Genomic DNA, 55,411 nt, shown 5'->3' with positions numbered 1-55,411 from the left:
GAGGCTGGACACAAACAGCAATTGGCGATGTGTCTGCTCCCCATGGCCGCTGTGCTCAAGGGGAGCGTAATGCGGACCAATCCCAATCTGCATGGCCGCACCGCGGCGCCATTCATTTGCCCGGCTTGCCGTTACCGACTGGACGAGAGCCCACAGCGCGGTGGTGGAAACGGCTAGCGAATTGAACGCTCCCAAACGGTGCGCAGATTGCCCCGCTTGCGTCGCCTTGGTGAATGCCCCAGCTCCAAGAATGAAGCCAAAAACAGGAAACCCGCCTTGTTGAGCGTCAGCCTTGGCATTGGACAGGGCGAGCGGCCTGCGTTCAATCAGCGAGCCTGCCTTGTAGGCGCGGATTGCCGTGTCGAGGTCCCAATCGCCATCAATAGAAAGATCGTGCGCCAACGCATTGGTCTTGCCGCGCGGCAGAACCGCAAGAGCCGGCCAATCATTCCCAAAAATGCTGTGACCGCATGTCAACACGTCGCGAACGGTCCCGTCACCGCCATCAATCGCGAGAAGATCGATGTCCTGCTCGGCGAATGTGGCCAGTGCACGGGGTAGAGCAGACCGATCGCCTGGCTCTGCAATGAAGATATTGGGACCCAGATCGCGGCTGAGTTCTGCTTCGGATGCAGCGGCCAATTTGTTGTGATGGCTGCGCGGATTGTGGATCACTCCAACGCGCGGCGCGCCCCCGCTTTGCTGGGCGGGTGAGGCCGATACGCGCTCCTTCTCGGCCGAATTACGACCGTTCGCTTGCCATCCCGGCAGTCGCGAAAAATCGTAAATCGAGGTGGCCATATCGGTCCTTTTACAGACTGCCTTAATCACCAAGGCAGGCGCGCCATGGCACAATTGCATTAACTTGTCATGTAGTGGGGCGCGAAACCGCAAGTTCAAGCGAATTGGCGATAAATGGAGTGTTGTTGAGTTTTGCGCTCACTCATTGTGGCTTCTTGGCACTATCGCGGTTTACCATATTGTCTTCCAGAACACTGCGTAGCGCGATAGTCTGCGTTTCATGCTGACAAAGAACCTGCTCGATGCCGCTCGCAATCATTCCGACGCGATCACTTCCCTTCGCCGCGCTATTCACGCGGAGCCGGAATTGGGGCTTCAGTGCCCGCTCACCATGGCGAAAGTGCGCGCCGCGCTTGCCGATTTGCCGCTGACCTGGCGCGAAGGCACCTCAACGACTGGCGCGATCGCAACACTAAACGGAGGCAAGGCAGGCTCAGATGCCAAACGAGTGCTGCTACGCGGCGATATGGACGCTCTGCCGATGGATGAGAAAACGGGGCTCGATTTCGCGTCCGCGATACCGGGCCGCATGCACGCCTGCGGACACGACACGCACACCGCCATGCTGACAGGGGCAGCTCGCATACTGTGCGAACGACGCAAAGAGTTGAAGGGCATTGTCGATTTTATGTTCCAGCCGGGCGAAGAAGGTTTTCACGGCGCGCGCTATATGATCGATGATGGCTTGCTCGATCCGGTGCCCGATGCCGCCTTTGCGCTCCATATCATGCCCAATGCGCCTTACGCCGTGATCGCAGGAAGGCCCGGCCCATTAATGGCAGCAGCGGATCAGTTCACGATCACCGTCACCGGCAAAGGTGGCCACGCATCTATGCCTCATGATTGCGCCGATCCGATACCGGCAGCGGCGGCAATCGTTTCCGCTCTCCAGACAATGGTAACACGCCGTTTCAAAGCGACGAGCGCAGTGGTGGTGACGGTGACACAAATCCACACGGGAACAACGCACAACATCATTCCCGACGATGCGATGATCGCTGGCACAATTCGGACATTGTCAGCTGAGCACCGCGCCAAGGCGCACGAACTCATCAACCAAACCGTCGAAGCTATCGCGGCAGGGCACGGCGTTTCGGCCACGTGCGAGATCGATCATGGTTACCCCGTGACGCTCAACGATCCACGCGCCGTCAAACTGGGCGAAAAAGTGACGCGCGCCATGGGCGATGGGACCGGATGGAGCGATCTTGCCGATCCCATTATGGGCGCTGAAGATTTCTCCTACGTCCTTGAAAAAGTGCCCGGCGCCATGTTCTTCCTCGGCGTCGCGAAAGAGGGCAACGATGACTGGCGATGCGCCTGTTCGCTTCACAATCCGCGCATGCATGTCGATGAAGGGGCGATGCCGCATGGCGCTGCCATGCTCGCCGGATGCGCGCTTGAATTCCTCGAGAATGGATTTGAGGGCTGACCAATTGCGAGCGCCGGCGTGCAACTGGCCTACGCATCCACAGAAAAACGCGTGTTAACCGAGGTCTAACGCTAACGATTATTCAATTCCCCATCCTCATGTGGTTATAGGCCGGGCGATGAGGACACAGTGCCGATGACGCAATCGGGCAGCATTACGATCGAAGATGTGGCCAAGGCTGCTGGCGTTTCGCGCCAAACCGTTTCGCGCGTCATCAACTTTCAGCCAAACGTCCGCCAAAGCGTTCGCGAAAAGGTCGAAGCGGCCATTGCGGAACTTGGCTACGTTCCCAATCAGGCCGCCCGCAGGATGGGCGGTTCGCGCAGCTATCAGATTCTCGCCATATTTGAAAAAGACGCGGTTGGCCGCAGTGATGGACGATTGCCACTCGATCAAATGATGCTGGCAGGTCTGCGCGTTTGCGGTCCGCGTGGCTATCATTTGCTCTTTGAAGAAGTCGATGCATCGGGTCAGAAATCGCTTGGCGATCCTTCTGAGCAGATCGCCCGCGCTCTGACCTCGCTCAAGCCTGATGGCGTTGTGCTTTGCCCCTCGCTCGAAGAAGACCCCGGCATTCGCAGCGTCCTCGATCAGCGCGGTGTGGCGTCTGATTACCTTGGTCAGCGTAGCGAATTTGGAAGACTTGTCCCTGGCCTTGACGATGGCTTTTTCGCAGAGGCAGCTGCCGAACACCTTCTTGCCCTGGGCCACCGCCAAATGGGCTTTGTCAGCGGCCATCATGATCCGGTGCGATCGGCCCGGCGACGTGACGGCTATCGCCGCGCTCTTATCAAAGTCGGTAGCCGCGCCCATGGTCATTTTATCTCTGATGCACCTCTGGCATTCGACGAAGCATTCGATCTCACTCGCGCATGGCTCACGCCGACAATCAGGCCAACCGCCATTATCGCTGAAACCGAAGAGACCGCACGCGCCGTCTTGCGCGCGGCACAAAGCCTGAAAATTTCGGTGCCAGATGACTTATCGTTACTTGTGCTCGACGATGCACCCGGCCTTTCCCATTGCGAGCCTGCACTCACCGTGCTGCACCAAGACTATGCGGCGCATTTTTCACAAGCCTGCGAACGTTTGATCACAGCCAACACCAAATCCGCCTCGGCAATGACCGATAACAAGAACACGGATGCACGAGAGGACGGCTTCGCGCTAATCGACAGAGAAAGCGTCGCTGCCCCTCCACGAAACCGGTAATAATTCTGCTTCAGAAGAATTGCTTGCAAGTTTCGCGGCAGCCTTAGCTTTCGCCGCAAGATGTGACGTTCGCATCCAGCGAGTAGATCCCGCCCACTGGCTCGACCGTTATCTGCGGGTCGCCCAGCATACAGATGCCCAGCCTTTCTGCCTGCGATGGATCGATCACGAGTGTGTAGGTGCCCGGCTTGATCAGCTCGAAGAAGAAGTAGCCGCCGCGCTCGGAGCGCACTGTGCCGCCAATCTCGCCGCGCTCATCGATCAGCTGCAACCGCAAACCTGAAACCCCGCGTCCGCTCGCGTCGTCTTTGAAGGATACCGTTCCCTCAATCTCGCTCAGGGCAACGATCGGGAAATCCATCACGTGGAATCGGCCTGCACGAGGGACGATTTCCACTCCCCTTTCAACGGGAGCCATCAAGATATCGGGCAAGGTCGACGGATCGACCTGAATGCTCGCGCGGTTGCCATTGCCCAGCTGGGTCAAACGCGCCATCCCGTCTTCATCCGTGGTCGACGTGTCGTTGAACACGACAAAATCAACATCTTTGAGCGGTACGTCGCCTTCGCTGAATAGGCGGTCGCCATCCATATCCTGAAATGCCCGGACACTGGCAGCGCCTGATGATGCCTGCCCCGGTTTCGCGACGAAATAGCGCTGGCGCAATGGATCGCGTCCGAAACTAAAGCCAAGTCTAAGAGCGAGCGAGAAGGCCTTTTGCTCAAAGGCGTAATTGCCATCAAACGCGAGCGAAAACTTGTCGAAGTCGCGGATTGCTGACGCACCGACATTCAGGCCGCCGCCATTAAAAGAGTACGAGGCTTGACCGCTCACTGTCGTTTGATCATCGAGCTGATAGTCGATTTCCCCCGCAACATTGGTGATTTCTGGGCCTTGGAGAAGGCTATAACCTACAGATCCACGAAGCTGCGTACGTGATCGCCTAAATGTGGCCAGGTCGAAATTGCCTATGAGCTGGGAGAAGTTGGAACCGTTCAGTCCCACATCGCGCGAATATTCCAGTGTGTTGGATAGGACCATGCCGGGCAAACGATAGGAGCCGCGGAAAATGGCATCAGTATCGGCTCTGCCATCAGCAAATTCGATATGTCGAAGCCTTGCGGCGATGGGGATCGATGTATGCTTTGTTTTCGCGCCGAAATTCACATTCGTGTTGAAATCAAGCTCGGTCGCACGTCTGAGCGGATCGCGCGTGTTGCTCCTCAATTCATCGACAAAACCGCCACCATATTCAAAATGCGACAGTGTGAAGGAGCCCCCTAGCGCACGCCCCGCCGTGCCGACACCTGCGGCATAGCTGCCCTTGTCAGACACCGCGCCGTCAGCGCGCAGCGCCAGGCCACCGATCCCAGTGCGAATTCCAGCCGTGCCGACGAAGTCATTCTCGCCATCGTTTTCGAAGTAGGACAGGCTTGAGACAGCGGTAATATCCGGACTAAGACCATAGGCAAGGCGAGCTGCAGCCTGCCAGTTTCCAAATCCTTCGGTTGGATTAAAGTTTGGCCCCTCAACACCAAGTAGGTTAACTCCGCGCTGAATTGCGCCAACTTCGTATTCCAGATCGCCCGCCGCAAGACGCCCATCACCAACAGTGATCTTGCGCACTTCCTCACGTCTTTGCCCTTGGGGCCCGTAGAAAACGAGCCGGAATACGTTCAAGCCATAATCTACGGGGACTTCAAGAAACTCGTATTGGCTGTTCACTGCATTGGCGATTGAGCCAACCAGGATATCGTTGCGATAAAGTTCTACCTCATATCCATTTGGCAGAATGCCACGCAGATCGATCTGTTCAAAGGCGGAGGCGCTCTCGAATGGTCGATTGGTTATGAATCCGCCGCGACCGGCGCGGCCACGCAGGCCAACCGGCATGGATGATGTCGCAACATCGCCGAATTGAAAATCGGTCGCACCTAACGGACCCAGCAGATCGGCGTCAGGATCACGGCGACCCAGTTGTATCAGCGAAGCGACAAGGCCATCTCGCGTTGTGGTCGTCAAAAAGGCCTGCGCGGTCATAAATGCCAGATCGCCCGCAAGACGAAGGTCGCCTTCAAGCCTTTCGCCCAATGCAGAATCCGAGACCGCGCGAAGCTCGACATCGCCAATGGGCACCGATGCAGCCAACCAAGGCGTTTCCTGGCGCGGCCAACGCTCTTGCTCGCCCCTAGCCTGTCGTGCCCCCAATTTCGCCCGCTCAGCATCGCGGCGCATCCGCTCCTCGAAAGGAAAGGGCTCCAATGTGGTGAGCAGAACCGATTGGGTTCTGAGGTTAGGATCAAGCTCAAGCGGCAAAATCTCAGCGAGCACATCGCTGAGAACGAACATTTCCCCTTCGAAGGCTTGGCCTTCCGCGGGCATCAGCGGCCGAACCCCACCCTTTGTTGTGAGGAGTTGCTGCCTCAAGTCGATCGTAACCGTGCGATCTTCGCTCAGGAACCAACCACTTGCGTAATTGCCATCATCGCTAACCTTTATGGCTAAGTCCAGAATACGGGTAAGCTCACCCACCGGCAGGTAGATGCCGTTGCGCGTACCATAGGCGATGATCGTGTCGCTGGCATCAATGCCCTTCACTCTGAGCTGCAGGATCAGCTCGTCATCTATGGTGAAGATCGGGCCATCTTCGTCCAGGGGGAACGTTCTTGTCCCCGGCGTCAGATCGAGCGATGGCTGTGGCTGAAGTGCTACCACCGTATCGGCGGGAAGCGGAGGACCAGTTGCAGGCCTTGAGCTTTCGAGAGACTTCTCGCGAACCCGTGGGGTTAGAAGACTGAAAGCTTGAACCGGAGGCGCACCTTGGGCCTCCCGATTTGCGGCGACGGGCGCTATCGCCGGTTTGGCCGCTACTTTCTCCACGATCTTTGCAGGAGGTCTCGCCGCTTGCAGGATGTCTGACAGCCCTATCGGCGCTCCAGGCTGCTCAATTGCCTTTGCCACAACCTTCGTCGGTTTCTGTAATGGTGTGGCGGGCGCGAGTGCAGGAGGATCGAAGTTGAAGGTGACCTGGGCTGAATAGCTTTCACTGTCACTATTGGCGATCTTCACTTCGGACAAAGCTGCGATCTCTGAGTTATCAATCGAATCGCTACGACCGGGTCTCGATTGTGCCAATTCGGTTGTATCAGGCTCGAGCATCGGCTCCTTTGGTGAAATCAACTTAGCAACCGTCTGCGGCGCCTCCTTGATGAGCGGCAGTGGTGCGATCTTAGGGTTTGTCCGCTTTGCAGCGGCTCTGGCGATCGCCTTGAAATTGTAAGGGGCGCGGTAAAGCCCGGTGAACCCGGGGCGTGGGGTGCCGCTCGCAGATTGCGGGTCGCCCTCTTGCTCTCTTAATTGCGCAGTCCGACCTGCTTTGATCTGCGATGTCGTGACGTCAGATGCTTTAAGTTTCGCAGTTGTTTCAACGTCTTCGTAAAGCGAAATCGATGGGTGAGCGGCCGTCGCTCCCGGTCTGTCCAGCTCAAGCTGCCCGACAGAGGAGGGAAGCAACGATCCGCCCGCAATTGCCGGAACAGCGGCAATCGCGGCTAGAACACCGATAGCGCGAAGCGAGGTCACCGGACGACAAAATCTTGCCTAGCAAGAGTTTCGCCTGGATTTACGTCGTCATCGACGAATGTTGCGGTGAGCTGCATGCCTGCTCGCAACTGGGTGAGGTCGAATTCCGGGTTGAGTGCCAATTGCACCTGGCGTGAATCGATCTCGGGATAAACGCCGATGCCGCGAGCAATCACCAAAGGCTCGTCCTGACCGGGCGCGGTTACGACGACATCGCCATAGGCGGAACGCGTTCCGCTGCGCGTAATCGTCATCGAAAGAAGCGGGCCGCGTTCGCCCTGCACAAAGCCGATATTCTCCAGCCCCACGTCGAGCGTCGTATCACCCACGCGCACGATAACGGGGATGGAGATGCCGAAACGCGGGCGGATCGTGACGCCGACATTGCCGGTATCAGCGGCATTATCGCTCACCGCATCTTCAATGGAGAAGCCTTCATCGAGGTTCTTGGGCACGGAAACGACCATGAAGTGAGCGCGATATTCGCCATCGGGCAAGTCTGCCGAAGGCCTTGCCATGATACGAACGGTCTGCGCTTCACTTCCCAGCAGAGCAACGCGGCGCGGCGAGTGGCGCAGCATCTGGCTCGCTACTTTGACCTCACCGGCTTCTACACCAGCAGGAATATTGTCCAAAGGCACAACATTACCGCTATTCAGCATCACCATATCGGTGATCGAAATCTCGTAGTCGCCGTCAAAGGCCGTCTTGTTGTAAATGCCAACGGACGCGATACGTGAACGCCGGTCCATGATAATACGCCGCGGATAAAGGTTGATGTCTCCCATCCCGCCGACAGACCCGTCGGGCACTTCACCCGCCTCAACCTCGGGGATTGGAGGTGCGACCAGCTCAGCCTCATCTTCGGGAGCTTCTTGAGCGGCTTCAAGCGAGAGGTTTTGGGCCGCCACAGAGCTGGCAAAGCCAAATGCCAGCAGACAGGCAGACGCCGTCAATGCGCGAGCGCGAAACCCCGAGAATTTTTTCATTTTTCAAACCATGGTCAACGTTAAAGAACTACGTAGTTCTACCGTTGCGATGGTTAATTTGTGGTAAGGGAAGTTGGGGATCAGTTGTAAATAACGGTAACGTCAAAGTCACCGAGATACGATCCGGGCGCCTGATTGGCGTTGACCCGCAGTGTCCCGCCAAGATCCAAGCGGTAAACACGGTTCCGACCAAAGCCGGAGATAACAACCAAGCGCGCTGTTATGCTGTTGATCAGCATGGAATTTGCGCCGCTTGTGATAGTGATGTTTCCAGGGATGAAGACAGTCCCGCCCCGGTTCCCTGCTTGCTCAACGGTGAATTGAGCAGGGCCTCTGCCACTGGCAGGTTGCGCCATATTCGTCGACGATGCGACATCGCCTGCCGCGCTGAACGAACCGTCGACATTGACCGTGATCGTGCTCGCCGTCCCAGGCGATGCAAAGCGGCCAAAACGCAGATCAGACACGCGCTGAATGGTAATTGGGTCCGCCACAGTAGCCGACGCCACCCCGGATTCCTGCGTGGTGTCGCCCGGTGCTGCAACGGCTGGGGCGCTCAAACTTGCCAGGGCAAGCGTGATCCCACACCAATGTAGAGGTTTGATAGGCATGACGAAGGGCCTTACGCTGACAATTAGGGCGCGAAGTGCGGCATTCACCGGACCCCGCGCCCCAATTTGATCAACTTAGTTGTAAGAGACAGTTACGTCGTAAGTGCCGCTGTAAACGCCAGCAGATTCGCCGCCAGCAACAGTCAGAACACCGCCCACAGAGAAGCCAGCTGCGCCAGAAGCGTCGAGCGAGCCTGTGCCAGGTGCGCTAGTGGTGAAGTTCATGGTGTCGGTGCCGTTTGACACAGAACCAGCCGTGGTTGTGATCGAGAAGCTGCGGCTTGCATCGCCAGCAACGGTGAATGCGTCTGCAGATTCAACCGAACCGCCGATCAGCGTAACGTCAGTTGCAGCAACGCCGTTACCAGCCTGGTCAACAGTGACGGTACCGCCATTGTCACCGGTGGTGAAGGTGCCGAAGTTCAGAGCAGCTGCAGCAACGTGTGTCAGCGTGATCGGAGCAACGACTTCAGCCGTAGCTGCACCCTGTGCAGTTGCGGTGTCGCCAGGCGCTGCCATGGCAGGCGATGAAAGTGCTGTTGCAACAGCAGCGATAGCAAAAAGTTTTTTCAAGGTTGGTCTCCTGAGATTCTTAATATTCGAGCCCGCACCGATTTCGCGGACCAACGGTGAAATGCGTTAGCGATTCGTCCCCGTTGACCTAGGTAGTACCCCTTAGCCTCTTAAAATCTTCCTTATGCGCTGTAGGCGCGAAATTAACCATAAGCCGCAGAAACGTGCGGCTTACAGGCGCTGCAGGTAGCCCTCTTTGAGGCTGCTGATCAGTTGTAGGAAACGGTGATGGGAAGCTGGGCGCGGAACGTGTCTGTCGCGGTCCGCGCCGGAATACTGACAGTCCCGCCAACAAAGAAAAGATCGCGGCCCTCCGCATCCAGCCGGCCACCATCTGCGGCGCCAGGATAGTTGAGGCTGCGCACCTCAAGCTCATCAACTACAAGCTGCGCGCCGGTGTTGGCTCCGCGAGCAGTTACGAACCGAGGGAGCGACACGCGATACGTTCGGTTGGCTTCCCCCACGACTTCAAAGCTGGCGCGATGAGGCGCGCAATCGACTTGGCCACTGCATTGGGCTCTTGCCGAATTGAAGTATGCTGCCGGGCCGCCATCAGGGGCGACGCGCACTTTTCCGGGCACATCTCTACCAACGGCGATGGACCCAAAGGACAGATCGGCAAGGGGTATGGCGCTTAATGGCTTTACCACCTCGGCTTGCGCCACGCCTTGGCCGGAATCCGAATTCTGAGCGTTCACGGAAAGAGGGAGAGCCGCAAAAAGAAGCGCGATTATCGTCGCAAAAGTAGAACGCTGATGCTTTCGCATTTGGGCCTTCATATGGGATCGACCGCCACAACCCTTGCGTCCAGTTCGATCGGAACAACTATATTGCTTCCGCCAAATTGGCGCGTAACATGCAATTGGCCGCCGACATTGAAGCTTCGAGAGCACCGCCGAGAACGGCAATTGTCGATGCGAAGTTTGAGCACTTGCCCGGTTGATACTCTTCCATAGCCGGGCAAATCTGTCTGAAACGCCGAAAGATGTGCGCTTACGCCATTCTCGCGAACGATACTGGGCGTGGAGATGACGATTTCGACGCTGACATCAATCGCGTCATTCTTTCCGCGGCCTTTGTCGTAAAGAATTGTAAATCGAGCGGGTCTGGTTCTCGCCCCTTCCAGAGCCACCACGCCTTGATCCGAAACAGCGCCCCGTGCGCTGATTGTGCGCGAGCCGCTGCCGAACACCATAAAGGTGCCAAAGCTTAGCTCCCTGTTCGGTATGACACGAACACTTGGTTCATCCGAACGAGGTTGGGCGGTCGCGGGATACGAGCCGGTTGGCACCATCAGCAAGATCAGCGGAAGAGCCGGCAAAATTCGCAATCGCGGGAACATACCGGCCAACATAGCTTCAACAGAGACTGATACAACTGCGTGCGAATGCGAACCTGCCACCTTGACCGTGATCGGGACACTCGATGCTTACCCGAAAAGGCTGGCTAAAAGAGCCACAAGACAACACTGGAAGGTTGTATTCAGCGATTGAAATAATGGCGCACCCGAGAGGATTCGAACCTCTGGCCTCTGCCTTCGGAGGGCAGCGCTCTATCCAGCTGAGCTACGGGTGCGGATCGGTTTTTGGCGGTTTGCGCCATCGCCGCGCGGCGCCCTTCGAGCACCGGGCGCGTCGCTTAGCAAGACCTGATCGGCTTTGCCACTCCATAATGGAACTTCGCATGTCGTTCGTGCGCCTCCAAATCGTAAGGCATATGTAAAGGTGAGTTTCGTGACGCGCGCTTTAACCCTTCGGCAAGCTTGCGGGAGGTATCCATCGGGTATGTCGTTACTCTCACCTGACCAGACCCGCGCAATGCGCGATACAGCAGCAAAATCCACCGGCTCACTCGCCCAGAGGTGGGAGGATCTACACACGCAGGCTGCTCAACTCGCAGAACTGGCGCATCTCACTCCCGAATCATACGAAACGGACCTTGCAGAAATCCCCGCAATGCTGGGGGATGCGACCGAATGGCAGCGCGAACTTGCCTGGCAGGCGCTGGAAGATATCGATGCGATGATGCAGCCGGGCATGGTGGCGCTCCGCACAATTCTCGCGCGCGGCCAGGATACGAATGCACCGGCATTGGCGCTATGGCGCGAATTTCACGCAGCGCGCGGATCTGTGATCGATCTGGTGAAAGGCAACGACCAGAATTGAGGGCATTCCTCACAGGGATTTGCTCCGTTTCCGTACAATTCGCTTGACCATGTTCGCGCATTGTTCCAAAAATCGCTCATGTCTTCTGCGCTTCTCTCATCACCCGATACACCCCGTGCTGACGCGCCAGCTTTGGCGAGCACGTCTGCGGATGTGTCGCGCGGCATAGCCCGGCTTTTCGCGCGCAATGGCATTTGGTGTTTGCCGGAAATGCCGCTGAAAAATGGTCGGCGCGCGGATCTGATGGGCGTCGATGCAAAAGGGTTGATCGTCATCGTGGAGATCAAGGTCGCCCGCGGCGATTTGCTGGGCGATGCCAAATGGCCCGACTATCTGGATTTCTGCGATCGGTTTTTCTGGGGCGTTCCTCCAGAGCTTGATCGCAGTCCGCTCGAAAGCGAGGCTTATCAGCCCGATACCTGCGGAGTGATCGTTGCGGATGCGTATGATGGCGAGATTATCCGTCACGCAAGTCTGGGACCGCTCGCGCCCGCGCGGCGCAAAGCGCAAGTGGAGCGATTGGCCCGCGCTGCGATGCGCCGGCATACCATGCTGATGGATCCCGATTGCAGCGCTCTCGATAACGAGAGCTAACGGAAACTGCGCACACGCCTGCTTTGCAAAAAACCTGTTCCCAAAGGTCAAACTGAGCCATAGCACGGCGTAATGCTTAGCCCTGACACCCCCGTGCCATTGGCGCTGCTGCTGGTCAGCCTTGCGGTGTCAGCCATTGTCGCTGCGCGCTACTTTCTCAGCTCAGGCCTTTTTGCATGGATGACAAAGCGGATGCGGCCCGGTCTTTACGACGGCAAAGGGCGTCAGATTGGGCGTGAAATCCGCTGGTCGATGATCGCGGCGCTCATTTACGGAACGCCGGCCGGGATCGTTTTCTGGGGCTGGAACCATCACGGCTGGACGCTGCTTTACACCGATCCTACCGCGTATCCGCTTTGGTATATGCCCCTGTCTGTATTCATCTATCTGTTCGTGCAGGATAGCTGGTTCTATTGGTCGCACCGGGCAATGCATGACAAGCGGCTTTTCAAAATCGCTCATGCCGTTCACCACGACAGTCGCCCGCCAACCGCCTGGACCGCGATGAGCTTTCACCCGATCGAAGCTGTAACCGGTGCGATTGTTGTCCCACTCCTGGTATTCATCGTCCCCATCCATATCGCCATGGTCGGCGTTGTTTTGACCATCGCTACCGTCATGGGCGTCACCAATCATATGGGCTGGGAGCTTTTTCCGCGCCGCATCGTTCATTCTCCATTGGGAAACTGGCTGATAACGGCCAGCCATCACGAAAAACACCACGAGGACTATCGATGCAATTTTGGCCTGTACTTTCGTTTTTGGGATCGGGTTTGCGGAACGGATCGCGGCCTGTCCAAGCGAATAACCGCGCCCTATCCCGCGCAAACGGCCAGCGACGCATCGTGAAGGGTGCAGGCGTTCTTGCCGCTAGCCTTCTTTCAAGCGCGGGTTTTGCCTCCTCAGCTTCTGCGAATGAAGTTGAAATCACGATCACCGATATGCGTTCGGAGAAAGGGGTGGTGCGCGCTTGCATGACAACCAAGGAAAAGATTTTTCCAAAGTGCCGCAAGGATCCTGAATCGTACCGCACGGTCGTCCCTGCTGGCAAAACCGTCACAATCCGATTCAAGGATGTGAAGCCTGGTGATTATGCCATTGCCCTGTTGCATGATGAAAACGACAACGGGAAAGCCGATCGCGCGCTCGGTATGATGCCCAAGGAAGGCTATGGCTTTTCGCGCGATGCCCCCGTTCGCATGGCGCCGCCCAAGTTCAAGGATGCGGTGTTTGAACTCGGTTCAGAGCCCAAGCAGCTGACAATCAAAATGCGGTATTTCCTTTAAGAAAGCGACTGAGTTTTCGCTCTTCTATTTGGCGCATACGCTGGGGACAAAAGGTCTTTAAGCACAGCACATTAGCGATCACGGACTTTTAAACCTGACTTAACGGGATGTTTACCACGTCGCTTCAATACGGTCCGTGAAACGCTAATTAAGGGGCGAAATCGGGCCATGGACGACGTGCGCGGCACTTTCGGTACCAACGAAAATACAGATCATACCGAAGAGTGGGAGACCAATGCTTCGCAATCTGCGCATGACGGTCCTCCTCCAGGCATTGGCCAGGATGAGCGGCGGATGCAGGTGCGTGCCTATAATCATTGGGCAGGCCTTCTGGGCGAGCGCAACTTCCCTTCGATCGAAGAGCTTGATCCTTCCAGCATCACAGACTTCGGGCCCAATTCGGTTCTGCTTGATTTCTCTGTCGGAATTGAAAATCCGGCCGTACAGTATCTCGGCGACAAGCTTGCCGAAGAATGCGGCGCGACGGGCCCGATCCATAAATTGTCGGACGTGCCAGCGCGCTCGCTTTTGAGCCGGATTACCGATCATTATATGCAGATCCTCGCGAATGAGGCACCGATCGGGTTTGAGGCGGAATTCGTCAATCGCGACGGCGCGGCGATCCTTTATCGCGGCATCCTTCTGCCGTACTCCAGCGACGATGAGACCATCGATTTCATATATGGCGTCATCAATTGGAAAGAGATGGCCGATCAGGCCACCGCCGATGAGCTGCTGCTCGAAATTGATCAAGCACTTGAAGCCGAAGAAGTCGAAGAGGAAGAAGCCTCCAAGCATCCCGCCGATCCAGTAACGGCGTGGGAACCATCATCGCTGGGAGATTTTGACGAACTGTCTGATCTCGCACCTGAAAACGATGATAGCGCAGAACCAACTCTGAACGATGACGAGCCCGATGTATTCGAGCTGGAATTGGCGCAGGTGCAGGAAGACGATCTCGACGTCGCTGCTGAAACCGATAGCGAGGAAACCTCGCAATCTACCGAGAACCCTGCTGGCAAAACCGCGAGCTTGCTCGATATTGGCGGCTGTGACGCTGCGTTTGATCACCAGATTGACGATGAATACGACCTGCCCGATTTCAGCCAATACAAACTCGATGCGCCGGATGAGGAAGAAGAAGACTACGACGAAGAATTTGAATCGGGCGAAGACGAAGCCGCCTATCACTTCGCATCGCTAGCCGATTACCTAGAAACGCCTACCAAAAAGGCGATTGATCTTGACGCCGACGTTGAGATGAAAACACCTGAAACCTTCGATGCTGAAGCGCACAATGACGAAGCGGCGACGGAAGAACCCGCTGACCTTTCGGGCGAGTTTGAGCTTTCCGACGAGGTCGAGGAAGAACCTGCCGCAAATGCACCGCTCGAATTAAGCGACATGCTTGAGGTTGAAGAGACCGACGCAGAAGCCGACGAGGATAGCACTGAGGAGGTCGGGGACACGTCCCCTATCCTGCACGCGATTGACACAACAGGCGAGGATGTAGAAACGCCCGCCTCTAGCGAGAGCGACACCGTTCAGGCCTCCAGCCTTTACGATCATCTAGCATCAGCACGCGAACTGGCTGAAACTGCAATCGCAACCGAAGATCGCAGCCGTCAGGCGCTTTATGCCGCCGTCAGCCGCGCCTATGACTTCTCGCTGGCAGCGCAGGAAGCACCTGAAGATTATGAAGAATTGATCGCGGAAAGCGGCCTCAGCGTGCAAGAACGCGCGCCGATGACGCCGATCGTAAAGCTTGTCTTTGGCAGCGAATACGACAAGACGCGCGTTACCGAATACGCGGCGGTCCTTTCGCATGCGCATCGTCTCGAACTGTCCAAAGGCGCTCTCAACGAATTCCTCGCTGAAGCTGAAGGTGGCCTCAAAGGCGTCGTTCAGGACGAACGTCGCCTGCGCCGCGAAGAAGCTGGCAAGCCTGTTGATCCGAAAGATGCTGTGCGTGTAGCTCTCGCTGAAAAGCTGCGTGAACTCGAAGAGCTTGCTCTTGAACAGCTCTCCGCAGAAGGCCCTGAGTTCGCACTCGTAATGGTGCGGCGCGACGGTGAAGGCGGTGTGAGCGTGGTGGGCGAGATTGATGACGATATTCCGCTGATTGAACGCGCGGCCAAGAAACTCGTCGGCTGAATTTCGCACCGCAGCGCTGCGGTTGAGACGGACTACGCGAATTAATCCGCGAGCAGAGCGCGGTTTCAGTTCCCGTTCAGATCAAAACCCGTTACGCTTTGCGCGATATGATCCCCGCTCTCATGCCATCTTTTGATCTGTCGCTCCGCTCTTATCGGATCGTCGCCTATTGCCTCGCGCTGATCGCGTGTTCGATGAGCATCATCACGCCTGCCGTCGCACAGAGCGTTTTACGCGATGCCGAAACCGAACAATTGCTGATCGATATGAGCGCGCCCTTGGTCGAGGCGTCCGAGCTTGAGCCCGGCAACCTCGATCTGGTCATGATCAACGATCCCTCCATCAACGCTTTTGTGGCAGGCGGGCAGGTCGTTTACATACATGCAGGCCTCATCAACGCAGCCGACACCGCTAATGAAGTGCAAGGCGTGATTGCGCATGAAATTGGCCACGTCACGGCGGGCCACGTGGTGCGGTTCAATGAGCGTACTCGCGCGGCCAACGGGATTACTATCCTCTCGCTGCTGTTGGGCGTAGGCGCAGCGCTTGCGGGAGCTGGCGACGCGGCGCTTGGCGCGATTATGGCCGGGCAACAGGCTGCTCTGGGTAGCTTCTTGGCGTTTAACCGCAACCAAGAGGCGGCAACAGATCTTGCGGGCGCTCGTTATCTGTCCGGCGCCGGTATCACCGGCAAGGGCATGATCAGCTTCTTTGAAAAGCTGCGCAATCAGGAAATTCGCCGTGGATACAGCCAGGCAGATGAAGCCGCCTATGGCCGCACTCACCCGCTTTCCGGCGATCGCATTGCGACTTTGCGCGGCCTACTGGAAGAGGATCCCGCCTGGGACGCCCCGCCCGATCCTCAATTGCAGGAACGCTTTGTGCGCGTTCAGGCGAAACTTTATGGGTATCTGGCTGAACCGTGGCAGACGCTAAACCTTTATCCTGAAAGCGATAAGAGCGCAGCCGCCCGCTACGCGCGCGCCTATGCCTATCACAAGGATGCGCAGGTCGACAAAGCGTTGGCCGAGGCGCAGGCGCTGCTCGATATGGAAGCGGAGAACCCGTATTTCCTCGAACTGCAGGGCCAGGTGCTGCTCGAATCCGGGCGTCCCGAAGAAGCGCTCATACCGCTGCGCCGCGCGACAGAATTGACGCTCAACCAACCGCTCATCGCATCGATGTTCGGCCATGCGCTCATCGCGACCGAAGATACAGCGAACTACCCGGAGGCTGAACGTGTACTGCGAGCAGCGGTTGCGCGTGACCGGTTCAATCCGTTTGCGTGGTATCAGCTTGGCGTCGTCTATGCAGAGCGCGGCGATATCCCGCGTGCAAAGCTAGCCAGTGCAGAACAACAAGTGATGGCGCGCCAATACCCGCAGGCGCTGCGCAGCGCACAGGCGGCCGAAGCGGGTCTTCCCTATGGCTCGCCCGATTGGATCCGCGCACAAGATATCAGCCTGCAAGCCCGCTCTGAACTGGAACGCCTGCGCGATTCTCGCTAATTTGCCGGTGCGCATCTCTTCTCAAACAGGTCAAATTCATGCCCGAAGCCCTTCGTAACACGCTCCTGACAGCGATCATGGCACTCATCTTTGGGTTCCTGGGCGCGGCGACGTGGTCCTATTCGGGCCTTGCCGATGCGCGCACGCAAGAGTTCTTGCTCAAGAATCCTGACATGCTGCCCAAAATGGCCGAGGCGTTTCAAGCGCAGGAATCGCAAAAACGGCTCGCTGATCTTGGCGAAGAGGTTTACACGCCCTTTGGTGGAGCCGTCCGTGGAAACCCCAATGGTTCGAAAGTGCTCGTTAAGTTTACCGATTACAATTGCGGCTATTGCGAAGCGAGCCTTGCCGATGTCGATCGCTTGGTGAGCGAAGATCCTGATTTGAAAGTCGTTATTCGCGAATTTCCACTCTTCGACGGCAGCGAGGAGGCCGCTCGCATGGCATTGGCCGCGGCAAAGCAGGGCAAGTTCGAAGCCTTTCACCTCGCCATGTTTGAGCGCAGTCCAGTGACGCCAGAAAGTTTTGAAGCCGCCGCAATCGCAGCAGGCATCGATCTGGAACAGGCTAAGGCCGACATGAGATCCGACGCGGTTACGATTGAGCTCGCCAAGAATTTCACCTTCGCTCAGACACTGGGCTTTGATGGCACACCTGCCTGGATCGCAGGCGGAAAGACGCTGAGCGGCGCGGTGGGTTATGATGCCCTCAAACAAGCGCTCGAAACCCCGGCTGCCACTACCGAAAGCTGATGAAGCGCGCCAAGCTGAGTCTTGCTGTACTGTCAGCGTGCACATCGCTTAGTGCAGCGCATGTCGGAGCATTTGAAAACGGGACACAAACGTCGGCCATCGCTGCCTTTCAGGCTAAAGATCAGCGATTACAGGATGTGGGCTGGCAATTGGTCCGCGGAAATGCAGAATTTTGCGAAAATGTAATCCCGTCGATCGGGCTGCAATTGCAGGATCTTGCCAGTTATGGCGATCCAGAGATCGCGCGCGCAGTGTTGCAGCTCGAAGGGGATTTCGCTGTGCAGACGGCGGCGCGCGGCTCTCCCTCCGCCCAGACAGGGCAATTCCGTCCCAACCGAGAGATCACTCAGATCGGCGGTGATAACCCTAACTCATGGGAAACTCAGAAGCGCAAAGCCTGGCAGCGTTTGACACGCGCGCATGATCGGATCGATCAAAAACTGGTGGGCGAAGGACAGGTCACTTTCACTTTCGCCAACGGTGAGAGAACCGAGGTCGAGGCAGTCCCCGCATGCGCCACTCGCTTCGAGCTCGCGAGCCGCAATTCGAAGGCAGTCGCAGAGGGCAAGCGTGTCGTCATTGGCGAACGATTTGTTGGCTTTGCCTATGAAGAGCAGGTTTTTGCCGGTGCCGTTGCGCACGAACTTGCGCATAATCTGTTGGGTCATCGCGTCTGGCTGGATCGCAACAAGCGAAAACGCAGCCATGTCCGCCTGACAGAGCGCGAAGCTGATCGGTTGATGCCTTGGTTGATGGCCAATGCGGGATACGATCCCAAAGATGCAGTGACCTTCATGGAAACGTGGGGCTCAAAGCACGACGGCGGTCTATTCCGCTCGCGCACACACGATGGCTGGGATGAACGGGTGGAGTTTATCGCAGCCGAAATCCCGCTGATTATCGATCTGATGGAACGCACCGGCAAAGCTGATTGGTCGTCGCATTTTCGGCGCGAAATAGACCCCGATCTCGGACTTTGAACCGCTCGCGAACTCATCCAAAAGTTGCGCAAGGCGACTTGTTAGCAAGCGTTCGGTCATCCAGCTAACTTGCGCCAAGTGGTTTCGCGTTCGCGCCCGGAAAGCGCTTTACCCCTCCTAACCGCGAAAATTTGCGCTATACGATTCTGTCATGGCCGTGCTCCCAATTCAGCCAGCACCGTTTTTCGCGAACAAGAATCGTGCATTCTGGTATCTCCAGTTTGCCGGCTGGGGCGGTGCGTTCCTGCTGAGATCGGCAGCGGCGCTGGCCAATGAACGGCCGCTTGATCTGCTCGCCGTAATTCTGGTGAACACGATCACCGGGTTTTCCATCACGCTCGTTCTGTCGGTGATCTACCGCCAGCTAATCGCACGCCAGCCTTTTATCACGTGGGGCGGCACCGTCCTCGTGCTGATCGGCGCGGTGATTATTCACGCGTCGCTCGATGCCTGGGTGCAGGGAATCTATTACGGGATCAGCCGCGAGACGACCTTTGCGCAGCGCTTTATCGGCATCACCTATATCCCGCTGACGCTGCTCGGCGCATGGAGCGCGCTCTATTTTGCCATCAATTACTTCCTGACGGTGGAGCGACAGCAGGATCGGCTGGAGCGTCTCGAAGCACAGGCCACCGCCGCCCAGCTTGCCATGCTGCGCTATCAGCTCAATCCGCACTTTCTGTTCAACACGCTCAATTCGATCAGCACGCTTGTCCTTTTGAAGCAAACCGAACCTGCCAATGCGATGCTGACCCGATTGTCGAGTTTCCTGCGGCACACTCTCATCACCGAGCCCGGCAGCCAGGTAACGCTCGAACAGGAGATTGAAACGCTGCAGCTCTATCTCGACATTGAACGCATGCGATTTGAAGAGAGGCTGCGAACCAAGTTCGAAATTCAGGACGAAGCGCTCGATGCGTGCCTGCCATCGATGCTGCTTCAGCCGCTCGTCGAAAATGCGATCAAATACGCCGTCAGTCCGCAGGAAGAAGGCGCGCGTATCTCACTCTCCGCGCGCATCATCAGCGACAGGTTGCGGATGAGCGTTTCGGATACAGGTCCCGGCGTTGACGGGCCTTTGCAGCACAATCTTCTCGATCTGCCCGCGCAAACACCTGGGCGCGACAACACCAAATCAACCGGTGTTGGCCTTGCCAATATCCAGAATCGCCTGATGCAGGCCTATGGCGATGAGCACCTGTTCGAAACCAATTCCCAGCCCGGCGGCGGGTTTACAGTCACGATCGAAATCCCATTTCAGTCCGAGCGCGAGCCCGAGCCCGCCCTTGCGGACAACACTTTCACCGAGGGCACCGTGGCAGAGACCACTCCTGCTCCATCAAAAACCCCAATTGAAGAGTCCGCCAAAGCAGATTGCGGCGACCTCGACAATCTCATCCCTTCCCCCCGCCCAATTGGACAAGCACAATGACCATTCGCACCATCCTAGTCGACGATGAAAAACTCGCTATTCAGGGCCTGCAGCTGCGCCTTCAAGCCTTCGACGATGTCGAAATTATCGATACCTGCGCTAATGGCCGCGAGGCCATCCGCAAGATCAAAACCGAAAAGCCCGATCTCGTTTTTCTCGACATTCAGATGCCCGGTTTTGATGGCTTTTCGGTGGTGAAAGGCGTGATGGAGATTGAACCTCCGTTGTTCGTCTTTGTGACCGCTTATGAAGAACACGCGATCCGAGCGTTTGAAGCGAACGCGGTCAATTATCTCATGAAGCCGGTGGATGAGGACAAACTCGCCGACACCATCGAACGCGTGCGCCAACGCCTCGCCGAAAAGAAATCGACCGAAGATGCAGAACAATTGCTTGGCGTCTTGGCAGAGGTTGCGCCTGAGCGCGCCATCGAATTTGGCGATGATACAACCGAAAGCGCCGAACGCTTTGAGAAGCTCATCAACGTCAAAGATCGCGGCCAGATTTTCCGCGTCGAGGTGGATTCGATCGAGCGAATTGAGGCGGCAGGTGATTACATGTGTATCTACACGGCCGAGAACTCGCTCATCCTGCGTGAAACGATGAAGGATCTGGAGCGGCGTCTTGATCCGCGCGTGTTCCAGCGCGTGCACAGAAGCTGGATCGTCAATCTCGATCAGGTTCGCCAGGTAAAACCGCACACCAACGGTGAATGCTTCCTCGTGCTGGATTCGGGTGCCGAAGTGAAAGTGTCGCGCAGCTATCGCGATGTTGTCGCGCGGTTCGTACACTGATCCCAAGCCCAGTGTGCCGTTGCTCTTGCGGTGATTGTGTGACGGGTTAGACAGTCGGCATGACCTTCGCTCTGCCCGGCTTCGACATCGACAAATTCATCCGCGACACCCTTGCAGAGGATCTGGGTGAAGGAATTGAAGGCGGCGGCCGTGATGTGACATCCGAAAGCGTCATCCCCGCTGATGCTCGCTTTTCTGGCGTCATGGACAGCCGCGAAGGCGTAGTGATTGCCGGACTTCCGCTTGCGGAGGCGTTCTTTCGGCATCTCGATGCGCAAGTGTCCATCGAAACCCTGGTGTCTGACGGTGACGCCGTGGCTGCGGGTTCAGACCTGATGAAGCTGGAGGGCAATGCCCGCGCGCTTCTCACGGCAGAACGCAGCGCGCTCAATATCGTCCAGCATCTTTCGGGGATCGCGACGATGGCTCGTGATTATGTCGCGGCCATGCGTGTTGGATCTGAGGAGTGCACACTTCTCGACACTCGTAAAACGCTGCCTGGCCTTCGCGTTCTGGAGAAATACGCAACCAGAATGGGAGGCGCTCAGAACCACCGCATGGGCTTGTGGGATGCGGCCATGATCAAGGACAATCATGTCGCAGTGGCTGGCAGCGTGGGTGAAGCAGTGCGCCGCGCGCTCGAGGCAGGCGTCAAACCGATCATTTGCGAAGTAGACCGTTTGGACCAGATTGAACCCGCGCTTGAGGCTGGCGCGCACCACTTGCTTCTCGACAATATGGCGCCCGAAACCCTTCGCGAGGCAGTGAGGATGGTCGATGGCCGCGCTGCGACCGAAGCTTCAGGCGGCATCAATCTCGAAACCATCGCTTCAAAAGCAGCAAGTGGAGTGGACTATTGCTCAGTCGGACGGCTTACACAAAGCGCGCCCGCGGCTGATATCGGTCTGGATTTCACGCCCTTATGAAGATCGCGCAGGGGCCAAGACCATGGTCGATAAGGCTGTTCGCATTCATCATATGCGCGCTAGGCCTTTCCGATCTGATTATCGGGCTGTCCGATATCGACACCCAGATCGCTGCGCTGACTTACGATTTGCCGTCCATCCCTTGGAGCCGCGATCTCGCAATCGTGTGGATCTCGGCATTGTTCACAATCGTTCTAATTCCTGTTGCTGCGATCTGGTTTCGGGCGAGCAAGATCGCGCGAGCATTGGTCACGATTGCGGCCATCCCGAGCCTTATAGCAGTCCTCGCCTTCGCGCACCTTGCAATCACCAGCGATGAATACGGATGGCTCGTCTTGTTCAATGCGGTGATGATTTTGGTTGCCGTAGCGAGCCTCTACACGAACTCCGCCTCAGCCTGGTTCAATGTCACCTGCAATGCTCGCGAGGAAGTGTTTGAGTAAGATGGCTTCATGAAACCCAAAACCATTATCTGGTTCGACTGGTTGTTTTGGATCTCGCTGGTCCTGGGCCTCGTAAGCCTTGCCGTGTCTTGGCCCACCCTGGCAGCTGATCTCGAAGGTGATCCGGACCTACAGACTATCGGGATCGGCGCTGTCATTGGCTTTGTTGCTGTGGGAAATAGCATTTCAATCTTGTTGTGGTTTTTTACCTCGCAAAAGGCGAGCAATGTGGCGCGATGGATTTACTCGGTGCTTGCAGGGTTTGGCGTCTTGGCTGCATTTGTCGATTGGGACATCATGTCGATGCTTGAGATCGTCCTCGGCCTAATATTGGCGGCCATGTCGCTCGCAACGATCATCGTCCTGTTCCTTCCTCCATCGAATGCATGGTTCCGAAATCGCGGGGTCGGCGGGCCCGAAGACATCAAGGCGTTCGAATGAAAACGCGCTCCCTCGCCCTGTTTGCCTTGCTCTTGCCTTCTATTGCGTCAGCTCAGGCGTATCAGTGTCGTGCACCCCAAATCCGCAATGTGCCCACAATCAATGCCGATGGGCCGGTGCGCGATGTTCCCATCACCGGCTATACCCTCGCGCTCAGCTGGTCTCCTGAGTTTTGCAAAGGCCGCGAAGGCCAGCGTTCGCATCGCATCCAATGCTCGGGCGATCACGGACGATTTGCCTTTGTCGTTCATGGGCTGTGGCCGCACAGTCAAACGGGCGGGCGAAGCACGTGGCCTCAATGGTGCCGGGCGCGTGAAAAGCTCACTCCTGCGGTAATACGACGCAATCTGTGCACGCTGCCTTCTGCCCGCTTGATTGCAAGGCAATGGGCAAAGCACGGCACGTGCATGACCAGACGGCCCGATACCTATTTCGCCGTTACACGGATTTTGTGGGAAGCCTTGCGCGTCCCGGAATATGACCGAATCAGCCGCGAAGACGATCTGACCGCTGGCCGCATTCGCCAGGCCTTCGCAGACGCCAATCCGGGCCTCGCGCCAAGCGCAGTCGGCGTCAAGTTAAACGAGCGCGGTTGGCTCCAGGAATTGCGCATCTGCTATTCGCAACGCTTTCGCCCCACGCGGTGCAACGCAGCCCGCTATGGCGCTCGCGATGAAGCTCGCGCCAAGATCTGGCGTGGCATGTAAGGCGAGTTTGGAAAAGAGGGCCCGCTCAGCTTTGGGCAGCGATTAAGTCACTGAAAAGCCGCGCCGCTTCGGACGGGCTCAGCCCGCTGAAGTTTGCTTCAATGGCGCCATCAGCTGAGACGAGTTCACTTTCAAATGTGGCGCGCTCCATCTTAGGGGCGACGTATGGGCGACGGGGGGACAACATCATAACGGCAACTCCAAGGCTAGTTGGTCACAGTCCTCTCCCTGTTGCAGTGCAACATACCAATTGCGGGTACGATTTCGCGCGCGAGGAGACGGGATGTTGGCCAAAGGGGACGAGTTGGTCGCGCCAGAGCCAAGACGCCCCTCACGCACGGCGAATCGTGTAAAATTCGTTCAATGTCAAAGTGTTAGTTGAGTAACGCAACCAGATTAACCCAGAAACCGGAGCACCCCTGCTACGGCAGCCGCTCGAAACCGAATTGAAAAGAGGATTTGATCTCGATCAATGTTTCGACCTCTTCAAAGGGCTAACAAATACAAATGATCGAAATCGAAGAAATCTCGCCTGCTGAACCCAAAGCTCACCGCATTGTTGTGATGGGGCCCTTTCACTACGCCGACGCGGAAAAGGCAGTTGCATTCGCCAAAGAGCACCTGGAGACGGGTGAAAGTGCCAATGTGCTCATTGATCTCACCGCACTCGCGGATTTCTCGTTCTCCGGGCTGGGGGATCAGCTGGTTCACTTGCCGACAATGATCCAATTCATCTATTCGCTGGACCGGATTGCAATTATCTCGGACGAAGACTGGCTACGGAGCGCAGCGCGGATCGAAAGCGCATTGCTCCCGCGGGTTGTCTATCAGGTCTACGATGATGACGAGGCCGAGGCAGCGCGCGCCTGGGTTATGGGCGAAACCGATGAGCCCCGCCGGGGAGCATTCCATGAGCTCGATATCGGAAAGCCCGAAATCGCCGCGTTTGAAGTCACCGGGCGCTTAGATGAGGCGGAATCAAAACGCGGCATTGCGATGATCGAGGAAAAGCTGAGCGCTCCAGACTGCTCACGGCTCATGATGGTCATCCGAAACTGGCATGGCTTTGATGCGGAGTTGATCTTCAGCCCAAGGCTGATGTCTTCAAAGATGAAGCTCATCAAGCAATTTGATCGTTATGCGATCGTCGGAGGGCCAGACTGGGTCGGCGGAATGGGCGAGGTGATGGGCAAACTGGTGAAGCCGACAATCAAGGCGTTTGATCTGGACGAACTAGACGACGCTGTCGCTTGGTTGAGCGAGTAGCTGAACTACCGCCGATCCCTAAAAAACGCGCGCAATAATTCCGCAGCCTCATCCTCGCCCATGCCTGAATAGACTTCTGGTCGATGAAGGCATTGCGGATGCTCAAACACACGTGCGCCATGCTCTAGCCCGCCGCCTTTTGGATCGCTTGCGGCGTAGTAAAGCCTCGCAATTCGCGCATGGGCAATCGCACCCGCGCACATCGAGCAAGGCTCCAGCGTCACATAGATATCGCAATCCGTCAGCCGCTCATCTCCCAAAATGTCTGCCGCGATCCGGATCGCACGCATTTCTGCATGGCCTGTAGGATCGGGGGGAGAGCGGGTGGCATTGCCCGCTATCGCGATCATTTCGCCATCTTTGACGATCACCGCGCCAATCGGAACCTCGCCCGCATCGCCTGCATCGCGCGCAGCTTGCAAAGCATGTTGCATCGGTTCAGGGATTGGCCAGCGGGTCATCGCGGCTAAGCGCTAAGCGGGAGAAGCGCACGAATCAATTGACGATTCGCTTGCGGCTGGCTATGCGGCGCGCTTTCCGGGACGCCCGTAGCTTGGGCCCGCTTTCAAATAGCGGCGCTCCCGCCACTTTGACCAGACGAGAGATACCATGTCGCGTATTTGCGAACTGACCGGCAAAGGTCGCCAGGTCGGCCACAATGTGAGCCACGCCAACAACAAGACGAAGCGCGTCTTCCTGCCCAACCTGCAGAAAGTCACGCTGCTGAGCGAAAAGCTTGATCGCAGCTTCAAGTTCCGCGTGTCGACGCACGGCCTTCGCTCTGTTGAGCATAATGGCGGCCTCGACAACTGGCTGCTCAAGACGAAAGACGAGAAGCTTTCTGCACGCGCTCTCAAAGTGAAACGTGAGCTTAAGAAGGCTGTCGCCGCCTAACCTTCGGGCGAGGGCGCCGAGCCCTCTTGCTTCCACTCCAGCCGCAACATCAATGTGCGCTGGAAGCTGGCAAAATTATCATCCGAGATAACGAAGAGCGCGCCTCGCAATGGCGCGCTTTTTGTGTTGGCCGCAGCGGCGGGTGGCGCAATTGCCTGTGCATTTGGAATTGAAACCCAGGCGATCCCCTCGTAATTATCGGTCAACGATCCGCTGTTTATCAGCATAGCCAGCGAACCCGTCCATTCAGTGCCTTCGTTGATCAAGGCCGGATCGGCTATCATAATCGCATTCTCAAAACTCGGCGGGATTGCAAGATTGGTGCGCCGCAACAGGATCGCGATCTTTCCATTTGGCAACACGGTCGCATCAACGGGGCGAAAATTCTTGTGTGAGACAAAGCGGAAAGAGATGGGCCGCGCGGCTGGATTTAGCATATCGTCTGGAAACAGCAGCGCTTGATGATGGGCCATGCCGCCCCCGCGCCGCGTCGGCCCTTCCGCGATGACGAGAATCCGGCCATCAGGCAGCACTTCCATCGTTTCAGCCCCGCGATTGTCGGGCCAAAGTGACATTGCCACTGGCCGAACTTCGCGGCGCAATCCATCCGGATCAACACGCTCTATCACATTGCCGTGCTCATAGGCGGCCCAAAGATACTGGCTGCTTTTATCCCAGCTCAGCGCTTCGAGATCGATAAGCTCAAAACCTGTTCGATTGGCGCGCCCCATAAATTCGAGCGCCAGGGGCGCCTTAACCGGGCCATTTTTCTCCAACGGGATCGTCAGCCCCCACCCTCGATCGGTGCCCGTCAGCAGTGCGCCATCATTGCGCGATACAAGCGCTGAAAAGCCGCCAAAGAAATGATGGTCGCCTTCAAGGTGCCATGCACCTGTCAATTTGAGCGGGCCGCGCAACGTATCGCCAATCTCGGGCGATAATGTCAGTGGCGAGACCACCAGCGAGCGACCCTCTAGCGAGAGCTGCGGCTGCGAACGAAACCAAACGCCCGGCGCAAGACCAAGCGCGATCAGCACGATCAGGAAAAGGCGGCGGCGGTTCATGGGCAGCCCGAATAAAGAAGTTTAGGGCATCGGCCCCGCGAACAGCAGCGGATCAAGCCGCGCATCGTTCCATTTCAAGCCCCAATGGAGGTGCGGCCCGGATGATCGACCGGTGGAGCCGACATTGCCGATATACTGTCCCTGCTTGACGCTTTGCCCTTTCTCCACCGCGATCTTGGAAGCGTGGAGAAAAGCGCTGTTGAGCCCTGCACCATGGTCAATGATGATCAGGCCACCTTCGAGGCTGAAGCCCATCCGCGCGAGCACCACCACACCATCAGCAGGCGCAACGAATGGCACTCCATTACCGGGCGCGATGTCGATACCAGAATGATAGCTGCCCGGTTCGCCGCGATAGATGCGCTGGCGACCGAACAGGCCCGAAATGCGCCCCACCACAGGCCAAATAAACTTCTGCTTCCAGCCTTCAGCGCCCGTTTCCATCGCACGGGCTGCGATGATCTCGTTGTATTCAGGTTCACGCTTTTTCCACCAGGCCTCTAGGTCGCGGCCTGTGCCCTTGGCGACATTCACGTGCTGGATGTTCCATTTGCGCGGCGCAATCGGGATCTCTTGGCGCGCAAATTTGCCATTGTTGAGCGTCGCCATAAGCGTGATCGATTCAGGAGCATCACGATCAAAAGCGGCGAAAAAGCTGCCGTCGTCAGCATATTCAAGCTTCGAATTGCCGAGTGTCGCGCGGATCGTTCCCGTGGGCACTTGCCCGCGGATAAAACCGCCTTGGGTAAGCTCTCCGGCAAATTCGAAATCGGTTCGGGCAGGGTTGGCAGCCTCGCTCGTTCCCGCCGTAATCTGGGGTGTTGCTTCAGCGCCGACGAGGTCCGGTTCAGCCGCTTGGCTGCCGCTGCATGCGGCGATGATGGCGGCCAGAAAAGCCAGTGAGCCCAATTTCATCGTGTGCAGACTACTCACTAGCGAGCAGGCGCTTGGTCGCGATCTCACACGTTGCGTAGGCTTCTTGGTGCTCCGCGCTCCAATACCGCAATTCTTCCAAGGGGATAATCGTGCCGCTCACCGCGCAGACGACGTGTTGTCCGGGGCGCAAAACGCGAAAGCTGGAGGGGCCATAATAGAGTTTGGCGGCGCTATCTTTTCTCGACATCAACATGAAATGAGCCTTAGCACAGGAGCTTAGTCAAACAAATCATCTTGGGCCGGATTGGTCGCTTTTGATGCGCGCGCTGGTTTGGCGCGTTCCGGCTTGGGCGATTTGGGCGATTTCGGATCGGTGTGCACGCCCAACGAGCCATCGCGAAACTGCAGGGAAAGCGCCGCCTCCTCGCTTGCGGCCTTGCTTGAGGTAAGCGCCGCGCCCGCCGCATCACGAACAATCGCATATCCACGCTCAAGCGGTTTTTCGGGGTGAAGTTGGCTCGCGAGCCGGGTCAATGCTGCCAGTTTATCCCTGCGATCGCGCAAGGGCCGCTCAACCAGAGCTGGCACCAAGCGCACTCGCTCAAGCCGTTCTTGCGCCGTATCCTGCTGCCTTTCCAGCATCGAAGGCGACATACGGGCGCCAATTCCGACCAGCCGCTCACGGCCCTTGCCAGCTCGATCCGTCAGGCCTCTGCGAAGTCGCTCTGAAAGCTCATCGAGACGCTGAGCCTGCGGTTGCAACACGTTTTGAGCTTTGGGAAGGCGCTGGATACGCGCAGCCAGCCGTTCACGACCCAATTCGACGGGGCGCAGCACAGCGCGCCGCTGACGATTGTCGAGATCGGCGAGAGTTGCCACGAGGTCAGCCCTTACCGGCACCGCAATTTCCGCTGCCGCGCTGGGCGTGGGCGCGCGCCTGTCGGACGCATAGTCCACCAGAGTCGTGTCGGTCTCATGCCCCACCGCAGAGATCACCGGGATGGTACATTCTGCGACCGCGCGAACCACTATCTCCTCATTGAAGCTCCAGAGATCCTCAATCGAGCCGCCCCCGCGCGCGACAATCACGACATCGGGCTTTGGCACCGGGCAATCTGCAGGCATTTCCGAGAATCCGCGAACTGCTCCTGCGACCTGCTCTGCTGCGCCTTGCCCCTGCACCAGCACCGGCCAAACGAGAACATGGCTGGGAAAGCGGTCCGCCAGCCGGTGAAGGATATCACGGATCACCGAACCTGTCGGCGAAGTCACCACGCCGATCGTGCGCGGCAGATAAGGCAGCCGCCGCTTGCGCCCCTCGGCAAACAGGCCCTCTGCCGCCAAACGTTCGCGGGTCTTTTCAAGCAGTGCGAGCAAAGCGCCTTCGCCTGCCAGTTCGAGCTGATCGATCACAATCTGGTATTTGGAGCGACCGGCATATGTCGTTAGCTTGCCCGTTGCGATCACTTCCAGGCCATCTTCGGGGGCAAAGTTCAACCGGCCCGTGCTGCCGCGCCACATCACGCCATCAAGTACAGCCTTGTCGTCTTTCAGCGCGCAATACATGTGCCCTGATGCCGCGCGTTTGACGCCCGACAGCTCACCGCGAACTCGTACATGACCAAAGCGATCCTCCACCGTCCGCTTTAGCGCCTGTGACAATTCGGTGATGGACAGCGGCTGTGCGTTGTCGCTCGGCTCAACGCGCGCTACCAGCCCTGATCGGTCGCCTGTTGATGAAGGAGTGCGCGCCATGAATGTCCTGCTTTTGGGGTCGGGTGGCCGCGAACATGCGTTAGCCTGGAAGCTCGCGCAATCCCCCAAGGTAACGCAGCTTTACGCAGCCCCCGGAAATCCCGGCATGGCTGAATGCGCCAAATGCCTTGCTCTCGATGCGGGTGATCACGGCGCAGTGGCGACATTTTGCGAGGCCAACTCCATCGCGCTGGTCGTGATTGGCCCTGAAGCGCCATTGGTCGACGGGCTGGCCGATAGCCTGCGCGAGAATGATATTGCCGTGTTCGGCCCGTCAAAAGCTGCCGCTCAGCTGGAAGGGTCAAAAGGCTTTACCAAAGATCTGTGCATGCGCGCCGATATCCCGACGGCAAAATATGTCCGGGCCGACACGCTCGAAGCCGCGATCAGCGCGCTCGATGGGTTCAGTGCGCCTTTCGTGCTTAAGGCCGATGGCCTGGCCGCGGGCAAGGGCGTCGTCATAGCAGAAAAGAAGGAAGAGGCTCTCGCCGCCCTCCAAGGCATTTTTGCGGGCGAGTTTGGCGAGGCAGGCGCATCGGTCGTGATCGAGGAGTTTCTCGAGGGTGAGGAAGCGAGTTTCTTCGCCATCACCGATGGCACCAACATTCTCCCTTTCGGGAGTGCGCAGGATCATAAGCGCGTCGGCGAAGGCGACACCGGCCCCAATACAGGCGGAATGGGTGCCTATTCGCCAGCGCCCGTGCTGACGCCAGAACTGCAATCCACCGTGATGGCACAGATTATAGAGCCGACGGTCGAGGCAATGCGCGCGGAGGGCATGCCCTATTCCGGCGTGCTTTATGCCGGGCTTATGCTCACCTCTGAGGGGCCAAAGCTGATCGAATACAATTGCCGCTTTGGCGATCCGGAATGCCAGGTGTTGATGATGCGCCTGGAAAGCGATCTCGCCGAAATTATGCTCGCCTGCGCGAGTGGCGAGCTGGCCGGTGTTGAAGCGAAATTCTCTAAAAATACCGCGCTGACTGTGGTGATGGCGGCCAATGGCTATCCAGCAACGCCGGAAAAGGGCGGCGTGATCGACTTGGGTAAGGCCGAGGCAGAAGGCGCAAAAATCTTCCATGCCGGTACCAAAACGCAGGACGGCAAACTGATCGCCAACGGAGGCCGCGTGCTGAATGTGACCGGCATGGGTTCAAACGTCTCCGAAGCGCAAGCCACGACCTATAAGGCGGTGAAAGCGGTGGACTTCCCAAGCGGTTTTTACCGGAGCGATATCGGCTGGCGCGAGGTCGCGCGGGAGAAAGCCTAAGCGCACGGACTTTTGACACAGATCAATGACGGAACGTATTTGACAGGCCACATCATGCACATGCTTCAGAAGGTCCTCTTTCGCTTTATGCTGCTTTTTCTTTCAGCACTTGCGGTCTCTGCTTGCCAGACTGTGGCGCCAGAGCGGGCGGAGACCGCATTAGTGTCTCAACCCACACCGCCCAATCTCGTTCAGGGCGTGTGCGGGGATTGTCATGGGGTGGAGCCGCCCTTCCTTTCGCCCAATCCGTCCGCGCCCAGCTTTGCCGATATCGCAAACCGGCAAGGCATGAGCGAGGAGAGCCTCACGTCATGGCTGATTGAGGCGCACAATTATCCCGAATTGATGGATTTTGAGCTTTCGGAAAGCGAGGCGGGAGAAGTCGCACGCTATCTCATCAGCCTGCAGAGCGAGGACTACGAAAAGGCGCCCTGAGCAACCTCGCGCGGTCTTAAAGCTTTTCTTCCATCAGTTTCTTCATGTCGGCCTCCGGACGCGGGCCGTAATGCGAGATGACTTCTGCCGCGGCGATTGCCCCGCGTTTAAGGCACACGTCAAGCGGCGCGCCTTTCGCAAAACCTGACAAAAAGCCGGCCGCGAATTGATCGCCCGCGCCGGTCGTGTCGATAACACGCTCAATCGGTTCCGCGAGAACTTCGGCTCGCTCGCCCTGCGCGCATGCAACCGCACCCTTCTCGCTCCGGGTTGCGACCAAGACAGGAACTTTTGGCGCGATCATTTCGAAGCCTTTTTCAAAGTCATCTTCCCCCGTCAAAGTCGCGAGCTCGCTTTCATTGACGAACAGGATGTCGATTACGCCATCTTCGATCATGGCGCGGAAATCATCGCCGTGGCGTTCAATGACGAAGCTTTCTGATGCGGTAAAAGCGATACGGCGGCCTGCTTTCTTTGCGACATCGATTGCGCGGCGCATGGCTCGGCGCGGTTCTTCCGGGTCCCACAGATATCCTTCGAGATAGAGGATCGAAGCGCTCGCGATCAGATCTTCATCAAGAGCGGCTGCCGGAAGGTATTGGCCAGCACCGAGGAAAGTATTCATCGTACGCTCGCCATCGGGCGTCACGAAGATGAGGACCCGGCCCGTTGCAGGCTCACCCTCGCGCGCTTCGGTATCAAAATCGATACCCGTCGCCCGCATGTCGTGGCGAAAAACCTTGCCCAGCTGATCGTCTGCAACCTGGCCGATAAATGCACATTGCAGGCCCAGCGTGGAAAGGCCGGCCAAAGTGTTTGCAGCGGATCCACCCGATATCTCTTTGGCAGGAGGCATCGCATCATATAACTCATCCGCGCGCGCCTCATCGACCAGGGTCATCCCGCCGCGATTGAGTTGCAGCTCGGTGATCAACTCCTCTTTGCAAGAAGCGATTACATCCACCACGGCATTGCCAATGGCGATTACGTCATATCTGGGTTCGGTCACTTGGAAGTCCTGTCATTGAAAGATTGGCGGCGCGTTAGCGGCAAGCAGGCCGTGCGCCAAGCTGTTTGGGCTCAGCGGTTTGACTTAGCCGCAGCATAACCGCATGCGTTGGGCCACTGATGCAGATCGTCCTTCAATCCCTCATCAAGGCATTCGGCCAGCTTGGCGATCCGGCGGTGGTGCGATTGCTCGTGAAGACATTGCTGGTGACGCTGCTGATTTTCGCAATGTTGGGCGTCGGCCTTTGGTGGGTGATTGAAAGCCTGGCAATGCCATGGCTGCTCACCCTTCTGCCTGAAGGATATGCCGAGCCTGCCACAGCCATCCTTGCTTTGCTGCTGGGATTGTTGGGGTTCTGGATCCTTTTCCGGGTCGTTGCGGTCGCCGTTTTGCAGTTTTTCGCCGACGAAGTCGTCGCGGCGGTGGAGCAGAAGCACTATCCTGAAGCGGCAAAGGAAGCACGAAATCTTCCCTTTGCGCGCGATTTCGCCAATTCACTGCGCGGTATTGGCCGGACGATCGGCGTTAATCTGCTCGCACTTCCCTTCGTTCTTGTGCTGATCGTGACCGGCATCGGACCTGCTATTCTGCTGATTGCAGTCAATGGCTGGCTTTTGGGGAGAGAGTTAACCGATATGGCATGGCTTCGCCATTGCGGTGATGTTGATTTGGCAAACCCAGTCGCTGGACTTACGCGTTTCCTGCTGGGGACAAGCGTTGCGCTGCTGATGCTCGTTCCAGTCGCAGGCTTTATTGCTCCTATCGTTGGCGCAGCGGCAAGCACTCATCTGGTGCATCAGGCGCGCGCAATCCGGCGACAGGAGCAGGTATGACAGCAAAGGGCGCGGGGTTGGTTTTGTTGGCCACCGCCCTCGGTGCCTGCGCTTCGGGATCAGGCGGCGTTTCGCCGATCCGCACATCAACCGATCCGCGCGTAGCGACCCCTGCACCTGTTCGGACGGCGCCTCAGCCCGCCCCAGCCGCCAACGCCCGCCAACCCAGCATTCTGCGCGAAGCAGGGCTCGAGGCGATCATCGGCGCGCAAGCACCCGCTCTCACCGCGCGTTTCGGTAAAGCGCGTATCGATTTAGCTGAAGGGGACGCGCGTAAGCTGCAATTCGTCAGTGAAACCTGCGTGCTTGATATCTACCTCTATCCTGTTCGCAATGGTGATGCGCAGGTGGCAACGCATGTTGAGGCGCGGCAGCGCAAAAGCGGTGCAGCAACCAGCCGATCAGGGTGCGCTGCCGATATCGCACGAAATCCGGCAAGATAAACAAAGGCTAATTTTCGGACCGACAGTAACCCGGTCTTAAGCGTATTCGTGCCATGGCCAAGGGCAGTTACCGCTTTGAGACCAAGGAAACTGTTAAGCCATGACCACTCATTTCATCGAGCTTGCCCGGCGTGCCGCCGACGATGGTACGGTCTGTTCTGACGAAGTGCTCGCGCTCCGCCGTCAGGGCTGGGGCGATGGCATCATCGCGCGTGATGAAGCAGAAGCCTTGTTTGCGCTTAATGACGCACTCGATGATCGGACTGAGGAATGGAGTGATTTCTTTGTCGAAGCAATCGGCGAATTTGTTCTCAACGGCACTCCGCCGCGCCTCCAATGTGATGATGCAGAAGCGCGCTGGCTCATCGACAAGATCGATCACGATGGCGTGCTCGAAAGCATGGTTGAGCTTGAAACACTGGTTCGCATTATCGAGCGCGCTGAAAACACGCCAACCATCCTCAAGGACTACGTTCTTAAACAGATTGAGCGCGAGATTCTGACAGGTACTGGCCCCACTCGCTGCGGCGGTGAGCTGTCCGATACGCATATCAGCTCTGCTGAATGCAAGGTGCTGCGCCGCGTGATCTTTGCAAGCGGTGGAAGTGGCCCGGCTGCCGTGTCGCGTTTTGATGCCGAAATGCTGTTCCGCCTGAAGGACGAGACACTGGCTGATGCAAATGCTCCCGAATGGGGAGACCTGTTTGTCGATGGCGTTGCAAATTACCTCAAAGGCTTCACCATGGCGCACGCTCAACTGAGCCATGGCCGCCGGTTGGAGCTTGAGCGCTTTATCGCCGACAATCAGTCCAACGTCGGCCGCTTCATGGGCGGCATGTTTCGCGAGGCGCCCAATGTCGCCGGTAATGTGGCCAATGTCTTGGGCGTGGTTTTCGGCAAACGCAAAGGCGGCGCAGTGTCAGAAGCAGCAGGCGAGAAAATCGTCGCGCAATCGGTGAAAGGCGCCGAAGTGACCGAGGCAGAGCTTGATTGGCTCGATTCCATGGTCAACGCCGATGGCAAGCTGGACGATCTTGAAAAACGCCTGATCAAGCGGCTGGAGAAACAGGGCTAACCGCTCAACCGTTCAACCGTTCAAAGCCGCAAAATTGGACTTCACAAGTCCGCGCCAGCGACGCTGCCTGTGCCCATAAAATGCCTTGGCAAACATCGCGATAAGCGGTGTCAGCATGCCTGCGTCCACCGTTACACGATCAGTGTACTGGGTTGCTGCTCCATCAGCAGTCGGCGCGATCATAATCCAGTGATCCCACCGCTTGATCATTGGGCTGTAGCCATTGTCGCGAAGAAAGCGGGTGGAGCCTTCGGAATCGGGAAAGCTGATGGCGATGGCCTGCCATCCCATCGGGACCAGCCCAAACAAGTACATCTGCGCGCGGTATTCGCCGGCTCGCCAGACCTCCGGAAATCCGTCTTTGTCGATCGGCACAAAACGCAAGATCGGCGCAGTAATATGCTGTAAAACTTGCGAAGTCTGAACGCGCGCCCAAATCTCATCCGGGTTGCAATCCAGCCGTGTCGTAAGTTCCACGACTTTCGGCATCAGACCATAAAGCTCTCGCCGCAGCCGCACGCACCTTTGGCATTGGGATTGTCGAACACAAAGCCCGCGGTGAAATCGTCCTCGACCCAGTCCATCGTCGATCCGACAAGGTAGAGAACGCTCGCACCGTCAATGTAGAATGTGCCGCCGGACGTTTCGATTTTCTCGTCGAATTTCGCCTCTTCAGTGACGTAGTCGACCGAATAGGCAAGGCCGGAACAGCCGCGCCGCGGAGTGGAGAGTTTAACACCGATGGCATCATCAGGCGCCTTGCTCATCAGGTGCGCGACGCGTTCCTCCGCGCCTTTCGTTAGGATCACCGCTGCGGGGCGTTCTTTTAGTGTCGTCGTCATCACAGCATTCCCAATTCAAGCCGCGCTTCGTCGGACATTTTCTCCGGCGACCACGGCGGATCCCACACAAGATTGACCTCGGCGTCGCGAATGCCTGGCACTGATGACGCGCGCAATTCGACCTCGCCCGGCATGGTTTCAGCAACCGGACAATGGGGCGTTGTAAGCGTCATAGTAACAGTCGCATCGGCTTCATCGTCCACTTCGACGCCGTAAATCAGGCCCAGATCATAGATATTGACTGGAATTTCCGGATCGTAAATCTCTTTTAAGGCATCAATGACAGCCTGCTGCAATTCGCCGCCATCGCCGGTTGCGGATGCGTCAGCAGGTTTTGCAGCGAGGAAGCCCTCCAGATAGTCGCGCTCTCTTTTGGGAGCTGGTTCAGCCGGAGCCTCATCATCAATCGCATCCGAAACGCGCGCGCGCGGCGGCTTCACCACCTCATCGTTGGGTGCAGGCGCTGCGACAAAATCGCGTGATTTATCTGGTTTGTTCATCATGCTTTTCCAAAAATCCGTTTGGTCCGGGCAATTCCTTCAAGAAGCGCATCGACATCGGCGTCACTCGAATAAGCGCCAAAACTGGCACGCGCGGTGGCTGGGACGTCGAGATAATCCATCAAAGGCTGCGCACAATGGTGCCCGGCGCGGATCGCGACATTGGCTTCATCGAGGATGGTGCCGAGATCGTGCGGGTGAATGCCGTCGATCGCAAAGCTCACAATACCGGCGCTGTCAGCGGGGCCATAGAGCGTTACGTCGTTCATCGCGCCAAGTTCGCCGCGCAGACGTTCAACCAGTTTCGCTTCGTGGGCGTGCAGACGATCAAGCCCGATATCGCTCACATAATCAGCGGCCGCTGCAAATGCGATGGCTTCGGTAATGGCGGGAGTGCCAGCTTCGAAACGCTGCGGAGCCGGGGCGTAAGTGGTTTTTTCGAATGTCACGCGGTCAATCATCGCACCGCCGCCTTCCCATGGCGGCATATCGGCGAGAATTCCTTCGCGCGCCCACAAAGCGCCAATCCCAGTTGGACCGTAAAGCTTGTGCGCTGAAAAGACGTAGAAATCACAATCGAGCGTTTTGACATCAACCGGCATATGCGGCGCAGACTGACAGCCATCGAGCAACAGTTTTGCGCCAACCCTGTGTGCCATCGCCGCCGCGCGGGGGGCATCGAGCACACCGCCAAGCACATTGGAGACATGGCCGAACGCGACAAGCTTATGCTGCTCCGTCAACATGGCCTCAGCCGCATCGAGATCGATTTGGTGATCGCCGGTTAGCGGGCATGCATCGATATGCGCACCCACACGCTCAGCCAGCATCTGCCAGGGCACGATATTGGAATGATGCTCAAGCTGGGAAAGCAGGATGCGGTCGCCTTTGCTGATATTCGCTTGCCCCCAGGTGTTCGCCACCAGGTTGATCGCTTCGGTCGCACCGCGCGTGAAGACGATTTCATCCTCTGAGCCGCCCAAGAAGCTCGCAATCCGCCTGCGCGCCGCTTCGTAAGCGAGCGTCATTTCGGCTGAGCGCGCATAAACGCCGCGGTGGACTGTAGCGTAGTCCTCACCCAAAGCCCGCGCCATCGCATCGATCACGACGCGCGGTTTTTGCGAAGTCGCCGCCGTGTCGAGATAATGCCAAGGCTCACCGTCCCGCGTCACAAGACCTGGAAAGTCGCCGCGCACATCTGGAAAGGCGTCAGTGGTTTCGATTTTAGTGATTACGGACATGTTCCGACCTTCCAATCGCCCAATTCGCCGCCGCGGGCACATCGGGATTCAAGCTTGTACGCGCTCCTCTTCCAGCCATCCGCCACCGGTCTAAGCCGGATCGTATAGCGTTGTGCCGAGGTTGAATCGTCGAGCAGCCCATCAAGCGTCACAGTTATAAGAAGCTGTTCCGGGTCGTTCTCATACTTCGCCGCCTCAACGGACAACGTCTGCCTGCCTTCGAGCGATTCCGGAAAATCGCCCACCAGATCAACCGCAGCCTCAATGGGAGTTGCGTAAACCGGGGTGGGCACGGTCATAATAACAGTGTCGGATTGAGGTTTGGTGCCAACTGCGTCGTCCTGCGCCCATGCAACTTGCGCGGATCCCAACAGGCTAGCTGCAAAGATGAAAGGACCGGCGTTCACAGCCCTGATCCTCCCAAGTGATCAAGCGCGGCATCAAGCAGCCTCTCGCGCTCACTTTCATCTTCAAGCTCGACAAAGGCATCGCCAATAAAAGCCTGCACTAGCAGGCGCTGTGCCATCTCAGGCGAAAGCCCGCGCGCTGCCATGTAGAAGCGCGCGTTTTCATCCAATTCGCCAACTGTCGCGCCGTGTGCGCATTTCACATCGTCTGCGAAAATCTCGAGCTGCGGCACAGCATTCGCACTCGCGCCTTGTTGGAGCAGCAGAGCCTTGAAATCCTGCGCCGCATCGGTCTTTTGCGCGTGACGCGCGACCTTGATCTCGCCAAGGAAATTGCCCGTTGCCGTGCCCCAATGCACGCTGCGGACGGTCTGATTGCTGGTCGCATTGGGGGCAGAATGGAGCGTTGTCGTGACGATTTCCCGTGTTGCATCGCCGCCGCCAATCGTGACACCGCCCAGCTCAAAATGAGCGCCATCGGCGAGTGTCACCTCGATTTCGAGCCGCGTTGAGGCGCCGCCTGCCAGCGTTGCAAAAATCTCAGCACGCGCTCCAGCACCCAAGGTCACTCGAAGACGCTGCAATTCCGACGTGTCACTTCCCAGGACCAGATTGCGCTGGAACGTCTCGCCATCGGCAACCGCAATCTCGTCCCACGCGTCTAGTGCAGCCGAGCCCAATGCCTCGACCGCATCGATGTCGGCATAGCGCCACGCTTCTTCGCGCCGGGTGGGGAGGGTGGCTGCCTCAGGCATTAGCCATCACCGCGTCATAGCCTTCTTCCTCGAGCCGCAGCGCAAGCTCTGGCCCGCCGGTTTCGACAATCCGGCCATCCGCCAGAACGCTCACCCGATCAGGCTTCACGACATCAAGCAGGCGTTGGTAGTGCGTGATCAGCAACACGCCTTTATCGGCGCTGCGCATGATTGCATTAATGCCTTCGCCCACGACGCGCAGAGCGTCGATATCGAGTCCGCTATCGGTTTCATCCAGCACGGCGAATTGCGGATCAAGAATGCCCATTTGGACCATTTCCGCGCGCTTCTTTTCGCCGCCCGAGAACCCGACATTCACCTGCCGCTTGAGCATGTCCATATCCATCTTGAGAAGCGCCGCTTTCTCTTTGGCAAGCTTCAGGAACTCGCCGCCAGACAGCGGTTCTTCCTCGCGATATTTGCGTTGCGCATTCAGCGCCTCACGCAGGAACTGGACGTTGGAGACACCCGGAATTTCGACCGGATACTGAAAACCCAGAAACAGCCCCTCGCCAGCGCGCTCATGCGGATCGAGATCGAGCAGATCCTTGCCGTTGAACGTCACTGAGCCGCCGGTCACTTCATAACCGGGCTTTCCGCCGAGCACATGCGCCAGCGTCGACTTGCCTGCGCCATTCGGGCCCATGATTGCGTGCACTTCGCCTGGTGCAACCTCAAGGCTCAAGCCTTTGAGGATTGGTTTGGTACCATCCGAGCTTTCGACTTCGGCGGTAAGGTTATTAATAGCCAACATTGGCAGGCTCCTGAGAGGGGGTAGAGTTGGTGGTTTCGGCCGCAGCATCCGCTTCGGCTTCGCGCGCGATGGCCGCATCACGCTCGGCAATTTGCTCTTCGTACTTGCGCCGGCGCTCTTCTGTGGCGCGAATCTGAAGCTCGAATTGCTGATCAAGATTGCGACCGCGCTGAATGTGAATATTGCCCAGCGTGTCAAACGCTTCAGTCACCTTCGCAGGCGGCATCGTGTCGGTGCGCCCGCGCCGGGCCAGCACGGCATTCGACTGCGCGATTGCCTCGGCGCGCACTTCTGCACAGCGAGGGAGCGCTGCACGGTGCTGCTGTTCGACATTGGGCCTTCCATCGAGGATCAGATTGGTGTGCTCAAGGCAGTTCTTGTAGTCGCTCACATAGGGCTGCATCGCGATGTCGTAGGTGAGTTCCCAGGTTTCGGGCAGCTTGGTGTATTCGCTCCCGCCCAAAACGCTTTCATCAGTCACAGGAGCAGGCTGCGTGATGGCTACGAACATGGCGATTGGGAAAATGGCGGTTGGCATTGGCACTAGTCCTGTTTTCTCATGCGAGCTGGGCGCGAGCTGCGGAAGTGTTCGGCTCTACGCTCCTGCTTGTCTTCGATCCGTTGGCACATGCCTGCGGTGATACGCGCGAGGACGCCGTCCATGTTTTCGAGCACTTCCGAAGCTCTGATCCGCATCACCTTGATGCCGACTGCCTCAAGGCTCTTGTCGCGTCGCGCGGCGAGTTGTTCGTTTTCGCCCTCTTCAAAAATGTCGATCGCCATGCCCAGGGAATGGCAGTTGAAATCGACAATCGCGCTGCCGACGACAGCATGGCGTTTGAAGGTGTGACGGCCGAGATTGGCCGTGGCAAAACGCTTGGCGAGCGCCTTGTGTGCTACGGAGGAATGCCGGCGAAGCTCACGCGCTTGGCTGTGCAGCTCGTCAAGGCGCTTGTCCGAGATCTTCCAGCCCCGGCCCTTTTTGTTGAGGGCGGGTGCTTCGTCAGAGGGCTCGCGCAGGCCTAGGATTTTGCGGTCGCTCATGTAGTGGCCTCCGCCTTATACTTGAAGATTCGAAAGATCAGGGTGCCAACCGCGATACCGCCAAACGTTGCACCTATTGATGGCAAAAGCGCATGTTTGACCGCGGCCAACAGCATGTCAGATTCATGAATACGATATTCATAAAATCGAGCCTCAGTAATCTCGGCTCCCACGAACCAAAAGCTGACAACACTCGCGATACAGAACGACCATGCAGCGCATGCTTTCCAATTCCGGTGGTGAAGAAAACCAGCAAGAAACGGGAGCGCAACGACAGCGGCCACGTATCCATAGCCCACAAACTCATGGACACGCCACTGCAACACGGGACGATTGAGCATTTCGGTGGCTGGGACGGCGGCTAGAAGCTCAATCACCCCACGCTCCCCTCAAGCGAAATTGCCAGCAGCTTCTGCGCTTCGACGGCAAACTCCATCGGCAGCTCTTTCAGCACGTCCTTGGCGAAGCCGTTGACGATCAGCGCCACCGCCTCTTCTTCGTCAAGCCCGCGTTGCTGCGCGTAGAACATCTGCTCATCGGAGATTTTTGAAGTCGTTGCCTCGTGCTCGATCTGCGCACCGGGGTTCTTTACCTCGATATAGGGCACAGTGTGCGCGCCGCATTCCTCGCCCAAAAGCAGGCTGTCACACTGGGTGAAATTGCGCACACCGTCTGCCTTGGGGCCGACGCGAACCAGCCCGCGATAGGTGTTGTTCGATTTGCCTGCCGAAATCCCTTTGGAAATGATCGTTGAGCGCGATCCCTTGCCGTTGTGCACCATCTTGGTGCCGGTGTCGGCCTGCTGGAAATTGTTCGTCACCGCGACCGAGTAGAACTCGCCCACGCTGTCTTCGCCATTGAGCACGCAGCTTGGGTATTTCCACGTCACGGCTGAGCCGGTTTCGACCTGCGTCCAACTGATCTTGGAGCGATCACCTTGGCAAAGCCCGCGCTTGGTCACGAAATTGTAGATGCCGCCGACGCCTTCGGAATTGCCCGGATACCAGTTCTGAACGGTTGAATATTTGATCTCGGCATCTTCGAGCGCGACCAGTTCCACAACGGCGGCGTGCAGCTGGTTTTCATCGCGCATCGGGGCGGTACAGCCTTCGAGATAAGAGACGTAAGCCCCCTTCTCGGCCACAATCAGAGTCCGTTCGAATTGACCGGTATTCTCTGCATTGATGCGGAAATAGGTCGAAAGCTCCATCGGGCAGCGCACGCCTTCGGGAACATAGACGAATGTGCCATCGGAGAAGACCGCCGAATTGAGGCATGCAAAGTAATTGTCGCGCGTAGGCACGACTTTGCCGAGCCATTTTTTGACCAGCTCAGGGTGTTCCTTGATCGCCTCGCTGATTGAGAGGAAGATGACGCCTGCCTTCTTCAATTCGTCGCGGAATGTGGTCGCAACGCTGACACTGTCGAAAACTGCATCCACGGCGACTTTGCGCGCGCCCTCGACGCCAGCGAGTACTTCTTGCTCTGCTACGGGAATGCCGAGCTTATCATAGACTGCCTTGATCTCCGGATCGAGCTCATCGAGCGATTTGAGCTTTTCCTTCTTCTTGGGCGCGGCGTAATAATACGCGTCTTGATAATCGATTTTGGGATATCCGACTTTGGCCCAATCGGGCTCTTCGAGGGTTTCCCAAATCCGAAAGGCTTTCAGCCGCCAATCGAGCATCCATTCCGGTTCGCCCTTCTTGGCCGAGATAAAGCGGACCGTGTCTTCCTTGAGGCCTTTTTCGGCAAATTCAGTGTCGATATCGGCCGACCAGCCGTGCTCATATTCAGCAGCAGCTGCGGCTGCGTCTTTGGCATCCTGGTCCATTTCTGGAGTTTGAAGATCGAGATTGTCGGTCATGCCGCTTCTTCTTTGGTTGGGTGAGAGGGAGTAATCGCGGGGGTGCCGCGCAATTGGTCGAGCGTGATGCAAGCCAGGGCGCCGCGCATGGCGCTGTTGATGATCGGCCAGTGCGGCTTCATCGAGCAGCCGGCTTCGTAATCGCAATCCTCGCCATGGACGCACGCGGTGAGCGCGATCGGGCCTTCGACCGCTTCGACAATGTCGGCAACGGTGATGGCGGCGGCTGGCCGTGCTAGCTGCAAACCGCCACCCACGCCGCGAACAGAGCGCAGCAGGCTGGCAGCTGTGAGTTTGGAGACGAGTTTCTGCACGGTCGGCACCGGAAGGCCCGTTTCGCTCGCCAATTCAGCCGCGCTCACGCGCCCATCACCGCAATGTGATGCGGCCTGGACCATGGTGATCACGGCATAATCTGCAAGGTTAGAAAGGCGCATAAATTCCGCTTATTGCGAGTTATTCTTAAATCAGACCAATTGAGTCGTATTTTAAATACGCCCGATATGGTCCGATTTCAAGCCTTCGCTATCGCTCGTTTTGCAGAAAGCGCAAAAGCTGTCTTTTAGACGCCAATGTCCTTGTATGGGGCGAGCCGGTTGAGATTTTTGACCTCGGTCAATTTGAGGAACAGCGTATCCTCATGCCCTTCAAGCCGACTTGGTGTAAAACCGCAAAACCGGCGAAGCTCGCGGATCATATGCGGCTGATCGACAAAAGCCTCAGCAATCTCGGCCGCGCCTTCGTCAGTCATTTCCGGCTGGATAAGAAGATTGGCTGTTCGAAGCGCACGAAACTTGCGCGCAAGGCCTCGCGGCGGAAAGCCGAAATAACGTTTAACGAGGCGCTCCACCTGACGGCGCGAATAACCGAGGCTTTCGCGCAGGTCATCCACTTGCGGATTGAGAGACGAACCCAGCCAGGCCAGGACTTTCTCAATAAGCACCTCATGGTCGACAGGGATCGGCTGCAACCGATCGCCAATCCAATTGGCGACTGCCCCGCAAGCCTCCGCGCCTCCGATCTCGCCGCTTAGAAGCCTTGCAATCAGGTCGTCACAAAACGTGTTGATATCATTGCCAAGCAAGTCGGCAGCCGGGAAGAACCGGTTCTTGTGCTGGTCGACAGGAGCCTGCGTCAGCGCAGCCCAGCCATAGGGCGAAAGTGACGCACCCAGGCATCGCCATGGTCCCTTCAGAGTATAGGGCGTGGCAACGTCAAACGCGTTGAATATATACGGGCCCGGAACCGCTTTATCGACACGGTCAGGAAAACGAAACTCCCCTTCACCCTCGATCGTCAGATGCAGAAGGCCTGTATTACCGGGATGGCGGCTTTCCATGTTGGCCTCGTCCCACTGGAGATCAAAAAGCGCCAGAATATAGCGCTCCAGACCCTCGGGTGGATTGTAGTATTTGAGCGTGAAGTGCCCATTGCTGGCATCATTCACCAGCGTAAGTGGAGTGGGATTCATGATTTTTTGCGCGGAATTGGGGCGATCCAACCGAATTGGCAACATGGTGGCTGGATCGCCCCCAGTGTCCTTTGGGTCAGACCCTGCGGAGCCTGGAGTGTTCGGCTCCTAGAGCAAGCGATAACCACGCCCCGGAAAAGTCTATTGTATCGCAACGACATCAGATGTGGACGAGCATCAGCCGCCTTTTTGCTCGTTGACCCAGGTCATGACATTCTCCTCTAGAATGGAAAGCGGCACCGGCCCAGTAAGCAAAACGACATCGTGGAAGGCGCGGATATCAAAGTCATCGCCCAGCTGGTCCGCCGCACGGCCGCGCAGTTCCATGATCTTCAATTTGCCAATCATGTACGCCGTCGCTTGCCCAGGCGTAGTGATATACCGCTCGATAGCCTTGACGACATCGCCTTCGGGGTTGGGCGTGTTGTCCTGCAGATACTGGATCGCCTTCTCGCGGCTCCATTTCTTTGAATGAATGCCGGTGTCAACGACCAGTCGGCACGCGCGCCATAATTCCATGCCGAGCCGCCCGAAATCGGAATAGGGATCCTCGTAAAAGCCCATATCCTTTCCCAGCTCCTCTGTGTAGAGGCCCCAGCCCTCGGTGTAGGCCGTCCACCCGCCATAGCGGCGGAAAGGCGGAAGATCGCCGAGCTCGGTTTGAAGCGCGCGTTGCAAATGGTGGCCAGGGAAACCTTCGTGATAGGCGAGCGCTTCCAGTTCGTTCTTGGACATATCGCGCAGATTGTAGAGGTTCACATAATAGGTTCCGGGGCGCGAGCCATCAGCTGCCGGGCTTTGATAAAAGGCTTTGCCAGCGCTCTTTTCGCGGAAAGCCTCTACCGGCTTGATAATCATGGGCGCTTTGGGAAGGCGGCCGAAATATTCGGGCAGCTTTTCTTCCATCGCATCAAGCTTTGCCTGCGCATCGGCAAGATAGGCCTCGCGCGTTTCGTAGAAGAATTGATCGCCCGTCCGGGTGAATTCGAAGAAGTCCTGCAAGGTGCCTTCAAAACCCACTTTCGCCATGATTTCGCGCATTTCGCCATGGATGCGCTCCACCTCGCGAAGGCCGATATTGTGCACCTCGTCAGCAGTAAGGTCGGTCGTGGTGTAGCGCTTCAATTGCGCTGCGTAATAGGCATCGCCATTGGGCAGACGCCAGACGCCATCGTCGGTGGGCGCAAAAGCCTGCTGGCGCTTCATTTCATCAAGAAGGCGCTGGTAGGCGGGAAGGGCGGATGTGTTCCATGCTTCTTGCGCGGCTCCCAACCACATGGTCGCAGATGCCGCCATGTCCAATGCCTCACCTTCGGGCACCGGAAGAGCCATGACTTTACCTTCAAAATCCTTGAGCACCGCATTGTCATTACCAGCCGCAATCAGCGCTTCGAGATCGGCGATTATGTAAGGGTACACCCAATCGGGCGGCATCACACCCGCCTCTGCACGTTCGCGCGCTTGCGCGGTGAGAGCATCCAATTGCGGGCCCATCCCATAGATCCGCGAAACATAAGCGTCGGCATGGGCCGGCGCGCTGACCCTGTGAATATTGATCAGAAAGGCAGGCATCTGCGTATGCGGGCCGCGGCGATGATCGAAAATGTATCCGAGATCACGGAAGGGATAGAGCATTTCAGCTCGTTCAGCTGTCAGCGCAAACAGCCGATAGGACAGCGCATCTTCAGCCGACAGATCTTCGCGGGCAAAACGCTCTTCCATCTGGTCCGCGACATCTTGGAGAAGGCGGTAATCGGCTCTTTCGGCGGCTTCCGATGGATTGTTCCAGACCCCGTAATCCTCATCACGGATGCCGCGATAGGATTTGGTCTCAGGGTTCGTTGCCAGATATGCTGTATTGTAAGTCTCGAACAATTCGGCGAGCGCTGCCGAAGATTGTTCCGCACCAGCCTCGGCCTGGCTTTCACCCCCGGCATGATCATCGGCAAAAGCAGGCACAGGAACACTCGCCAGCGCGCATGCACTCACAGCGCTCAGCAGCAATCTCGTCATGAATTATCCTTTCAGGTCGTCTTTGCCGATATCGACAATCGGGCGAAGCACTTCGGAATTGTCGCCCCATCGCGTATCGAGCTCGCGCAAGTTTCGCGGCGCGATCATCTCGTTAAGGAAGGGGCTGTCATCATTGCCGAGCCGCGCAGGCGTGCGGCCCACAAAGCGGTTTATCTCGCGTATCATGTGCGACTGATCAAAGAACGCGTCGCCCAGCGCCGCCTCATAATCAGGCGTAAGCGAGGGGAATGAAAGCAGTGCCGCTGCCCGCAAGGCGCGGTATTTACGCGCGATGTCTTTTGGGGGGAGGCCGAAGTAACGCTCGACCAGGCGTTGCACCTGGCGCTCAGAATAGGCGGCCTGCTCCATCAATTCGTTGACGTCGGGATTGAACGAGGAGCCGAGCCACATGTTCACGATCCGAATAAGATCCACATGGCGTGGATTGATCGGCTTTGCGATGCGACCGATGAAATCTCCAACTTCAAGCGCGCATTCGCGCCCTGACTTTGAACCGTCCAGGTATTCCGCGATCAGCCGCTCGCCCCATGCACCGGCCTCGTCGCCCAAGATCTCGCCCGCATCCATCAGACGATTGCCGCATTCTCCAGCATGAAGCCCGGTCAAAGCCGCCCAACCTAACGGTGTAAGCGCTGCGCCCATGATATGCATGGGGCCATCGACGAAAAACGGCGTTGCGTTGGCAAGCGGGGTGAGCATTGCGACCGGAGGATTGGGATCGACATGTCCTTCGCGGAAATACATCTCACCCTTGCCGCGTGCGAACAGGCTAAGGTGTCCCACCGATGATGGTTGGATATCGCGGATGACCTTTTCATCGCAGCGAAAGTGATAGAGCGTCGTGATGTAATCGCTTACCGCGGCGGGCGGGGCGATGTAATCAATCGAGATCAGCGAAGATGCAGTGAGTTCCAGGCTCGATTCAGACGCGGCTTTTGCGATGTCCTTACGGACCGCGTTCTGAGGTTCAGGCTTGGATTGCTTCATCGCATAGTCTCTTTGGCGCGAGCACTAGGCGGTTTTGCGTTGATTTGACACAAAAAAAGGGCGGCCCCATTTCGGGACCGCCCATTTGAGTTGAGGAACTCTTCGCATTGCTGCTCCGAGCCCTTCGGGTCGCAGGGATTGATCTAGACTGGGAAGGTGCGAGAGAATTGTATGCAAACGACAAGAGTGACTACCGAGCGAAAATAGTGAGATAATTAACCAAACTTGCAAACAGTGCATGTCAGCAAAGTCAGCGGTTTTGTTGGAAAGCGCCCTTCAAATCCTTTCACTCGACAGGCGAAAAAATTTTGCCATAGCGCTCTTTCATGCTTTTCAAATTGCTCAAACCGGCGCTTTTCGCGCTCGATTCTGAAACCGGGCACCGTCTGGCGATCGCTGGATTACGGGCTTTACCGATTCGTTCTGGCTCAAAAAGCGCAGATCAGTCTGGCCCTTTGGCGATCGAAGTGGCGGGCGTGCACTTTCCCAATCCCGTTGGGGTTGCCGCCGGCTTTGATAAGGATGCCGAAGTGCCCGACGCGCTACTCGGCCTTGGGTTTGGCTTCACCGAAGTCGGATCGATTACGCCGCGCCCGCAGGCCGGCAATCCCAAGCCGCGCCTGTTTCGCCTCGTTGAAGACAATGCCGTGATCAATCGGATGGGTTTCAACAACGCCGGAGCTGCTGCGGCATTGGAGCGATTGAGGGCGCGATCTGGAAGACCGGGCGTGGTTGGCATCAATGTTGGCGCGAACAAGGATTCCGATGATCGCATCGCCGATTATGCCGAGATGGCTAGGATCATGGCCCCTTTTGCGAGCTATCTGGCGGTCAACGTTTCCTCGCCCAACACGCCGGGCCTGCGCGCGCTTCAGGATGAAAGCGCTCTTGCCGCCCTTGTCGATGGAGTGATTGCCGCGCGCGATGCTGTGTGCGCGGACAGTCCGCCGCCGATATTCCTCAAAGTTGCACCCGATCTGGAGCCAGCCGACATCGATGCGATTGCCCGGATCGCTCTGGAAAAGAGGCTCGGTGCGCTGATTGTATCAAACACGACAATCTCGCGGCCCAACCTGCGATCCCATCATGCGGGAGAGACTGGTGGCCTTTCAGGAGAGCCGCTGCGTACGCTCGCTTTGCAGCGCGTACGAGATTTTCGCAAAGCAACGGGCGGCGAGATACCCTTGATTGGCGTGGGCGGAATAGGATCAGCAGAGCACGCCTGGGAGCGTATCAAGGCGGGCGCAAACCTCGTTCAATTGTATTCGGCTATGGTCTATGAAGGGCCGGGTCTTGGCGGCGAAATCGTGAAGGGGCTTCACCAATTGATGCGCCGCGATGGCTTTGCAAACATTGCAGATGCGGTGGGAAGCGAATAGCACGACGCGCATGAAACTTCCTTTGGCTTTTACAATGCTTGGCGCGGTCGCTCTTTCAGCCTGCGCTCCCTACCAAAACGCTGAAGCCGCAGTGGAAACCGGCGCGGCCACCGCTCTCGATGGCGCGGTGAGTTCGGCTGATCCGCGCGCCACCGCTGCTGGCGAGGCAATGCTCGAAAAAGGCGGGTCAGCCACCGATGCAGGGATAGCAGTGATGCTCGCGCTGACTGTCGTCGAACCACAAAGCTCCGGCATTGGCGGGGGCGGATTCATGGTGCGTGCAAGCGATGAGGGCATCATCACATATGATGGCCGCGAAACAGCGCCTGCGACTGCCACGGGCACACGCTTCCTCGATGAAGATGGCGAGCGGCTACCGTTCGAAAAGCGAGTCCTTTCGGGCCTGAGTGTCGGTGTCCCCGGCAACATCGCACTCGCCGCTAAGGCGCATGCGGAGCATGGAAAGCTGCCTTGGGCGGATCTGTTCCAGCCCGCCATTGCGCTTGCCCGCGACGGGTTTCGCGTAAACCGCCGCCTCCACGAATCAATCAAAAGCCGCGCCGAACGCGCCGGCAATTCCGACGCCGCCCGCGCGATTTATTTCGGACCTGATGGTGAAGCGCTCCCTGTAGGATCGGTGATCAAAGTGCCAGCTCTCGCCAAGACATTCGAGATGCTTGCCAAAGATGGCCCATCAGCCATGTATGAGGCGCAAGCAGCAGCGCTCGCATCCTACATCGCAGGCGAGACGCCGCAGGATGGCAAAATGAGCGAAAGCGATATCACGTCTTATGCGGCAAAAAAGCGCGCGCCGGTCTGCTATTCATACCGCGCATACACGGTGTGCGGCATGGGTCCGCCATCATCGGGCGGTGTCGCCGTCGCTCAAATGCTGGGCCAGCTTGAACGCTTTGACCTTGCCGAAATGGGTCCGGAAAGCGCGGAATTCTGGCACGTGTTCCTCGAATCGCAGCGCATCGCCTATGCTGATCGGGAAATGTATATTGGCGATGCCGACTTTGTCGCGGTGCCGGTGGAAGGGCTGCTTGATCGCGATTACGTCGCCTCGCGCTCTGCTTTGATCGATCCGACGAAAGCACTCGACAAGGCCGAAGCGGGCACCCCGCCCGGGGCGCCCCTTGCCCGCGCGGATGGTGATGAACCGCCCGAAAACGGGACCACCCATTTCTCCGTCACAGACTCTGATGGCAATGCGATCAGCTACACCTCCACAATCGAGGGCGCATGGGGTTCTGGCCTGTTTTTCGAAGGGTTCTTCCTCAATAACGAGCTTACCGATTTCAGCTTGTCGCCCGAAATGGATGGCAAGCCTGTTGCAAACCGGGTTGAAGGCGGCAAACGCCCGCGTTCCTCCATGGCACCGACCATTGTTTTCGATGATCGGGGCGAGGTGGTTCTGGTGATCGGCGCTGCAGGCGGGCCAACCATTCCGGTGCAGGTCACCCGCTCCATAATCGGTGTTATCGATTTCGGCATGACCGCTGAAGAAGCACTCGCAATGCCTCTCCTCATGTCGTTTGGATCAGTCGCGATTACCGAAAAAGGCAGCGTTGTCGAAGACCTGGTCGAAGAGCTGCAATCGCGCGGCCATGGCGATATCCGCTTGTTGTCCCCGCGCGGCAAGGCCAACGCCTTGCGCCGCACACCGACAGGCTGGGAAGTGGCCAGCGATCCGCGTGTCGCTCCGCTACTGAGTTATGAACCCGTTTCGCAAAGCGATGACGGCGCTGGCGATATCCCCTGATGCCTTCGAATGCAGGGGAGCATTGACCGCTTGCGCTTGCCGCTACGGCGATCAAGGACTATTTTGAAAAGCAATCACACGTTGAAACCCGGCAAAGATCGGGTGAGCCAGGCCCAATTGGTCGCCTAGGAGGAGCCATTTCCGTGCACGCCCCCACCACCGCAAACAGTCTGCCCATCAGTGACCGGCCAGTCGTCAATCCCAATGACGACCCGTTGCTGCAAGATATTGATGGCGCTCTAAACCTTGTCGACCTGTTCCTGACCCGCGCCGATGCAAAAGGCGATGCGCCGTTCCTGGGACGCAAGGTTGATGGCGAATGGACCACGCAAAGCTGGCGCGATGTCACCGAACAGGTTTGCCTGCTCGCTGAAAGCCTGCGCGCGCTTGGTCTTGGCGATGGCGACCGCGTAGCGCTTGTTTCCGAAAATCGCCCCGAATGGTGCATTGCCGACCTCGCGATCATGGCTGCCGGGTGCATCTCAGTTCCCACATACACCACCAATACACGCCGCGATCACGCGCATATCCTCGATAATTCGGGCGCGCGCGCAATCATCGTATCGACCGAGAAACTGCTGGGGCCGGTGGTAGAGGCTATCGGTTCAACCGGCATGATCGAGCATGTGATCGGGATCGATGATCTCCAGCGCAAGCAATCAGGCTCGTTCGACTACCACCGTTGGGACGATCTGGTGACGGGCGATTATGGCAAGGCGCGCAAGGCGGTCGATAATCGCATTGCGAGCATACAGCGAGAAGCGACCGCTTGTCTCATTTACACCAGCGGCACCGGCGGCGCGCCGCGCGGGGTGAAACAGCACCACGGCGCAATCCTGTGCAATGCAGCGGGCGCAGCCGAAGTGCTGATCAACGATTTCGGCGTCGAGGAAGAGCGGTTCTTGTCATTCTTGCCGCTATCGCATGCTTACGAGCATTCCGGCGGTCAATATCTGCCCATCGCAGTGGGCGCAGAGATATTCTATTCCGAAGGCCTTGAAAAACTCGCTTCAAATATCGAAGAAACACGGCCGACCCTGATGGTAGTTGTTCCGCGCCTGTTCGAAGTGCTGCGCACGCGGATCATGAAGCAGATCGAAAAACAGGGCAAAGTCGCGCGCTTTATGATGGGCAGCGCCCTGAAGATCAGCGAGAATTCGAAAGAGGGCAAGAAACGCAAGCGCGATCGGCCGCTCGATCTGATCGTCGAGAAAACCCTGCGCCCAAAAATTCGTGCCAAGTTTGGCGGCCGTCTGAAAGCGCTGGTGTCAGGCGGCGCGCCGCTCAATCCCGATGTTGGCAATTTCTTTGACGCGATGGGCCTCACCATGTTGCAGGGATATGGCCAGACAGAGGCGGGCCCAGTCATCAGTTGCAACCGCCCCGCTGTGGGTTTGAAGATGGATACAGTCGGTCCGCCGCTTCGTCATGTTGAGGTGAAAATCGCCGACGATGGCGAAATTCTGTGCCGGGGCGAGCTGGTGATGCACGGATACTGGCGCAATGAAGCGGAAACCGCGCGCACCTTGCAAACCGACCCGAACGAGCCCGATAGCAGACCATGGCTACACACGGGCGATATCGGGCATCTGGATCACAAGGGTCGGATTGTGATCACCGATCGCAAGAAGGACATGATCGTCAATGACAAGGGCGATAATGTCGCGCCGCAAAAGATTGAGGGCATGCTGACCCTGCAACCCGAAATCGCGCAAGCGATGGTGTCAGGCGACAAGCGGCCCTATGTCGTCGGCCTGATCGTGCCCGATGCAGAATGGGCGCTCGAATGGTCCCGCGCGAATGGCGAGAAATTCGACATGAAAGCGCTGCAAGACCTTCCAGTTTTCAAGAAAGCGGTGCGCGAAGCGGTGGACCGGACAAATGCAGAGCTGTCGGTTGTCGAGAAAGTGCGCAAGTACGAATTCGCGGATGAAGCTTTCTCCATCGAAAACGAAGAGATGACGCCAAGCATGAAGATCCGCCGCCACAAAATCCGCGACCGGTATCAAGAGCGCATCGATGGGCTGTATTGAGAAAGATCAATCGCCGCTTGGGCCAATCATCTTGATGACAACCGATAGCGAATGACCAGATTCGGGAAGCAAGGGTGCTGATTCAATTAGCCGTTGGTGCAATGCTAGTTTGCATCACCGTCTTTGTGACCGTTGGCTTCATCGCAACCGCGACAATGGTTCTGGCAAGGCTGCGCAAATGGATGGTTTCAGGCAGATGGTTCCTGAAACTGGTATTATCGCTATCTGCGGTCGTGCTCTGGATGCTCAGCGCACTTACAGTATCCGTTTGGATCTGGGCCGGCGCGTTTATGGTGCTTGATCAGTTCAGCACTCTTGAAGAATCAATCTATTTCTCAGTGGTCTCATTTACGACGCTCGGTTTCGGAGACGTCGTCATCGGTCAGGATTGGAGGCTCCTGTCCGGCATTATCGCGGCCAATGGGCTCATCCTGTTCAGCCTTGTTACAGCCTTTCTAATTGAATTCATTGTGCAGGTTAGAGGAGTTCAGCAGCGCTCTAATTGACCGCCAGCTTCATAGCCGCAAACGAGCCAGGATCAGATCGGCGAGCAAGCCTCCCCTTTAAGCTGCTTCAACATCCTCGACATATTCAGGATAGAAGCTCGGCGCTCTTTCGGACCAGCCGGACGCCATTGCAGCTGCTTCGCTCAGCGATTGCAGCAACACTTTGCGCTTTTCCGGTTCGATCTGCGGCAAGGCTGCCGCTGCGCAAAACACGGATGGCAGGTAATTGCGCGCTTTCGCCCCGATTAGGCGTTCGTAGAGGAAGCGGAACGCGGAAAAGCTGCTGATCTGCTCTTGTCCCAGGTCAAACGCCGCCATGCGAACAGCGGTGCCCATAAAGCTTTCGATCTCGCTCGGCGCATTATTTTGCGGGACCAGCTCGCGCAGAGCCTGAACATCGCGGTAGGCGACATATTGGCGTCGGATCGCGATACAATCACGCTCGCCCCGGCCCCACAGCTTAAACGCATCTTGCCGCGCAAGGCCAATATCGAGGCTGCGCTTGATATAGCGCTGCTCTTGGGCGGTGAAGCTTGCGAATTCGCGCATTTCGGCAATGGTCGTGGACGCGGAATATGTGGTCGCCATGATAGTCTCCCCGGTGTTGAGGAGTGTTGTGCGGCAATGTGGTTAACACTCGGTAATCATACGCAGCTGAAATTGCTGAGGGGAAACAACAGGCGGCTTTCCTACGTAAGACGATTGCGACAAGGAACTCTCAGCTCTTTGAAGAACCAGCGGCCCTTTTTTGCGCTCACACCCAATGTGTCACCCGCGCCCAATTGGATGATAAGGCGTTGATGGGATTGGGAAATGGTCGAATCTTGCAGGGTGACACGGTGTCACCTTTGTCAACCTAGTGTTAGATCAATCCAGCCAGCGGGCTTGATGGATCAGCGTATTTGCGCCGCCCCATACGCCCAGCGAGATAGGCTTCGCGTCCGCTTTCTACCGCCAGTTTCATGGCGCGGGCCATGCGAATGGGGTCTTTCGCCTCGGCAATGGCGGTGTTCATCAAGATGCCGTCACAGCCAAGCTCCATACCGACCGCTGCGTCACTTGCGGTTCCAACGCCCGCATCGACCAGCACCGGGACATTGGCGCCTTCGACAATCAGTCGGATCGTCACCTGGTTCTGGATGCCAAGGCCAGAGCCGATCGGCGCGCCCAAAGGCATGATGGCCACCGCGCCCGCATCTTCCAATTGCTTGGCCGCGATCGGATCATCGACGCAATAGACCATCGGAAGAAAACCTTCCTTCGCAAGCACTTCGGTGGCCTTGAGCGTCTCTCGCATATCGGGATAAAGCGTGCGCGCCTCGCCCAGAACTTCCAGTTTGACAAGATCCCAGCCGCCAGCCTCTCGCGCCAGCCGCAAGGTGCGCACCGCTTCTTCGCCGGTAAAGCACCCGGCCGTATTCGGGAGATAAGTGATTTTCTTTGGGTCGATAAAGTCGGTGAGCATCGGCGCCTTGGGATCCGAAACATTCACGCGGCGCACGGCTACCGTGACGATATCCGCTCCGCTCGCTTCGACAGCGGCGGCATTCTGTTCGAAGTCCTTGTATTTACCAGTGCCGACGATCAGCCGGGATTTGAATGTGCGACCAGCCACTTCCCAGGTATCGTCTTGCCGATCTCCGCCGCCGACAAAATGGACAATTTCCAGCGTGTCATCAGCGGAGAGGGTTGCATCTTCCAAGGTTGAGCGCGGTACAATCTCGCCATTGCGTTCAACCGCGACCTTTTGAGGGTCGAGCTCAAGCTCCCGAACAAGGTCAGCGATGGAAGAGGCAGATGTCCGGCGTGTCTCGCCGTTCAGGGTAATGGCTTTAGTCTCAGTCATAGCGCCGAGATAGAGCCTTGGCTGGCGCAGGCAACCGTGAGTTTATCAGGTGTTGCTGGATCGCAGATTGAGCACATGGCCGTAAGCAACAAGCGCAACGCCAATGATGGTCATCACAAGTTCGCCATTGCCGTGCGGCATGAGCAGCCCTGAGCCCATCGCTGCGAGGCCCGTGAGAGCGTAAAGAGCAGGACCTGTCTTGCGGTGAGCCAAAACGCCCCACCCGATTGCGACGGTTGCAAAAGCAAAAGCGGCGACAAGGCCCACTTCGTGAATCTCCGGCGCTAGAAAGAAATGGCCACCAATGCCAAGAATAGAAACGATCAAGATCGTGGCGAGGCAATGCAATGCGCACAGGCCCGCCAGAACAAGCCCGGCGCGATCAAGCCGTCGCCGAAATTGGGTGTTGATCGATTCCATGCGCGCCCATTTATGTGATGGTGTATCATAAAGCAAGCGGCGTTTGGCTCGATCGGGCCGCGAAGAAACTTGCGCGCATCGCATAGGCAGATGCGACAATCGAACTTGCAAGGCGAGCTCGAAGGACACATTTACCCTGCAATCGAAAAGCACGTTTATGGCAACAGTCCTTTCCTCATCAAAGCCAAGATCGGCAGACTACGCTGAAAGCGGCGCCTCCGCGCGCCCGCTCGCGCTCGCTATCTGGCTTGAACTCGTCGCCGCTTTCGTTGTCTGCATCGTGCTGGTCGGCGGGATCACCCGCCTTACCGAAAGCGGGCTCTCCATTACCGAATGGGAAGTCGCCACGGGAATTTTGCCTCCTCTCAATGAAGCAGCGTGGCAGGAAGAATTCGCCAAGTACCGTGCGACGCCAGAATATCGGCTGGAAGCGAGCATCGGCGGGATGACGCTGGCGGAATTCCGGTTCATCTATTTCTGGGAATGGTTTCACCGCCTGCTGGCAAGACTAGTCGGCCTGGCTTTCGCCTTGCCGCTCGTATGGTTCTGGATACGCGGCGCTATCCCCCAAGGGTACAAGCCACGTCTGATCGGCCTGCTCGCGCTCGGCGGGCTTCAGGGGCTGATCGGCTGGTTCATGGTGCAATCGGGGCTGGTGGGTGACATGACCGATGTCAGCCATTTTCGCTTATCTCTCCATTTGCTGACAGCGCTGTTTTTGCTGGCCTGCCTCGTTTGGACTGCAAGAGACATGCGGCGATTGGCTCGCAATCCAAGCGCGCCGCCCGCTCCCATGACATGGCAGTCGGGAATTGTAGCGGTGGTTCTGTTCATCCAGCTTTTGTCGGGAGCTTGGGTTGCTGGGCTTAATGCGGGGCATGCCGCGTACGATTGGCCGACCATGAATGGACAGATCATCCCTCAGGTGAACTGGGATTACGGCATCTTTTGGGTGCTGACGCACGATTCTTATGTGCTTCACTTCCTACACCGCTGGTGGGCTTGGATCGCTGTAGCGGCGCTGGTCTGGCAGGCTCGGCGTGTGCGCAAATCCGATCGGATGGCCTCAATCGCGGTTCACAGCGCGTTTGGCGTGATGGTGCTGCTTGGAATTGCAACCGTCCTCAGTGAGGTGGAGCTCTGGATTGCCGCGGCACACCAACTTACGGGAGCATTGCTGGTCGCATCGACAGCATGGGCCATGCACAGCGATGGCGCGGCGCAGCAGGACAAGCGGTTGGTGCGTAGTACGAGCGA

59 protein-coding genes and 1 tRNA gene (2 of these 60 only partly in view) are annotated in these 55,411 nt (G+C 57.5%); 28 read left to right on the top strand and 32 right to left on the bottom strand.

From position 1 onward, the window contains the following. Positions 1 to 801, bottom strand: the 5' portion of a protein-coding gene (locus tag AUC45_RS09590; RefSeq protein ID WP_067603751.1) for a diacylglycerol kinase family protein. It extends 288 nt beyond the left edge of the window; only the first 801 of its 1,089 coding nucleotides appear in the window; its start codon is at positions 799 to 801; its stop codon lies beyond the left edge, outside the window. A 220-nt stretch (positions 802 to 1,021) separates the two neighbouring features. Between AUC45_RS09590 and AUC45_RS09585 the strand changes: the two genes are divergently transcribed. Together AUC45_RS09585 and AUC45_RS09580 are read left to right on the top strand one after the other, a co-directional pair. Further along, entirely contained in the window at positions 1,022 to 2,233 is a 1,212-nt protein-coding gene (locus AUC45_RS09585; RefSeq protein ID WP_067601604.1) for a M20 family metallopeptidase, read from the top strand. A gap of 135 nt (positions 2,234 to 2,368) precedes the next feature. Beyond that, positions 2,369 to 3,445, top strand: coding sequence for a LacI family DNA-binding transcriptional regulator (locus AUC45_RS09580; RefSeq protein ID WP_067601601.1), 1,077 nt, complete (start codon positions 2,369 to 2,371; stop codon positions 3,443 to 3,445). A gap of 43 nt (positions 3,446 to 3,488) precedes the next feature. On the opposite strand, the gene AUC45_RS09575 is transcribed toward AUC45_RS09580, so the two are convergent. The 7 genes from AUC45_RS09575 to AUC45_RS09545 all read right to left on the bottom strand — a co-directional run bounded on the left by AUC45_RS09575 (position 3,489) and on the right by AUC45_RS09545 (position 10,776). Then, a complete protein-coding gene (locus AUC45_RS09575) occupies positions 3,489 to 7,028 on the bottom strand; it encodes a carboxypeptidase-like regulatory domain-containing protein (RefSeq protein ID WP_067601598.1) in 3,540 nt (1,179 codons plus the stop codon). Next, positions 7,025 to 8,017, bottom strand: a complete 993-nt coding sequence (locus tag AUC45_RS09570) for a hypothetical protein (RefSeq protein WP_067601595.1) — start codon at positions 8,015 to 8,017, stop codon at positions 7,025 to 7,027. Before AUC45_RS09570 ends, AUC45_RS09575 begins: the two co-directional genes overlap by 4 nt. Positions 8,018 to 8,097: 80 nt before the next feature. Continuing rightward, complete coding sequence (locus AUC45_RS09565) at positions 8,098 to 8,628, bottom strand: DUF4402 domain-containing protein (RefSeq protein WP_067601593.1); 531 nt, start codon at positions 8,626 to 8,628, stop codon at positions 8,098 to 8,100. Positions 8,629 to 8,703: 75 nt separating this feature from the next. Further along, positions 8,704 to 9,201 carry a DUF4402 domain-containing protein gene (locus AUC45_RS09560; RefSeq protein ID WP_156423808.1) on the bottom strand — a complete coding sequence of 166 codons (498 nt, stop codon included), beginning with the start codon at positions 9,199 to 9,201 and terminating at the stop codon, positions 8,704 to 8,706. A 209-nt stretch (positions 9,202 to 9,410) separates the two neighbouring features. After that, positions 9,411 to 9,968: a DUF4402 domain-containing protein gene (locus AUC45_RS09555; protein ID WP_197409539.1), complete on the bottom strand. Its 558-nt coding sequence runs from the start codon at positions 9,966 to 9,968 to the stop codon at positions 9,411 to 9,413. 8 nt (positions 9,969 to 9,976) lie between these two features. Further along, a complete protein-coding gene (locus AUC45_RS09550) occupies positions 9,977 to 10,522 on the bottom strand; it encodes a DUF4402 domain-containing protein (RefSeq protein WP_197409538.1) in 546 nt (181 codons plus the stop codon). Positions 10,523 to 10,699: 177 nt separating this feature from the next. After that, positions 10,700 to 10,776: transfer RNA gene (locus tag AUC45_RS09545), tRNA-Arg, on the bottom strand. A gap of 209 nt (positions 10,777 to 10,985) precedes the next feature. Between AUC45_RS09545 and AUC45_RS09540 the strand changes: the two genes are divergently transcribed. The 15 genes from AUC45_RS09540 to AUC45_RS09470 all read left to right on the top strand — a co-directional run bounded on the left by AUC45_RS09540 (position 10,986) and on the right by AUC45_RS09470 (position 24,649). Beyond that, positions 10,986 to 11,366, top strand: coding sequence for a hypothetical protein (locus AUC45_RS09540; protein ID WP_156423807.1), 381 nt, complete (start codon positions 10,986 to 10,988; stop codon positions 11,364 to 11,366). A 78-nt stretch (positions 11,367 to 11,444) separates the two neighbouring features. Further along, the gene (locus AUC45_RS09535; RefSeq protein ID WP_067601579.1) at positions 11,445 to 11,960 is read left to right on the top strand and encodes an MmcB family DNA repair protein; all 516 of its coding nucleotides are present in this window, start codon (positions 11,445 to 11,447) and stop codon (positions 11,958 to 11,960) included. Positions 11,961 to 12,032: 72 nt separating this feature from the next. Continuing rightward, the gene (locus tag AUC45_RS09530) at positions 12,033 to 12,809 is read left to right on the top strand and encodes a sterol desaturase family protein (protein WP_067601576.1); all 777 of its coding nucleotides are present in this window, start codon (positions 12,033 to 12,035) and stop codon (positions 12,807 to 12,809) included. A 77-nt stretch (positions 12,810 to 12,886) separates the two neighbouring features. After that, positions 12,887 to 13,246 (top strand): DUF2141 domain-containing protein, encoded by a 360-nt coding sequence (locus AUC45_RS15995; RefSeq protein ID WP_255356319.1) that lies wholly within the window; start codon positions 12,887 to 12,889, stop codon positions 13,244 to 13,246. 168 nt (positions 13,247 to 13,414) lie between these two features. After that, a complete protein-coding gene (locus tag AUC45_RS16170; protein WP_067601573.1) occupies positions 13,415 to 15,400 on the top strand; it encodes a hypothetical protein in 1,986 nt (661 codons plus the stop codon). Between the two features lie 122 nt (positions 15,401 to 15,522). After that, a complete protein-coding gene (locus AUC45_RS09515; RefSeq protein WP_067603747.1) occupies positions 15,523 to 16,908 on the top strand; it encodes a M48 family metalloprotease in 1,386 nt (461 codons plus the stop codon). Between the two features lie 38 nt (positions 16,909 to 16,946). After that, positions 16,947 to 17,660, top strand: coding sequence for a DsbA family protein (locus AUC45_RS09510; protein ID WP_067601570.1), 714 nt, complete (start codon positions 16,947 to 16,949; stop codon positions 17,658 to 17,660). After that, complete coding sequence (locus AUC45_RS09505; protein WP_067601568.1) at positions 17,660 to 18,640, top strand: hypothetical protein; 981 nt, start codon at positions 17,660 to 17,662, stop codon at positions 18,638 to 18,640. The genes AUC45_RS09510 and AUC45_RS09505 overlap by 1 nt, the downstream gene beginning before the upstream one ends. A 151-nt stretch (positions 18,641 to 18,791) precedes the next feature. After that, positions 18,792 to 20,072, top strand: a complete 1,281-nt coding sequence (locus AUC45_RS09500; protein WP_082701070.1) for a sensor histidine kinase — start codon at positions 18,792 to 18,794, stop codon at positions 20,070 to 20,072. Then, positions 20,069 to 20,866, top strand: a complete 798-nt coding sequence (locus AUC45_RS09495) for a LytTR family DNA-binding domain-containing protein (RefSeq protein WP_067601565.1) — start codon at positions 20,069 to 20,071, stop codon at positions 20,864 to 20,866. The genes AUC45_RS09500 and AUC45_RS09495 overlap by 4 nt, the downstream gene beginning before the upstream one ends. 59 nt (positions 20,867 to 20,925) lie before the next feature. Beyond that, on the top strand, positions 20,926 to 21,792 hold the full coding sequence (nadC, locus tag AUC45_RS09490; protein WP_067601562.1) for a carboxylating nicotinate-nucleotide diphosphorylase: 867 nt from the start codon (positions 20,926 to 20,928) through the stop codon (positions 21,790 to 21,792). Continuing rightward, on the top strand, positions 21,789 to 22,235 hold the full coding sequence (locus tag AUC45_RS09485; protein WP_067601554.1) for a hypothetical protein: 447 nt from the start codon (positions 21,789 to 21,791) through the stop codon (positions 22,233 to 22,235). Before nadC ends, AUC45_RS09485 begins: the two co-directional genes overlap by 4 nt. 9 nt (positions 22,236 to 22,244) lie before the next feature. Then, a complete protein-coding gene (locus AUC45_RS09480; RefSeq protein ID WP_067601551.1) occupies positions 22,245 to 22,676 on the top strand; it encodes a hypothetical protein in 432 nt (143 codons plus the stop codon). Continuing rightward, positions 22,673 to 23,383, top strand: coding sequence for a ribonuclease T (locus AUC45_RS09475; RefSeq protein ID WP_067601549.1), 711 nt, complete (start codon positions 22,673 to 22,675; stop codon positions 23,381 to 23,383). The genes AUC45_RS09480 and AUC45_RS09475 overlap by 4 nt, the downstream gene beginning before the upstream one ends. Positions 23,384 to 23,890: 507 nt before the next feature. After that, a complete protein-coding gene (locus AUC45_RS09470) occupies positions 23,891 to 24,649 on the top strand; it encodes an STAS/SEC14 domain-containing protein (protein WP_067601546.1) in 759 nt (252 codons plus the stop codon). A gap of 5 nt (positions 24,650 to 24,654) precedes the next feature. Here AUC45_RS09470 and AUC45_RS09465 read toward each other — a convergent pair whose 3' ends face one another. Then, positions 24,655 to 25,110: a nucleoside deaminase gene (locus tag AUC45_RS09465; RefSeq protein WP_067601543.1), complete on the bottom strand. Its 456-nt coding sequence runs from the start codon at positions 25,108 to 25,110 to the stop codon at positions 24,655 to 24,657. A 148-nt stretch (positions 25,111 to 25,258) separates the two neighbouring features. On the opposite strand from AUC45_RS09465, the gene rpmB reads away from it, so the two are divergent. Further along, positions 25,259 to 25,543 carry a 50S ribosomal protein L28 gene (gene rpmB / locus AUC45_RS09460; protein ID WP_067601535.1) on the top strand — a complete coding sequence of 95 codons (285 nt, stop codon included), beginning with the start codon at positions 25,259 to 25,261 and terminating at the stop codon, positions 25,541 to 25,543. Here the strand turns inward: rpmB and AUC45_RS09455 are convergent. The 4 genes from AUC45_RS09455 to xseA are packed head-to-tail and all read right to left on the bottom strand — an operon-like array spanning position 25,540 to position 29,238. Beyond that, positions 25,540 to 26,607, bottom strand: coding sequence for an esterase-like activity of phytase family protein (locus tag AUC45_RS09455; RefSeq protein ID WP_067601533.1), 1,068 nt, complete (start codon positions 26,605 to 26,607; stop codon positions 25,540 to 25,542). The genes rpmB and AUC45_RS09455 overlap by 4 nt on opposite strands. A 21-nt stretch (positions 26,608 to 26,628) precedes the next feature. Then, complete coding sequence (locus AUC45_RS09450; protein WP_067601531.1) at positions 26,629 to 27,522, bottom strand: M23 family metallopeptidase; 894 nt, start codon at positions 27,520 to 27,522, stop codon at positions 26,629 to 26,631. 10 nt (positions 27,523 to 27,532) lie between these two features. Then, positions 27,533 to 27,736 carry a DUF2093 domain-containing protein gene (locus AUC45_RS09445; RefSeq protein WP_067601528.1) on the bottom strand — a complete coding sequence of 68 codons (204 nt, stop codon included), beginning with the start codon at positions 27,734 to 27,736 and terminating at the stop codon, positions 27,533 to 27,535. Positions 27,737 to 27,759: 23 nt separating this feature from the next. After that, positions 27,760 to 29,238, bottom strand: coding sequence for an exodeoxyribonuclease VII large subunit (gene xseA / locus AUC45_RS09440; protein ID WP_067601524.1), 1,479 nt, complete (start codon positions 29,236 to 29,238; stop codon positions 27,760 to 27,762). Between xseA and purD the strand changes: the two genes are divergently transcribed. Continuing rightward, the gene (gene purD, locus AUC45_RS09435; RefSeq protein ID WP_067601523.1) at positions 29,237 to 30,508 is read left to right on the top strand and encodes a phosphoribosylamine--glycine ligase; all 1,272 of its coding nucleotides are present in this window, start codon (positions 29,237 to 29,239) and stop codon (positions 30,506 to 30,508) included. The genes xseA and purD overlap by 2 nt on opposite strands. Before the next feature lie 162 nt (positions 30,509 to 30,670). After that, positions 30,671 to 30,943 carry a hypothetical protein gene (locus tag AUC45_RS09430; protein ID WP_156423805.1) on the top strand — a complete coding sequence of 91 codons (273 nt, stop codon included), beginning with the start codon at positions 30,671 to 30,673 and terminating at the stop codon, positions 30,941 to 30,943. 16 nt (positions 30,944 to 30,959) lie between these two features. Here the strand turns inward: AUC45_RS09430 and AUC45_RS09425 are convergent, their stop codons facing one another. Then, the gene (locus AUC45_RS09425; protein ID WP_067601518.1) at positions 30,960 to 31,952 is read right to left on the bottom strand and encodes an adenosine kinase; all 993 of its coding nucleotides are present in this window, start codon (positions 31,950 to 31,952) and stop codon (positions 30,960 to 30,962) included. 119 nt (positions 31,953 to 32,071) lie between these two features. Here AUC45_RS09425 and AUC45_RS09420 point away from each other — a divergent pair, with 119 nt between their 5' ends. The 3 genes from AUC45_RS09420 (at position 32,072) to AUC45_RS09410 (ending at position 34,303) form a co-directional block, all read left to right on the top strand. After that, the gene (locus AUC45_RS09420) at positions 32,072 to 32,785 is read left to right on the top strand and encodes an EI24 domain-containing protein (protein WP_067601515.1); all 714 of its coding nucleotides are present in this window, start codon (positions 32,072 to 32,074) and stop codon (positions 32,783 to 32,785) included. Continuing rightward, positions 32,782 to 33,228, top strand: a complete 447-nt coding sequence (locus tag AUC45_RS09415; RefSeq protein WP_067601512.1) for a hypothetical protein — start codon at positions 32,782 to 32,784, stop codon at positions 33,226 to 33,228. Before AUC45_RS09420 ends, AUC45_RS09415 begins: the two co-directional genes overlap by 4 nt. A 100-nt stretch (positions 33,229 to 33,328) precedes the next feature. Then, positions 33,329 to 34,303 carry a hypothetical protein gene (locus AUC45_RS09410; RefSeq protein ID WP_067601507.1) on the top strand — a complete coding sequence of 325 codons (975 nt, stop codon included), beginning with the start codon at positions 33,329 to 33,331 and terminating at the stop codon, positions 34,301 to 34,303. A gap of 12 nt (positions 34,304 to 34,315) precedes the next feature. Here the strand turns inward: AUC45_RS09410 and AUC45_RS09405 are convergent, their stop codons facing one another. The 15 genes from AUC45_RS09405 to AUC45_RS09335 all read right to left on the bottom strand — a co-directional run bounded on the left by AUC45_RS09405 (position 34,316) and on the right by AUC45_RS09335 (position 46,205). Beyond that, positions 34,316 to 34,792: a hypothetical protein gene (locus AUC45_RS09405; RefSeq protein ID WP_067601506.1), complete on the bottom strand. Its 477-nt coding sequence runs from the start codon at positions 34,790 to 34,792 to the stop codon at positions 34,316 to 34,318. Then, positions 34,792 to 35,145 carry an iron-sulfur cluster assembly accessory protein gene (locus AUC45_RS09400; protein ID WP_067601505.1) on the bottom strand — a complete coding sequence of 118 codons (354 nt, stop codon included), beginning with the start codon at positions 35,143 to 35,145 and terminating at the stop codon, positions 34,792 to 34,794. The genes AUC45_RS09405 and AUC45_RS09400 overlap by 1 nt, the downstream gene beginning before the upstream one ends. After that, positions 35,145 to 35,645, bottom strand: a complete 501-nt coding sequence (locus AUC45_RS09395; protein ID WP_067603745.1) for an SUF system Fe-S cluster assembly protein — start codon at positions 35,643 to 35,645, stop codon at positions 35,145 to 35,147. Before AUC45_RS09395 ends, AUC45_RS09400 begins: the two co-directional genes overlap by 1 nt. After that, entirely contained in the window at positions 35,645 to 36,886 is a 1,242-nt protein-coding gene (locus AUC45_RS09390) for an aminotransferase class V-fold PLP-dependent enzyme (protein WP_067601503.1), read from the bottom strand. Before AUC45_RS09390 ends, AUC45_RS09395 begins: the two co-directional genes overlap by 1 nt. Then, positions 36,877 to 37,293, bottom strand: a complete 417-nt coding sequence (locus AUC45_RS09385) for a hypothetical protein (protein ID WP_067601500.1) — start codon at positions 37,291 to 37,293, stop codon at positions 36,877 to 36,879. Before AUC45_RS09385 ends, AUC45_RS09390 begins: the two co-directional genes overlap by 10 nt. Further along, positions 37,290 to 38,048 carry a SufD family Fe-S cluster assembly protein gene (locus tag AUC45_RS09380; RefSeq protein ID WP_067601497.1) on the bottom strand — a complete coding sequence of 253 codons (759 nt, stop codon included), beginning with the start codon at positions 38,046 to 38,048 and terminating at the stop codon, positions 37,290 to 37,292. The genes AUC45_RS09385 and AUC45_RS09380 overlap by 4 nt, the downstream gene beginning before the upstream one ends. After that, positions 38,041 to 38,802, bottom strand: a complete 762-nt coding sequence (gene sufC / locus AUC45_RS09375) for a Fe-S cluster assembly ATPase SufC (RefSeq protein ID WP_156423804.1) — start codon at positions 38,800 to 38,802, stop codon at positions 38,041 to 38,043. The genes AUC45_RS09380 and sufC overlap by 8 nt, the downstream gene beginning before the upstream one ends. Beyond that, positions 38,789 to 39,340: a hypothetical protein gene (locus AUC45_RS09370; RefSeq protein WP_067601494.1), complete on the bottom strand. Its 552-nt coding sequence runs from the start codon at positions 39,338 to 39,340 to the stop codon at positions 38,789 to 38,791. The genes sufC and AUC45_RS09370 overlap by 14 nt, the downstream gene beginning before the upstream one ends. 5 nt (positions 39,341 to 39,345) lie before the next feature. Further along, a complete protein-coding gene (locus tag AUC45_RS09365; RefSeq protein ID WP_067601491.1) occupies positions 39,346 to 39,846 on the bottom strand; it encodes an endonuclease domain-containing protein in 501 nt (166 codons plus the stop codon). Further along, positions 39,843 to 40,223 (bottom strand): hypothetical protein, encoded by a 381-nt coding sequence (locus tag AUC45_RS09360; protein WP_067601488.1) that lies wholly within the window; start codon positions 40,221 to 40,223, stop codon positions 39,843 to 39,845. Before AUC45_RS09360 ends, AUC45_RS09365 begins: the two co-directional genes overlap by 4 nt. After that, a complete protein-coding gene (sufB, locus tag AUC45_RS09355) occupies positions 40,220 to 41,713 on the bottom strand; it encodes a Fe-S cluster assembly protein SufB (protein ID WP_067601485.1) in 1,494 nt (497 codons plus the stop codon). The genes AUC45_RS09360 and sufB overlap by 4 nt, the downstream gene beginning before the upstream one ends. Next, positions 41,710 to 42,150 carry an SUF system Fe-S cluster assembly regulator gene (locus AUC45_RS09350; RefSeq protein ID WP_067601477.1) on the bottom strand — a complete coding sequence of 147 codons (441 nt, stop codon included), beginning with the start codon at positions 42,148 to 42,150 and terminating at the stop codon, positions 41,710 to 41,712. The genes sufB and AUC45_RS09350 overlap by 4 nt, the downstream gene beginning before the upstream one ends. Before the next feature lie 125 nt (positions 42,151 to 42,275). Then, positions 42,276 to 43,184, bottom strand: a complete 909-nt coding sequence (locus AUC45_RS09345; RefSeq protein ID WP_197409537.1) for a helix-turn-helix domain-containing protein — start codon at positions 43,182 to 43,184, stop codon at positions 42,276 to 42,278. A 177-nt stretch (positions 43,185 to 43,361) separates the two neighbouring features. After that, positions 43,362 to 45,197: a DUF885 family protein gene (locus AUC45_RS09340; RefSeq protein ID WP_067601472.1), complete on the bottom strand. Its 1,836-nt coding sequence runs from the start codon at positions 45,195 to 45,197 to the stop codon at positions 43,362 to 43,364. A gap of 3 nt (positions 45,198 to 45,200) precedes the next feature. Continuing rightward, positions 45,201 to 46,205, bottom strand: coding sequence for a helix-turn-helix domain-containing protein (locus AUC45_RS09335; protein ID WP_067601469.1), 1,005 nt, complete (start codon positions 46,203 to 46,205; stop codon positions 45,201 to 45,203). A 326-nt stretch (positions 46,206 to 46,531) separates the two neighbouring features. Here AUC45_RS09335 and AUC45_RS09330 point away from each other — a divergent pair, with 326 nt between their 5' ends. The 4 genes from AUC45_RS09330 to AUC45_RS09315 all read left to right on the top strand — a co-directional run bounded on the left by AUC45_RS09330 (position 46,532) and on the right by AUC45_RS09315 (position 51,888). Then, complete coding sequence (locus tag AUC45_RS09330; protein ID WP_067601460.1) at positions 46,532 to 47,584, top strand: quinone-dependent dihydroorotate dehydrogenase; 1,053 nt, start codon at positions 46,532 to 46,534, stop codon at positions 47,582 to 47,584. A gap of 10 nt (positions 47,585 to 47,594) precedes the next feature. Beyond that, the gene (gene ggt / locus AUC45_RS09325; protein ID WP_067603741.1) at positions 47,595 to 49,349 is read left to right on the top strand and encodes a gamma-glutamyltransferase; all 1,755 of its coding nucleotides are present in this window, start codon (positions 47,595 to 47,597) and stop codon (positions 49,347 to 49,349) included. A gap of 215 nt (positions 49,350 to 49,564) precedes the next feature. Next, positions 49,565 to 51,382, top strand: a complete 1,818-nt coding sequence (locus AUC45_RS09320) for a long-chain fatty acid--CoA ligase (protein ID WP_067603738.1) — start codon at positions 49,565 to 49,567, stop codon at positions 51,380 to 51,382. 101 nt (positions 51,383 to 51,483) lie between these two features. After that, positions 51,484 to 51,888 carry a potassium channel family protein gene (locus AUC45_RS09315; RefSeq protein ID WP_067601457.1) on the top strand — a complete coding sequence of 135 codons (405 nt, stop codon included), beginning with the start codon at positions 51,484 to 51,486 and terminating at the stop codon, positions 51,886 to 51,888. A 57-nt stretch (positions 51,889 to 51,945) separates the two neighbouring features. Here AUC45_RS09315 and AUC45_RS09310 read toward each other — a convergent pair whose 3' ends face one another. From AUC45_RS09310 to AUC45_RS09300, 3 genes are all read right to left on the bottom strand, one after another. Next, a complete protein-coding gene (locus tag AUC45_RS09310; RefSeq protein WP_067601454.1) occupies positions 51,946 to 52,476 on the bottom strand; it encodes a hypothetical protein in 531 nt (176 codons plus the stop codon). 274 nt (positions 52,477 to 52,750) lie between these two features. Next, complete coding sequence (thiS, locus tag AUC45_RS09305) at positions 52,751 to 53,734, bottom strand: sulfur carrier protein ThiS (protein ID WP_067601451.1); 984 nt, start codon at positions 53,732 to 53,734, stop codon at positions 52,751 to 52,753. A 45-nt stretch (positions 53,735 to 53,779) separates the two neighbouring features. After that, positions 53,780 to 54,154, bottom strand: coding sequence for a MerC domain-containing protein (locus tag AUC45_RS09300; protein ID WP_067603735.1), 375 nt, complete (start codon positions 54,152 to 54,154; stop codon positions 53,780 to 53,782). A 157-nt stretch (positions 54,155 to 54,311) separates the two neighbouring features. Between AUC45_RS09300 and AUC45_RS09295 the strand changes: the two genes are divergently transcribed. Beyond that, a protein-coding gene (locus AUC45_RS09295; RefSeq protein ID WP_082701067.1) for a COX15/CtaA family protein crosses the window boundary here: on the top strand, positions 54,312 to 55,411 show its 5' portion. Its footprint extends 13 nt past the window's final position; only the first 1,100 of its 1,113 coding nucleotides appear in the window; it begins with the start codon at positions 54,312 to 54,314; its stop codon lies beyond the right edge, outside the window.

Origin of the sequence: Erythrobacter sp. YT30 (assembly GCF_001542875.1) — a bacterium.
Classification (GTDB): Bacteria; Pseudomonadota; Alphaproteobacteria; order Sphingomonadales; family Sphingomonadaceae; genus Erythrobacter.
The sequence above is the reverse complement of the archived record's forward strand: the minus strand, read 5'-3'. Positions and strand labels throughout refer to the sequence as shown.

What these genes read in the sequence shown, in the direction of transcription:
- AUC45_RS09505 (WP_067601568.1), top strand. Translation starts at nt 17,660, where the DNA reads ATGAAGCGCGCCAAGCTGAGTCTTGCTGTACTGTCAGCGTGCACATCG.
- AUC45_RS09540 (WP_156423807.1), top strand. Translation starts at nt 10,986, where the DNA reads ATGTCGTTACTCTCACCTGACCAGACCCGCGCAATGCGCGATACAGCA.
- AUC45_RS09420 (WP_067601515.1), top strand. Translation starts at nt 32,072, where the DNA reads ATGCAGATCGTCCTTCAATCCCTCATCAAGGCATTCGGCCAGCTTGGC.
- AUC45_RS09510 (WP_067601570.1), top strand. Translation starts at nt 16,947, where the DNA reads ATGCCCGAAGCCCTTCGTAACACGCTCCTGACAGCGATCATGGCACTC.
- AUC45_RS09335 (WP_067601469.1), bottom strand. Translation starts at nt 46,205, where the DNA reads ATGAAGCAATCCAAGCCTGAACCTCAGAACGCGGTCCGTAAGGACATC.
- xseA (WP_067601524.1), bottom strand. Translation starts at nt 29,238, where the DNA reads ATGGCGCGCACTCCTTCATCAACAGGCGACCGATCAGGGCTGGTAGCG.
- AUC45_RS09405 (WP_067601506.1), bottom strand. Translation starts at nt 34,792, where the DNA reads ATGCCGAAAGTCGTGGAACTTACGACACGGCTGGATTGCAACCCGGAT.
- AUC45_RS09500 (WP_082701070.1), top strand. Translation starts at nt 18,792, where the DNA reads ATGGCCGTGCTCCCAATTCAGCCAGCACCGTTTTTCGCGAACAAGAAT.
- sufC (WP_156423804.1), bottom strand. Translation starts at nt 38,802, where the DNA reads ATGTTGGCTATTAATAACCTTACCGCCGAAGTCGAAAGCTCGGATGGT.
- AUC45_RS09480 (WP_067601551.1), top strand. Translation starts at nt 22,245, where the DNA reads ATGAAACCCAAAACCATTATCTGGTTCGACTGGTTGTTTTGGATCTCG.
- ggt (WP_067603741.1), top strand. Translation starts at nt 47,595, where the DNA reads ATGAAACTTCCTTTGGCTTTTACAATGCTTGGCGCGGTCGCTCTTTCA.
- AUC45_RS16170 (WP_067601573.1), top strand. Translation starts at nt 13,415, where the DNA reads ATGGACGACGTGCGCGGCACTTTCGGTACCAACGAAAATACAGATCAT.
- AUC45_RS09515 (WP_067603747.1), top strand. Translation starts at nt 15,523, where the DNA reads ATGCCATCTTTTGATCTGTCGCTCCGCTCTTATCGGATCGTCGCCTAT.
- AUC45_RS09315 (WP_067601457.1), top strand. Translation starts at nt 51,484, where the DNA reads ATGCTAGTTTGCATCACCGTCTTTGTGACCGTTGGCTTCATCGCAACC.
- AUC45_RS09410 (WP_067601507.1), top strand. Translation starts at nt 33,329, where the DNA reads ATGACCACTCATTTCATCGAGCTTGCCCGGCGTGCCGCCGACGATGGT.
- AUC45_RS09345 (WP_197409537.1), bottom strand. Translation starts at nt 43,184, where the DNA reads ATGAATCCCACTCCACTTACGCTGGTGAATGATGCCAGCAATGGGCAC.
- AUC45_RS09475 (WP_067601549.1), top strand. Translation starts at nt 22,673, where the DNA reads ATGAAAACGCGCTCCCTCGCCCTGTTTGCCTTGCTCTTGCCTTCTATT.
- AUC45_RS09380 (WP_067601497.1), bottom strand. Translation starts at nt 38,048, where the DNA reads ATGCCTGAGGCAGCCACCCTCCCCACCCGGCGCGAAGAAGCGTGGCGC.
- rpmB (WP_067601535.1), top strand. Translation starts at nt 25,259, where the DNA reads ATGTCGCGTATTTGCGAACTGACCGGCAAAGGTCGCCAGGTCGGCCAC.
- thiS (WP_067601451.1), bottom strand. Translation starts at nt 53,734, where the DNA reads ATGACTGAGACTAAAGCCATTACCCTGAACGGCGAGACACGCCGGACA.
- AUC45_RS09395 (WP_067603745.1), bottom strand. Translation starts at nt 35,645, where the DNA reads ATGAACAAACCAGATAAATCACGCGATTTTGTCGCAGCGCCTGCACCC.
- AUC45_RS09390 (WP_067601503.1), bottom strand. Translation starts at nt 36,886, where the DNA reads ATGTCCGTAATCACTAAAATCGAAACCACTGACGCCTTTCCAGATGTG.
- AUC45_RS09365 (WP_067601491.1), bottom strand. Translation starts at nt 39,846, where the DNA reads ATGAGCGACCGCAAAATCCTAGGCCTGCGCGAGCCCTCTGACGAAGCA.
- AUC45_RS09455 (WP_067601533.1), bottom strand. Translation starts at nt 26,607, where the DNA reads ATGAACCGCCGCCGCCTTTTCCTGATCGTGCTGATCGCGCTTGGTCTT.
- AUC45_RS09485 (WP_067601554.1), top strand. Translation starts at nt 21,789, where the DNA reads ATGAAGATCGCGCAGGGGCCAAGACCATGGTCGATAAGGCTGTTCGCA.
- AUC45_RS09445 (WP_067601528.1), bottom strand. Translation starts at nt 27,736, where the DNA reads ATGTTGATGTCGAGAAAAGATAGCGCCGCCAAACTCTATTATGGCCCC.
- AUC45_RS09300 (WP_067603735.1), bottom strand. Translation starts at nt 54,154, where the DNA reads ATGGAATCGATCAACACCCAATTTCGGCGACGGCTTGATCGCGCCGGG.
- AUC45_RS09530 (WP_067601576.1), top strand. Translation starts at nt 12,033, where the DNA reads ATGCTTAGCCCTGACACCCCCGTGCCATTGGCGCTGCTGCTGGTCAGC.
- AUC45_RS09400 (WP_067601505.1), bottom strand. Translation starts at nt 35,145, where the DNA reads ATGACGACGACACTAAAAGAACGCCCCGCAGCGGTGATCCTAACGAAA.
- AUC45_RS09495 (WP_067601565.1), top strand. Translation starts at nt 20,069, where the DNA reads ATGACCATTCGCACCATCCTAGTCGACGATGAAAAACTCGCTATTCAG.
- AUC45_RS09580 (WP_067601601.1), top strand. Translation starts at nt 2,369, where the DNA reads ATGACGCAATCGGGCAGCATTACGATCGAAGATGTGGCCAAGGCTGCT.
- AUC45_RS09535 (WP_067601579.1), top strand. Translation starts at nt 11,445, where the DNA reads ATGTCTTCTGCGCTTCTCTCATCACCCGATACACCCCGTGCTGACGCG.
- AUC45_RS09450 (WP_067601531.1), bottom strand. Translation starts at nt 27,522, where the DNA reads ATGAAATTGGGCTCACTGGCTTTTCTGGCCGCCATCATCGCCGCATGC.
- purD (WP_067601523.1), top strand. Translation starts at nt 29,237, where the DNA reads ATGAATGTCCTGCTTTTGGGGTCGGGTGGCCGCGAACATGCGTTAGCC.
- sufB (WP_067601485.1), bottom strand. Translation starts at nt 41,713, where the DNA reads ATGACCGACAATCTCGATCTTCAAACTCCAGAAATGGACCAGGATGCC.
- AUC45_RS09585 (WP_067601604.1), top strand. Translation starts at nt 1,022, where the DNA reads ATGCTGACAAAGAACCTGCTCGATGCCGCTCGCAATCATTCCGACGCG.
- AUC45_RS09310 (WP_067601454.1), bottom strand. Translation starts at nt 52,476, where the DNA reads ATGGCGACCACATATTCCGCGTCCACGACCATTGCCGAAATGCGCGAA.
- AUC45_RS09465 (WP_067601543.1), bottom strand. Translation starts at nt 25,110, where the DNA reads ATGACCCGCTGGCCAATCCCTGAACCGATGCAACATGCTTTGCAAGCT.
- AUC45_RS09370 (WP_067601494.1), bottom strand. Translation starts at nt 39,340, where the DNA reads ATGCCAACCGCCATTTTCCCAATCGCCATGTTCGTAGCCATCACGCAG.
- AUC45_RS09470 (WP_067601546.1), top strand. Translation starts at nt 23,891, where the DNA reads ATGATCGAAATCGAAGAAATCTCGCCTGCTGAACCCAAAGCTCACCGC.
- AUC45_RS09340 (WP_067601472.1), bottom strand. Translation starts at nt 45,197, where the DNA reads ATGACGAGATTGCTGCTGAGCGCTGTGAGTGCATGCGCGCTGGCGAGT.
- AUC45_RS09555 (WP_197409539.1), bottom strand. Translation starts at nt 9,968, where the DNA reads ATGCGAAAGCATCAGCGTTCTACTTTTGCGACGATAATCGCGCTTCTT.
- AUC45_RS09565 (WP_067601593.1), bottom strand. Translation starts at nt 8,628, where the DNA reads ATGCCTATCAAACCTCTACATTGGTGTGGGATCACGCTTGCCCTGGCA.
- AUC45_RS09570 (WP_067601595.1), bottom strand. Translation starts at nt 8,017, where the DNA reads ATGAAAAAATTCTCGGGGTTTCGCGCTCGCGCATTGACGGCGTCTGCC.
- nadC (WP_067601562.1), top strand. Translation starts at nt 20,926, where the DNA reads ATGACCTTCGCTCTGCCCGGCTTCGACATCGACAAATTCATCCGCGAC.
- AUC45_RS09350 (WP_067601477.1), bottom strand. Translation starts at nt 42,150, where the DNA reads ATGCGCCTTTCTAACCTTGCAGATTATGCCGTGATCACCATGGTCCAG.
- AUC45_RS09415 (WP_067601512.1), top strand. Translation starts at nt 32,782, where the DNA reads ATGACAGCAAAGGGCGCGGGGTTGGTTTTGTTGGCCACCGCCCTCGGT.
- AUC45_RS09330 (WP_067601460.1), top strand. Translation starts at nt 46,532, where the DNA reads ATGCTTTTCAAATTGCTCAAACCGGCGCTTTTCGCGCTCGATTCTGAA.